The 57,671-nt window shown below is 54.8% G+C and carries 45 protein-coding genes, 3 rRNA genes and 3 pseudogenes (2 of these 51 only partly in view); 17 read left to right on the forward strand and 34 right to left on the reverse strand.

Translation table 11 applies throughout. From position 1 onward, the window contains the following. Positions 1-580: the start of a catalase gene (locus ACXM2N_RS10995; protein ID WP_458488666.1), read on the reverse strand. The gene continues 992 nt to the left of window position 1, outside the view; the window shows 580 of its 1,572 coding nt (coding positions 1-580); its start codon is at positions 578-580; the stop codon falls past the left edge of the window. A 318-nt stretch (positions 581-898) separates the two neighbouring features. Between ACXM2N_RS10995 and ACXM2N_RS11000 the strand changes: the two genes are divergently transcribed. Continuing rightward, entirely contained in the window at positions 899-1,492 is a 594-nt protein-coding gene (locus ACXM2N_RS11000) for an RNA polymerase sigma factor (RefSeq protein ID WP_458488668.1), read from the forward strand. Between the two features lie 633 nt (positions 1,493-2,125). Continuing rightward, positions 2,126-3,496 carry a YkvI family membrane protein gene (locus ACXM2N_RS11005; RefSeq protein WP_458488670.1) on the forward strand — a complete coding sequence of 457 codons (1,371 nt, stop codon included), beginning with the start codon at positions 2,126-2,128 and terminating at the stop codon, positions 3,494-3,496. A gap of 312 nt (positions 3,497-3,808) precedes the next feature. Here ACXM2N_RS11005 and ACXM2N_RS11010 read toward each other — a convergent pair whose 3' ends face one another. Both ACXM2N_RS11010 and ACXM2N_RS11015 read right to left on the reverse strand, forming a co-directional pair. Then, the gene (locus ACXM2N_RS11010) at positions 3,809-4,840 is read right to left on the reverse strand and encodes an aspartate-semialdehyde dehydrogenase (protein WP_458488672.1); all 1,032 of its coding nucleotides are present in this window, start codon (positions 4,838-4,840) and stop codon (positions 3,809-3,811) included. Positions 4,841-4,885: 45 nt separating this feature from the next. Further along, complete coding sequence (locus ACXM2N_RS11015) at positions 4,886-6,151, reverse strand: aspartate kinase (protein ID WP_458488674.1); 1,266 nt, start codon at positions 6,149-6,151, stop codon at positions 4,886-4,888. A gap of 330 nt (positions 6,152-6,481) precedes the next feature. On the opposite strand from ACXM2N_RS11015, the gene ACXM2N_RS11020 reads away from it, so the two are divergent. Continuing rightward, entirely contained in the window at positions 6,482-7,345 is an 864-nt protein-coding gene (locus tag ACXM2N_RS11020; protein WP_458488676.1) for a DMT family transporter, read from the forward strand. A gap of 381 nt (positions 7,346-7,726) precedes the next feature. Next, the gene (locus ACXM2N_RS11025; RefSeq protein ID WP_458488678.1) at positions 7,727-8,674 is read left to right on the forward strand and encodes an L-lactate dehydrogenase; all 948 of its coding nucleotides are present in this window, start codon (positions 7,727-7,729) and stop codon (positions 8,672-8,674) included. Between the two features lie 252 nt (positions 8,675-8,926). Here the strand turns inward: ACXM2N_RS11025 and ACXM2N_RS11030 are convergent, their stop codons facing one another. Next, positions 8,927-9,529: a superoxide dismutase gene (locus ACXM2N_RS11030; RefSeq protein WP_458488680.1), complete on the reverse strand. Its 603-nt coding sequence runs from the start codon at positions 9,527-9,529 to the stop codon at positions 8,927-8,929. Between the two features lie 288 nt (positions 9,530-9,817). Between ACXM2N_RS11030 and msrA the strand changes: the two genes are divergently transcribed. Next, the gene (gene msrA / locus ACXM2N_RS11035) at positions 9,818-10,480 is read left to right on the forward strand and encodes a peptide-methionine (S)-S-oxide reductase MsrA (RefSeq protein ID WP_458488682.1); all 663 of its coding nucleotides are present in this window, start codon (positions 9,818-9,820) and stop codon (positions 10,478-10,480) included. Positions 10,481-10,709: 229 nt separating this feature from the next. Here msrA and ACXM2N_RS11040 read toward each other — a convergent pair whose 3' ends face one another. The 4 genes from ACXM2N_RS11040 to ACXM2N_RS11055 all read right to left on the reverse strand — a co-directional run bounded on the left by ACXM2N_RS11040 (position 10,710) and on the right by ACXM2N_RS11055 (position 14,740). Continuing rightward, entirely contained in the window at positions 10,710-11,636 is a 927-nt protein-coding gene (locus tag ACXM2N_RS11040; protein WP_458488684.1) for a ribokinase, read from the reverse strand. Next, positions 11,633-12,136, reverse strand: coding sequence for a hypothetical protein (locus tag ACXM2N_RS11045; protein WP_458488686.1), 504 nt, complete (start codon positions 12,134-12,136; stop codon positions 11,633-11,635). The genes ACXM2N_RS11040 and ACXM2N_RS11045 overlap by 4 nt, the downstream gene beginning before the upstream one ends. A 22-nt stretch (positions 12,137-12,158) precedes the next feature. Then, complete coding sequence (locus ACXM2N_RS11050) at positions 12,159-13,175, reverse strand: LacI family DNA-binding transcriptional regulator (protein WP_458488688.1); 1,017 nt, start codon at positions 13,173-13,175, stop codon at positions 12,159-12,161. Positions 13,176-13,543: 368 nt separating this feature from the next. After that, positions 13,544-14,740, reverse strand: coding sequence for a hypothetical protein (locus ACXM2N_RS11055; protein ID WP_458488690.1), 1,197 nt, complete (start codon positions 14,738-14,740; stop codon positions 13,544-13,546). 513 nt (positions 14,741-15,253) lie between these two features. On the opposite strand from ACXM2N_RS11055, the gene leuA reads away from it, so the two are divergent. After that, positions 15,254-17,074, forward strand: a complete 1,821-nt coding sequence (gene leuA / locus ACXM2N_RS11060; protein ID WP_458488692.1) for a 2-isopropylmalate synthase — start codon at positions 15,254-15,256, stop codon at positions 17,072-17,074. A 1,146-nt stretch (positions 17,075-18,220) separates the two neighbouring features. Beyond that, a complete protein-coding gene (locus ACXM2N_RS11065; RefSeq protein WP_458488694.1) occupies positions 18,221-19,468 on the forward strand; it encodes an MFS transporter in 1,248 nt (415 codons plus the stop codon). Here ACXM2N_RS11065 and ACXM2N_RS11070 read toward each other — a convergent pair. After that, a complete protein-coding gene (locus ACXM2N_RS11070; protein WP_458488696.1) occupies positions 19,465-20,964 on the reverse strand; it encodes a TM0106 family RecB-like putative nuclease in 1,500 nt (499 codons plus the stop codon). The two genes, ACXM2N_RS11065 and ACXM2N_RS11070, sit on opposite strands and share 4 nt — an antisense overlap. A 94-nt stretch (positions 20,965-21,058) precedes the next feature. Here ACXM2N_RS11070 and ACXM2N_RS11075 point away from each other — a divergent pair, with 94 nt between their 5' ends. Further along, positions 21,059-21,691 (forward strand): DUF6474 family protein, encoded by a 633-nt coding sequence (locus ACXM2N_RS11075; RefSeq protein ID WP_458488698.1) that lies wholly within the window; start codon positions 21,059-21,061, stop codon positions 21,689-21,691. 304 nt (positions 21,692-21,995) lie between these two features. Here ACXM2N_RS11075 and ACXM2N_RS11080 read toward each other — a convergent pair whose 3' ends face one another. Beyond that, positions 21,996-22,634 (reverse strand): LuxR C-terminal-related transcriptional regulator, encoded by a 639-nt coding sequence (locus ACXM2N_RS11080; RefSeq protein WP_458488700.1) that lies wholly within the window; start codon positions 22,632-22,634, stop codon positions 21,996-21,998. Between the two features lie 74 nt (positions 22,635-22,708). Further along, complete coding sequence (locus tag ACXM2N_RS11085; RefSeq protein WP_458488702.1) at positions 22,709-23,956, reverse strand: sensor histidine kinase; 1,248 nt, start codon at positions 23,954-23,956, stop codon at positions 22,709-22,711. Between ACXM2N_RS11085 and ACXM2N_RS11090 the strand changes: the two genes are divergently transcribed. Beyond that, positions 23,955-24,557, forward strand: coding sequence for a DUF2020 domain-containing protein (locus ACXM2N_RS11090; protein WP_458488704.1), 603 nt, complete (start codon positions 23,955-23,957; stop codon positions 24,555-24,557). The genes ACXM2N_RS11085 and ACXM2N_RS11090 overlap by 2 nt on opposite strands. A 3-nt stretch (positions 24,558-24,560) precedes the next feature. Here the strand turns inward: ACXM2N_RS11090 and ACXM2N_RS11095 are convergent, their stop codons facing one another. Further along, positions 24,561-24,713, reverse strand: a complete 153-nt coding sequence (locus ACXM2N_RS11095) for a hypothetical protein (RefSeq protein ID WP_458488706.1) — start codon at positions 24,711-24,713, stop codon at positions 24,561-24,563. 7 nt (positions 24,714-24,720) lie between these two features. After that, the gene (locus ACXM2N_RS11100) at positions 24,721-25,563 is read right to left on the reverse strand and encodes a class E sortase (protein ID WP_458488708.1); all 843 of its coding nucleotides are present in this window, start codon (positions 25,561-25,563) and stop codon (positions 24,721-24,723) included. Between the two features lie 179 nt (positions 25,564-25,742). Between ACXM2N_RS11100 and yidC the strand changes: the two are divergent. Then, a pseudogene (gene yidC / locus ACXM2N_RS11105) lies at positions 25,743-26,864 on the forward strand (membrane protein insertase YidC); the annotation flags it as partial. Here the strand turns inward: yidC and ACXM2N_RS11110 are convergent. From ACXM2N_RS11110 to ACXM2N_RS11125, 4 genes are all read right to left on the reverse strand, one after another. Further along, positions 26,827-27,465 (reverse strand): TetR/AcrR family transcriptional regulator, encoded by a 639-nt coding sequence (locus ACXM2N_RS11110; RefSeq protein WP_458488710.1) that lies wholly within the window; start codon positions 27,463-27,465, stop codon positions 26,827-26,829. The pseudogene yidC and the gene ACXM2N_RS11110 overlap by 38 nt on opposite strands. Positions 27,466-27,645: 180 nt before the next feature. After that, a complete protein-coding gene (locus ACXM2N_RS11115) occupies positions 27,646-27,909 on the reverse strand; it encodes a GlsB/YeaQ/YmgE family stress response membrane protein (RefSeq protein ID WP_458488712.1) in 264 nt (87 codons plus the stop codon). 348 nt (positions 27,910-28,257) lie between these two features. Further along, positions 28,258-29,154, reverse strand: a complete 897-nt coding sequence (locus ACXM2N_RS11120) for a universal stress protein (RefSeq protein WP_458488714.1) — start codon at positions 29,152-29,154, stop codon at positions 28,258-28,260. Between the two features lie 193 nt (positions 29,155-29,347). After that, positions 29,348-29,491, reverse strand: coding sequence for a hypothetical protein (locus ACXM2N_RS11125; protein ID WP_458491176.1), 144 nt, complete (start codon positions 29,489-29,491; stop codon positions 29,348-29,350). A 59-nt stretch (positions 29,492-29,550) separates the two neighbouring features. Here ACXM2N_RS11125 and ACXM2N_RS11130 point away from each other — a divergent pair, with 59 nt between their 5' ends. Next, the gene (locus ACXM2N_RS11130) at positions 29,551-30,543 is read left to right on the forward strand and encodes a pseudouridine synthase (RefSeq protein ID WP_458488716.1); all 993 of its coding nucleotides are present in this window, start codon (positions 29,551-29,553) and stop codon (positions 30,541-30,543) included. Between the two features lie 435 nt (positions 30,544-30,978). Here ACXM2N_RS11130 and ACXM2N_RS11135 read toward each other — a convergent pair whose 3' ends face one another. The 4 genes from ACXM2N_RS11135 to ACXM2N_RS11150 form a co-directional block, all read right to left on the reverse strand. Next, entirely contained in the window at positions 30,979-31,203 is a 225-nt protein-coding gene (locus tag ACXM2N_RS11135; RefSeq protein ID WP_458488718.1) for a type II toxin-antitoxin system Phd/YefM family antitoxin, read from the reverse strand. A gap of 619 nt (positions 31,204-31,822) precedes the next feature. Continuing rightward, positions 31,823-31,939, reverse strand: a 5S ribosomal RNA gene (rrf, locus tag ACXM2N_RS11140). Positions 31,940-32,060: 121 nt separating this feature from the next. Beyond that, a 23S ribosomal RNA gene (locus ACXM2N_RS11145) occupies positions 32,061-35,146 on the reverse strand. Positions 35,147-35,597: 451 nt separating this feature from the next. Continuing rightward, positions 35,598-37,124: ribosomal RNA gene (locus ACXM2N_RS11150) — 16S ribosomal RNA — on the reverse strand. Together the 16S, 23S and 5S rRNA genes form the textbook arrangement of a ribosomal RNA operon. Before the next feature lie 824 nt (positions 37,125-37,948). Here ACXM2N_RS11150 and ACXM2N_RS11155 point away from each other — a divergent pair. Beyond that, positions 37,949-38,206 (forward strand): hypothetical protein, encoded by a 258-nt coding sequence (locus ACXM2N_RS11155; RefSeq protein ID WP_458491178.1) that lies wholly within the window; start codon positions 37,949-37,951, stop codon positions 38,204-38,206. Positions 38,207-38,364: 158 nt separating this feature from the next. Here the strand turns inward: ACXM2N_RS11155 and ACXM2N_RS11160 are convergent, their stop codons facing one another. Genes ACXM2N_RS11160 through ACXM2N_RS11170 form a run of 3 tightly spaced genes read right to left on the reverse strand, consistent with a single transcriptional unit; the run spans position 38,365 to position 40,680 of the window. After that, positions 38,365-39,465: a hypothetical protein gene (locus tag ACXM2N_RS11160; protein ID WP_458488720.1), complete on the reverse strand. Its 1,101-nt coding sequence runs from the start codon at positions 39,463-39,465 to the stop codon at positions 38,365-38,367. A 10-nt stretch (positions 39,466-39,475) separates the two neighbouring features. Then, the gene (locus ACXM2N_RS11165) at positions 39,476-40,309 is read right to left on the reverse strand and encodes an ATP-binding cassette domain-containing protein (RefSeq protein ID WP_458488722.1); all 834 of its coding nucleotides are present in this window, start codon (positions 40,307-40,309) and stop codon (positions 39,476-39,478) included. Next, a complete protein-coding gene (locus ACXM2N_RS11170; protein WP_458488723.1) occupies positions 40,306-40,680 on the reverse strand; it encodes a GntR family transcriptional regulator in 375 nt (124 codons plus the stop codon). Before ACXM2N_RS11170 ends, ACXM2N_RS11165 begins: the two co-directional genes overlap by 4 nt. A gap of 236 nt (positions 40,681-40,916) precedes the next feature. Between ACXM2N_RS11170 and ACXM2N_RS11175 the strand changes: the two are divergent. Together ACXM2N_RS11175 and ACXM2N_RS11180 are read left to right on the forward strand one after the other, a co-directional pair. After that, a pseudogene (locus ACXM2N_RS11175) lies at positions 40,917-41,493 on the forward strand (NYN domain-containing protein); the annotation flags it as partial. Positions 41,494-42,011: 518 nt separating this feature from the next. Then, positions 42,012-42,368: pseudogene (locus tag ACXM2N_RS11180) on the forward strand (NYN domain-containing protein); the annotation flags it as partial. 212 nt (positions 42,369-42,580) lie between these two features. Here ACXM2N_RS11180 and ACXM2N_RS11185 read toward each other — a convergent pair. Both ACXM2N_RS11185 and trxA read right to left on the reverse strand, forming a co-directional pair. After that, positions 42,581-43,423, reverse strand: coding sequence for a PspA/IM30 family protein (locus ACXM2N_RS11185; RefSeq protein ID WP_458488724.1), 843 nt, complete (start codon positions 43,421-43,423; stop codon positions 42,581-42,583). Positions 43,424-43,770: 347 nt separating this feature from the next. Then, positions 43,771-44,142, reverse strand: a complete 372-nt coding sequence (gene trxA / locus ACXM2N_RS11190) for a thioredoxin (RefSeq protein ID WP_458488726.1) — start codon at positions 44,140-44,142, stop codon at positions 43,771-43,773. A gap of 179 nt (positions 44,143-44,321) precedes the next feature. Between trxA and ACXM2N_RS11195 the strand changes: the two genes are divergently transcribed. From ACXM2N_RS11195 to ACXM2N_RS11205, 3 genes are all read left to right on the forward strand, one after another. Further along, positions 44,322-44,525, forward strand: a complete 204-nt coding sequence (locus tag ACXM2N_RS11195) for a heavy-metal-associated domain-containing protein (RefSeq protein ID WP_458488728.1) — start codon at positions 44,322-44,324, stop codon at positions 44,523-44,525. An 85-nt stretch (positions 44,526-44,610) separates the two neighbouring features. Continuing rightward, a complete protein-coding gene (locus ACXM2N_RS11200; RefSeq protein WP_458488730.1) occupies positions 44,611-46,992 on the forward strand; it encodes a heavy metal translocating P-type ATPase in 2,382 nt (793 codons plus the stop codon). 283 nt (positions 46,993-47,275) lie between these two features. Continuing rightward, a complete protein-coding gene (locus tag ACXM2N_RS11205) occupies positions 47,276-48,622 on the forward strand; it encodes an MFS transporter (RefSeq protein ID WP_458488732.1) in 1,347 nt (448 codons plus the stop codon). 88 nt (positions 48,623-48,710) lie between these two features. On the opposite strand, the gene ACXM2N_RS11210 is transcribed toward ACXM2N_RS11205, so the two are convergent. The 8 genes from ACXM2N_RS11210 to ACXM2N_RS11245 form a co-directional block, all read right to left on the reverse strand. Beyond that, entirely contained in the window at positions 48,711-49,466 is a 756-nt protein-coding gene (locus ACXM2N_RS11210; RefSeq protein WP_458488734.1) for a hypothetical protein, read from the reverse strand. Between the two features lie 248 nt (positions 49,467-49,714). Beyond that, a complete protein-coding gene (dnaB, locus tag ACXM2N_RS11215; protein ID WP_458488736.1) occupies positions 49,715-51,292 on the reverse strand; it encodes a replicative DNA helicase in 1,578 nt (525 codons plus the stop codon). Positions 51,293-52,420: 1,128 nt separating this feature from the next. Then, positions 52,421-52,873 carry a 50S ribosomal protein L9 gene (gene rplI, locus ACXM2N_RS11220; RefSeq protein ID WP_458488738.1) on the reverse strand — a complete coding sequence of 151 codons (453 nt, stop codon included), beginning with the start codon at positions 52,871-52,873 and terminating at the stop codon, positions 52,421-52,423. Positions 52,874-52,953: 80 nt separating this feature from the next. Then, positions 52,954-53,571, reverse strand: a complete 618-nt coding sequence (locus tag ACXM2N_RS11225) for a single-stranded DNA-binding protein (protein ID WP_458488740.1) — start codon at positions 53,569-53,571, stop codon at positions 52,954-52,956. 127 nt (positions 53,572-53,698) lie between these two features. Further along, on the reverse strand, positions 53,699-53,986 hold the full coding sequence (gene rpsF, locus ACXM2N_RS11230; RefSeq protein WP_458491150.1) for a 30S ribosomal protein S6: 288 nt from the start codon (positions 53,984-53,986) through the stop codon (positions 53,699-53,701). Positions 53,987-54,240: 254 nt separating this feature from the next. Continuing rightward, positions 54,241-54,429 (reverse strand): hypothetical protein, encoded by a 189-nt coding sequence (locus ACXM2N_RS11235; protein WP_458488742.1) that lies wholly within the window; start codon positions 54,427-54,429, stop codon positions 54,241-54,243. 10 nt (positions 54,430-54,439) lie between these two features. Continuing rightward, entirely contained in the window at positions 54,440-55,969 is a 1,530-nt protein-coding gene (locus tag ACXM2N_RS11240; protein ID WP_458491152.1) for a glycosyltransferase family 87 protein, read from the reverse strand. 394 nt (positions 55,970-56,363) lie between these two features. After that, on the reverse strand, positions 56,364-57,671 hold the 3' portion of the coding sequence (locus ACXM2N_RS11245; protein WP_458491154.1) for a transglycosylase domain-containing protein. Its footprint extends 999 nt past the window's final position; only the last 1,308 of its 2,307 coding nucleotides appear in the window; its start codon lies off the right edge, out of view; it ends in the stop codon at positions 56,364-56,366.

The raw sequence follows: 57,671 nt of genomic DNA on the forward strand, positions 1-57,671 counted from the left end.
CGCCCATCAGGTAGGTGACTTGGTGTGCGGACTCAGGAGTACGAGTCCAGAAGTCCCACTGCATGTCAGGGTTGCGCAGACCGGTGAAGTCACGCTTCTGGGAGTGGATGAAATCTGGGAACTTGATGCCATCGCGGATGAAGAACGTTGGGGTGTTGTTACCAACGATGTCGTAGTTGCCGTCCTCAGTGTAGAAGCGCAGTGCGAAGCCGTGGACGTCACGCCAGGTATCTGGGGAGCCCTGCTCGCCAGCTACGGTAGAGAAGCGTGCCACCATTGGGGTAACGGTGCCCTTCTGGAACAGCTTTGCCTTGGTGTACTTGGAAACATCTTCGGTGATGTGGAGCTCACCAAACGCACCGTGGCCCTTTGCGTGTGGGGTGCGCTCTGGGACGCGCTCGCGGTTAAAGTGAGCGAGCTTCTCAATCAGGTGGAGGTCATTGAGAACGGATGGGCCCTGAGGGCCTGCAGTAATGGAGATGTTCTCGGACGCTACTGGCTGGCCGGATGGGCGGGTGGTTTGTGCGCCGCCTGGCTCACGTACGCCGCGATTAACGACCTTGTCTGCTTCGGAGGTCATAGACTCTCTCTTTCTTAGGTGATGCGAATATAGGGTAACCTAATTATTCGCGGTGGAATTCATAAGTTGATCTACTCTCGCCAGTCTACGGACGGGTAGGTAACCTTTCAAGGAATACGACCACCTTCTAAAACTAAAGTTCACCCCGCAAACAGGCCCCCACTTGCCTAAATCAACGCACTGAACGGGCCCTGAGAGACAGGAAAATAAAGCTTTCACCTCGGTGGAAATGATGCGAACCAGCCGGCGGGTGGTCGTTTTTCGCCACGCTAGCTTGTTAACAAAGACCGCTAAAACGCCGGTGTTAAACTTCCCTATATGAGTTTTAGCGCGGGAAATCACAGTGAGGCCCACGACGCCCACGTGACCGAACTTGCGCTCGCTGCGGGTCGCGGGGATAAAGCAGCCCTCACAGAATTCATTAAACTCACGCAGACCGATGTCTGGCGTCTACTCGCGCATCTCGGTGGCGTCGAGATCGCAGATGACCTCACCCAGGAAACCTACCTTCGCGTCATCGGCGCACTGCCCCGCTTCGCTGCGCGCTCATCAGCCCGCACATGGCTACTCTCCTTAGCTCGGCGCGTCTGGGTAGATAACATCCGCTACGACATGGCACGGCCCAAAAAGTCCCATGCTGAGGTGGAGAACGTGGACACCCCCACAGAATCCGCCTGGTCTGAGTGGGTAGACATGCGAATCCTTATCGACGCGCTCCCGGCCGATCGTCGCGAGGCACTCGTGCTCACCCAGGTTTTAGGCTTCTCCTACGAGGAGGCTGCAAAAATCGCCGACGTCCGCGTGGGCACTATCCGCTCGCGCGTTGCACGCGCTCGCGCTGACATCATTGAATCTGCGGGCAGTGGCAAAGAAGACGGCAAAGACCCAAAACAGCAGGAATCTAAGAATTGATGACCACGTGTCTACGACTACACGTCGCAGACACGTCGGACCAGCACTGAGGAAGTGCGAATTACTACACGCCCGCTGGCGGAGGCCTATTCACGCTGTGGCCACCTCGGCTTCACAAGTACTACCCATGTAGCTATCAGCCAGAGTTCACCCCATGGTGCCGGTTCATCTTCACACTGTCTTTCAGTAACAATTGGGCTCAACGCTATCTAGGGCACTTCGTTAGAACGCATCGTGGATGGCTCGCCTTAAGGAAGCTGTGGACTGCACACATCATTTCAATTGCGCCCAAAGCGTTTTGACCGCCCAGCACCGCATGAATCTATGCGAAATACCGGCACTCGCCATGACATAGATCACGATAACCAAATTGTTACTTTGACCAATAACTACATCAGTTAATGCGCCTCAAGCTGCGGAAACTGCCCTAGAAAAGCATGGGGGACGGGGCTGAAATCGCATAGTTAATTCGGAATTGGTCGCGTGCGCTGATTATTCTAGTTGTGATTTTCACGCGACAAATCGAAAGTCGACCCAAGGCCCCCACGCGGGAACTCACGCGCGCAGCGTCTGTTCAGTGAACCCACGACTAGGCGGGGGCCTTGGCGCGTGCAGAGATGGAGAACACCACCCATGTTCAAACGCGCTCTCGCCATTTCCATGGCGTTTACCGGCGTAATCGTCGGCGCGGGCTTCGCCTCCGGCCAGGAGGCAATGCAGTACTTCGTATCCTTTGGCACGATGGGATTCTGGGGTGTAGCGCTGGCCGCTACCCTCATGACCATCAGTGGCATCGCTATTTTGCAGCTGGGATCTTACTTCCAGGCTGAGGAACATACCGCGGTGTACGACAAGGTATCGGGACCAATCACCTCCAAGATTATGGACTGGTCCACTTTGGTCACACTCTTTTCCATTGGCTTCGTCATGTTTGCCGGTGGCGGCTCCAACCTGAACCAGCAGTTCGGCCTGCCTATTTGGATTGGTGCGCTCATCATGCTGGTGCTGGTGCTGGCAACCGGCCTGCTTGACGTCGATAAGGTGACAAAGGTGATCGGAACGATCACCCCATTCATCATCCTGTTCATCGTCGCTGCAACGGTTTTCACCATCGTCACCGCTGACATCGATTTCGCTGCGATGAATGATTACACCAGCAACAACGTGCAATCTACCCTGCCTAACTGGTGGGTTTCCGCGCTGAACTACACCGGCCTCAACGTTCTGTGCGCCGTATCTATGTCCATTGTTATTGGTGGCAACTTCTTGGATGGACGCTCTGTTGGCCTCGGTGGCGTGTTCGCCGGCGTCATCTACCTCGTTCTGCTGACGTTGCTGGCGTTGTCACTCTTCCTCGTTGCACCTGAGGTCAACGGCGTGGACCTGCCGGTTCTGGAAATGATCAACCAAATCCACCCAGCACTTACCTACCCTATGACCATCGCCATCTTCGGCATGGTCTTCAACACCGCGGTAGGCATGTTCTACGCAATGGCAAAGCGCCTGACTCGTAACAAGCCAGAGAAGTTCTACCTGGCTTACGTGGTCTCCTGCCTCCTGGGCTTCGTCCTTTCCTTCATCGGCTTCAAGGAGCTCGTGGCTGGCGTTTACCCTATCCTGGGCTACCTCGGCCTGCTGGTCATCGTGGTTATGTCCATCTCTTGGCTTAAGAATCGCACGAAGCTCAACGAGGAATCTGCCCGCCGCATGCGCGCTCGTAAGCTGATGTCTCGGAAGCTCGACCCTCGCAAGCGCTTCACCATGAAGAACAAGAAGGAACTGACCAAGCTGGCAACTGCCTCCAACATGGACAACCCAGACTTCGTGGAAGCCATTAAGGAGGAGATCTACGAAGAGCTCGAAAACGATGATGAACTGGTGGACTTCGACCGCGAAGACCCAGCCCCATCCGTCACCTACGTCAAGCACACCGAGCCAATGACACAGGAAGAGCACGAGCAGCGCAAGAACGCTGCTACGAAGAAGACGGAAAAGCAGGACTAGCCCCTGCCCTCTCTGTAGGTTCCATTAACACCGCTGATTCCCCACATCGCAACCGAATGGGGTTCAGCGGTGTTTCGCGTCTGTAGGGGTGGAGGGATAGAAGGAACCAACTGAGGAGCAGGGTCCCCTCCCCGCTCCCCTAGCCCATGGCTTCTGCATGCCCGTAGCAACACCTTCCGGCAGACTTCGAGTTGCAACCATCCTCTGAACCCTAGCGGAAGCGAAGACAAAGAAGCCCCACCCCGCGGCCGCCCCGGAACTCTAAAGCCAGGTGCACTCGTGGGGTGGGGTTATAAGGAACGCAACGTTACTTTAAGTAAGCAGCTCCGCGATCTGAATTGCGTTAAGCGCAGCTCCCTTGCGCAGGTTGTCGCCGGAGACAACGAGGACTAGCCCCTTGTTGTCGTCAACAGTCTGATCTTGGCGGATGCGGCCTACAAGAGATTCGTCTTTACCTGCAGCAGCCAGCGGGGTTGGTACGTCCACTACCTTCACACCAGGTGCAGCTTCTAGGAGCTGGCTTGCTTGAGCTGGCGTGATTGGGGAATCGAATTCGGCGTGCACGACCATGGTGTGGCCGGTGAAGACTGGGATGCGCACGCATGTGCCCGCTACCTTGAGCTCTGGGATGCCTAGGATCTTGCGGGACTCGTTGCGCAGCTTCTGCTCTTCGTCAGTTTCTTCTGAGCCGTCTTCTACCAGGTTACCCGCGAATGGCAGTGCGTTGAAGGCGATTGGCGCTACGTATGGGCCAAACTCTTCGGTGTCGAGCGCGGAGCCGTCGTGGACGAGCTCTACGGCGCGGTCGCCGATCTCGGATGTCTGCTTGATCAGGGTCTCAACGCCGGCGAGGCCGGAGCCGGATACTGCTTGGTAGGAAGCAACGTGCATCTTGGTGAGGCCCGCTGCGTCGTGAAGCACCTTCATGACTGGCATGATTGCCATGGTGGTGCAGTTTGGGTTGGCGATGATGCCCTTTGGCAGGTTCTGTGCGGCCTCGCCGTTGACCTCGGAAACGATCAGGGGGCAATCGTCGTCTTTGCGCCATGCTGAGGAGTTGTCTACTACCTTTGCGCCAGCAGCCGCGAACAGTGGTGCGTACTCCTTAGAAGCAGCACCGCCTGCGGAGAATAGAGCGATATCGATACCAGCGAGGGACTGCTCGGTCTGAGCTGCTACGTCCTCGACCTCAATTTCCTCACCGCGGAAGGTGAGGGTGGTTCCTGCGGAGCGCGAAGATGAGAAAAAACGAACCTTGTCAGTGGGGAAGTCGCGCTCTTCCAATAGGGTGCGCATGACGCGGCCCACTTGGCCGGTTGCGCCTACAACAGCAACGGTGGTCATGATGAATTCCTTTTACTTTCCGGCGGGATGTTGTGGGCAGTACGATTAACGTCCGGTACCTGCGTAAACTACAGCTTCCGTTTCGCCACCAAGATCGAATGCCTCGTGGATTGCGCGCGCAGCTTCGTCCAGGTCGGATTCGCGGATGAGGACCGAGATGCGAATCTCGGAGGTGGAAATCAGCTCGATGTTGATGCCCTTGTCGCGCAGTGCCTCACAAAATACAGCAGTCACACCAGGGTGGGACTTCATGCCTGCACCAACGAGGGAGACCTTGCCGATCTGATCGTCGTAGAGCACGTTTTCCCAGTTGCCCTGATTCTTCAAAGGCTTTAGCAGCTCCATGGCCCGTGGGCCGTCTGCACGTGGGCAGGTGAAGGTGATGTCAGTGCGGTTGTCCTCGAGGGAGGAAATGTTCTGGATCACCATGTCAATGTTGATCTCGGCGTCAGCAATGACGCGGAATACGTCCGCTGCGGCACCTGGGCTGTCTGGGATTCCCAGAACGGTGATCTTTGCTTCGGACTTGTCGGTAGCTACACCGGTAAGTACTGCTTCTTCCACAGGAATATCCTCCATAGAACCGGCAACGAGGGTGCCTTGGTCATGACTGTACGATGAACGGACGCGCAGCGGCACGCCGAATGCGCGGGCGTACTCGACGCTGCGCAGAACAAGAATTTTGGAGCCAACAGCTGCCAACTCCAGCATCTCTTCAAAGGAGAGCTTCTCCAGCTTTTGTGCATTCGGCACAATGCGTGGGTCCGCTGTGTAGACTCCGTCCACATCGGAGTAGATCTCACACACGTCAGCGTTCAACGCTGCAGCGAGTGCAACTGCGGTGGTATCTGAGCCACCGCGACCGAGGGTGGTGACGTCCTTAGATTCGCGGTTTACACCTTGGAAACCAGCGACGATGCAAATCTTGCCTTCATCCAGCGCGTCGCGGACGCGCTGTGGGGTGACTTCAAGAATACGGGCGTTGCCGTGGCGTTCTGTCGTGATAACGCCTGCCTGGGAACCAGTGAAGGACTGAGCCTCAGCACCGAAGGACTCGATCGCCATTGCCACCAGTGCGTTAGAGATACGCTCACCAGCGGTTAGGAGCATGTCCATCTCTCGCGCTGGCGGAACTGGGTTCACCTGGGCTGCGAGGTCCAGCAGCTCGTCTGTGGTATCACCCATTGCTGAGCAAACGACTACAACATCATTGCCAGCCTTCTTAGTGGCGACGATCCGTTCAGCTACGCGGCGGATTCGTTCCGCGCTTTCCAGCGAGGAACCTCCATATTTCTGCACTACAAGTGCCACGGGCGTCACCCTTTCGAATATGGCACTTACCCTTTGTGACCTGCCACGAAGATCGCAAGCGCCGTTGCTGCTAGTTTTCCGCCACTTAGCTTAGCAACCGCCCCATGCCTTATAAACCTAAAATGCAATAATATGCAGAATCTCACAGGTTAAGATAGGCGAATCCATATTATGAGACGTGCTGCCTACTGCCAACGCACCCACGACCGAACCCACACGGCACCACACCCCAGCCACAGCCGTACTCCGGCTACGTTTCACAGCGACATTTCCCCTCCGGGAAATGTCCCTGCATCTCACCACGGCCATCAAACGATAGACTAAGAAGCAATGCAGTCTGACTTCCTTGCCGTGATCTTTGCACTGGCTTCAGCACTCACCATCGCCTGGGGCACGGTGGTCCGCCACCGCATCGCAGCCAAGAGCGACCCCACAGGCAGCGTCAAAGACTCCCCCATTGCTGTTGCTGTGCGCAATCCCACGTGGTGGATTGGCACTTCTACCGCACTGATCGGCTACGCACTGCAAATCGTGGCACTCGGATTCGGAACACTCTTGGTGGTCCAGCCAATCCTCGTACTCTCCCTCATGTTCACGCTGCCACTGTCCGCATGGTACGACAAACGACGCATGGCCAAAGACGAGCTTTTCTGGGCAATTCTGCTCACCGTCGCCGTGGGAGTTCTCGTGGTCATGGGACAGCCGTCCGCGGGAACACCTCAACCGCCTCTCAATAAATGGCTGCCCGCCCTAGGCGTAGGCACCGTTGCGCTGGTGGCCATCTGGTTCATCGCACGCATGCATTTCTTTATGCAACACACCAACAAGCGAGCACTCCTGCTGGGAATTCTCACGGGCGGCCTCTATGGATACGTAGCCATCCTTTCCAAGGCATTTGCGGACGTGATCACGCATGAGGGCTTTCTTTCCCTACTCACCGCTTGGCAGGGCTACTCCCTACTTGCGGGCGCCATCATTGGCACCGTTATCCAGCAGTACGCCTTCCAGGCAGGAGCCCTCAAGAACTCCCTCCCTGCCATGACCGTTGTAGAACCCATCGTCGCCTTCTGCTTAGGCTACGTCGTATTGGGTGAAAAGTTTCAGGTCCACGGCTGGAACTGGTCCTTCATGGCACTGGCCCTCATAGTCATGGTGATCTCAACCTTCGCACTGTCCTCCCGCCGCGTCGGCTAACGCGCACATACGCATCCCTTTTCAGCGAGATCCACGAAACATCAGTGACTGCGGATCACAGAGCCCCATAGAAACGCGCTAGTGAGCATCTGCATGACGAACAGACGCCTCAATAAGTCCTCACCTAGCTCGTTTCTGGAATGAGCCAATGAAGTTCAGCTGCACCACCTAAATATCGCAGAGATCCGATGCCCGCCCACAACAAGGCGTTCTTTGCCGCACCTGAGCCGCAAAGAAAACCACCAAAGCAAACACAAACGGGCATATTCGGGCAAAAGAGTGTATAAATATGCAGTGGAACGGAAGTTTTTACGTTAAGAACTGCCGATTTTTCCAAGTTCAAGCAAGCCACAAGCGAGCAACCAAAGACAAGGTGAAACCATGAAGCAAATTGTCGGCAACAAAGTAGTCCTCATCGGCGCAGGCGACGTAGGAGTCGCATATGCCTACGCGCTCGTCAACCAGGGCACTGTGGATCACCTCGCCATCATCGATATTGATGAGAAAAAGCTTGAGGGAAACGTGATGGACCTGAACCACGGCACAGTCTGGGCGGCCTCCAACACCCGCGTTTCCAAAGGCACGTACCAGGACTGCGCGGATGCGGCGATGGTGGTCATTTGCGCCGGTGCCGCCCAAAAGCCCGGCGAGACCCGCCTGCAGCTTGTGGATAAGAACATGAAGATTATGAAGTCCATCACCAATGACATCATGGCCTCCGGTTTCGACGGCATCATTCTTGTTGCCTCGAATCCTGTTGATGTTCTCACCTACGCGGTATGGAAGTTCTCAGGCCTACCAAAGAATCAGGTTTTGGGTTCTGGCACGATCTTGGACTCCGCTCGTTTCCGCTACATGCTTTCCCAGCGCTACGAAGTAGCGCCAACCTCCATCCACGCCTACATCATCGGAGAGCACGGCGACACCGAACTGCCTGTACTTTCGTCGGCAACGATCGCAGGCGTATCCATGCGCAAAAAACTAGAGCAAACTCCTGGCCTCAACGAAGAGCTGGAAGAAATCTTTGAACAAACCCGCGACGCCGCCTACAAGATCATTGACGCGAAAGGATCCACCTCTTACGGCATTGGCATGGGGCTAGCCCGCATCACGCGCGCAATCATGCATAACCAAGATGTTGCGCTCCCTGTTTCTGCCCTCCTTGAAGGCCAGTACGGCCACGAAGACATCTATATCGGCACACCAGCCATCATCAACCGCACCGGTGTTGGGCGCGTAGTCGAACTAGAACTCACCGACCACGAACAAGAACGCTTCAATCACTCTGCAGAAACTTTGAAGAAAGTACAGGCTGAGTTCTTTAAGTAACGCAACGTTCCTTAAAAGACTGCACCTTCCTGCACATGCGTGATCCGCACACGCTCCCCACTAGTTTGCGCCTACTTCTTCAGGGCAACTCGAGCAAGTCACGGAGTGAGTATTGAGCATTCCGAAGGGCGAGCATGCGCCCTAGACGATGACTCCGTTAACGGGAAAGAGATCTCGCGACAGGTAGAACGCAGAAAAAGGTCCACCGCATTGAAGCGGTGGACCTTTCTAAATCTTTGAGGGGCTTAGTTATTAAGCCTTAGCTGCTGCGTAGCGCTCTGCTACGTCGTCCCAGTTGAAGACGTTCCAAACAGCCTCAACGTAGTCAGCCTTAACGTTCTTGTACTGCAGGTAGAAAGCGTGCTCCCACATATCCAGCATCAGCAGTGGGGTGAAGTTAACGGAGATGTTGCCCTGCTGATCGGTCAGCTGCTCGATAACGAGGCGCTCACCGATGTGGTCGTAGCCAAGAACAGCCCAACCGGAGCCCTGCAGGCCGAGAGCTGCAGCGGAGAAGTGCTTCTTGAAGTTCTCGAAGGAGCCGAACTCAGCGGAGATTGCCTCTGCCAGCTCACCGGTTGGCTCGCCGCCACCGTTAGGGGACAGGTTCTTCCAGAAAATGGAGTGGTTGGTGTGGCCACCCAGGTTGAATGCCAGATCCTTGGACAGAGCGGTAACAACGCTTGCGATCTCACCGTTCTCGCGAGCCGCAGCGAGCTTCTCCAGAGCAGCGTTTGCGCCGTTGACGTAGTTAGCGTGGTGCTTGGAGTGGTGCAGCTCCATAATCTCAGCCGCAATGTGTGGCTCTAGAGCGTCGTAAGCGTAATCAAGTTCTGGAAGTTCGTACTTAGCCATTGGGGATAAGTCCTTTCGGTTGTTTATTCTTTGTCTGCGCGTATTGCCAACAGTGTGACAAGCGCTACGCACACCATGATAGGCAAGTTTGCGAGTTTCGCAACGATAATGTTTCAGAAGTAGGGCTTCTACTGCGTAAACCCACCAATTACAAAACATTCATTAGCTGCTCTCGTGAGTTTTCAGCGTCGAAAAGCTAGCTCGTTTGAAGCCCTCAGCGATCATTAGCGACGCGTCCTTGCCGGTAAGGGTACGGTGGGTGACCACACCTAGTTTGAGGAGGACATTATGGGTTGGATTTTTGGCCGTACACCTGAGTTAGTTTCTGCTGAGGATGCTCTTAAGGGTGGCAAGCACCCAGTACTAGACTCTCCGCAGCCACATGCGGTGCTAGGAACGCCAATTACCGGGCCGTGGGAAGATGGCCAGGCCGTGTTGTGGGTTGGAATCGGTTGTTTCTGGGGTGCGGAAAAGATGTTCTGGGAGACTGAAGGCGTGAAATCGACGTCGGTGGGCTTTGCTGGCGGCATCACACCTAACCCAACGTATCGCGAGGTGTGCTCGGGTCGCACTAACCATGCAGAGATCGTGGAAGTCGTTTACGATCCTGCTGAGGTGAGCTTCGATGACTTGGTGATTAAGGCTCTCGAGGCACACGACCCTACGCAGGGATTCCGCCAGGGTAACGATGTAGGCACCCAGTACCGCTCCGCTATCTACACCTCTACAGAGGATGAGGCCAAGCGTGCCCGCGAGATCGTGGCGGCCTACGAGCCACAGCTGCGCGCGGCTGGTTACTCCGGAATCACTACTGAAGTAGCAGTCCTTGCTGATACTCCGGCGGGAGAATACTACTTAGCGGAGGACGAGCACCAGCAGTACTTGTTTAAGAATCCAAGCGGCTACTGCCCGCACCACTCCACCGGCGTTGCCTGCCAGATGCCGAGCTAGAAGATAGCTGCTTATCAATCCTGCGCACCCTGTCAACCTTCTTCGGACACTGGGACGTACAACCACAAAATAACGCCACCTCCCCGGCGCGACGAACTCTCGCGAACGCTGGGGCGGTGGCGTATAAAGTGTTTCAGTTTGCCCCGCTCAACATCAGCACTACCGTGCAGTCGGGGAAACGATGGTGGCGTAGATGCCGACTATTTCCTCAGAGTAGTAACTCTTGTCTTTATTCCACGCAGGGAAGTTCACAATCTAAGTTTGGGTACGATGCTTGGGCTCCGTAACCGGTAGCCGCAAAGGCACCAACCCGAGCGGCAAAGTGTGCAGCATCGACCAGGGTAGCGCCGTCAGCAAGCTTCGCGACGAACGCACCGGCGAACGCATCACCGGCACCAGTAGTGTCAACGGCCGTAATCTTTGGCGTCGGGATGGCGGTCACGGCGTCAGCTTCAGCGACAACCGCGCCCTTTGATCCCAAAGTCAAAACCACGGAGTTGAAACCAGCACCCAAGAGCTGCTCAACGAGCATCTCTGGGGCAGCATCCTTGTCATGGATGATGCCCAATTGGTCGAGAATGAGACCGGCTTCGTGTTCGTTAGCCATGAGTGGGTCGGCGGTCAGTAGCGCTTCACGGTTGACATCAATAACTGGCGCCAAATTGGTAACCACGCGGGTACCGTGAGCTTTGGCAAGTTCCACAGCCTTAGCAAAGCCGTCGGCAGGAATCTCACCTTGCAGGAGAACGATATCGCTGCCTGCGATGGTTTCTTCATACTTGGCTACATATGACTCATCCACGCATGAGTTCGCACCTGGAATAACGATAATGGTGTTCTCGCCATCAGCGGACACAGTGATAATAGCCAGACCGGTCACGGCGTCAACTTCCTCAACACCGGCCATGTTCACGCCGCTGCTTTGCAGCATCGCGGTGGCAGGCTCAGCGTAAGGGTCCTTACCCACAGCGCCAATCATGTTCACGTTCGCACCTAGCAGTGCCGCCGCTACTGCTTGGTTAGCGCCCTTGCCACCCGCGGTGATGCCTCCGCCGGAGCCGATGAGCGTCTCCCCGGGGATTGGATGGCGCTGAACATGGCTGGTCAGATCAGCATTGATGGAGCCGACTACCGTGATGGCTGGCTTGTTACTCACTTAAATTCACCCACGTTTTCCTTGGTTACGGTTACAACTTCAACAGCTACCTCAGACTCAGCTGACTCACCGCTAAGAAGCTTCGCTGCTTCCTCAACTGCCTTAGCCCCGAGCTCTCTTGGCTGTTGAGCAATGGTAGCAACCAGATGGCCGTGTTCCATATCTGCGCTCGCACGCTCGGTTACACCAAAATCTACGGCTACAACGTCCTTCTTGGCCTTATCGCCCCACGCCTGAAAGACATCAAGAACCATCCCCTTGTGCTCAGCAAAAATTGTCTGAGCGTGAGAGACAGCCGGTAGGAGGATAGTCGAAAAGTTCAGCCCTTCGGAGCGAACAGAGTCCGAGGGTTGTATCCACCAGACTGGCAAACCTTGAACTTGGCCTGGGTACACGCCCACGGAAACGTCTTTGATCACGTTTACCGGACCAAAAGACGTGCTTATATTTCGCAGTTTGAGGATTGGATCCCCCGAATGCAGCGCGTCTTTAGTGTTCATGGTGGTTTTCGCTTTTTAGTAGTTAAAACTGTGTGGACTGTCGGACAACAAGGTTCGTGCCGGTTTTCAGGGACTGCGGCTTAGGCAGTTGTTCTTTCTTACGGATTGCCTCAATGAGGGAGTAAAGAATATCCATAGCTTGGACAGACATATCGGCCACGTTCTGATCAATGATGGTGATCGGCTTAGGCTGCAGCTCGAACAGTGGATAATTGTCAAAGCCCACCACCGCGACCTCCTTGCCTATCTCGACGTTTTCGTCACGGCACTGCTCAAGAACGCCAATAGTCATCATGGAATCACCGGCAATAAGCGCCTTCACGCCCTTGCTCAGCAACTCTTTGGTTCCGGCGCGGCCTTCCTCTACTAGGTAGTCCTTGCAGTGGTAGATGTGCTCCGCTGTTAAGCCGGCGTCCTTGCAGGCCTGCTTGAATGCTTCCTTGCGCTCACGCCCAGTGGATGTAGTGTCAGGCCCCGCCAAGTATCCAATAGGAAGGTGCCTCTGTTCTTTGAGGTGTTCGACGGCTTGAGTGATGCCGACCGACGCATCAGAGGTAATGGAGGTAACACCCTCCGTGGCAATTGCACGGTCGAGCATGACAATGGGTACGCCTGTGTCCCTGGCACGCTCAATCAGATCATCAATACCCTCGCTTGGCACGACAATCAGGCCATCAACTCGCTGGGAGATCATCATCTCCATGGAGGCGCGTAGCTCGTCGAGCTTTTCGTTGGTGTTGGCGATGAGAGTGGTCATTCCAAGCTGCGCCGCACGGCCTTGGATGACAGTGCCCATCTCCGCAAAGTACGGGTTGATCAGGCTCGGAACAATGAGACCAATGATATTGGTCCGCGATTGGCGTAGCGCACGCGCCTGTTCATTCGGCTGATAATTAAGCTGCTTGGCGCACTCCTTGACCTTTTCACGGGTGGCTTCAGAAATGGCTGGGTTATTGGAAAGAGCCCGCGAGGCGGTGGACGTTGAAACTTTGGCTAGGCGTGCCACGTCTTTCAAAGTTGCCTGTAAAGACCTAGCCATGTTGGGACTCCCTTGCTTAAAAACAGTTCAAATGCAAACGTTTGCGCCTTTCTTTTATCCCGAATTTATCTACACCAAAAACAGCTGTCAAGTAACTCACATCACAAATGACCAGCTGTTGTGAGTCAAGGCTCGAATAACGATTACTGGCTACTTGGTTTTTCTCAAGCAAAGAGCACTGAGCTGGGAATATATCCCCACAATCTAAAAATCAACCTGCCGCACCTTATGTAAAACATGTGAATGAAAAAACCATGACATCTGATCTCCTCACCCCCAGATGTGCACCACCCCAAGAAGATCGGACGTTATGAACCTACAGAGCCTTACCCCATTTTGATGGGGTAAGGCTCTGTAGAGAGACAGCACTAAATAGCCCACTCGAAAATCACCAGCATGTGGGCCGAGAACCACGCACCCACTAACAGCCACACGCCAGCGCACAGGACTAGCGCGCTGCGCGGTAGGTGGCGCGTGAGCGCCACTACGGCCGGCAGGAGGACCACCAGACACGGCAAGAGCAAGCGGGGACGAGAATGCATGATGCCGTCGGAAAGCAATACATTCGCAGCCACCCCGGCAGCGAAAATCCACACCGCCCACGGGAGCTTTCGAAAACTCAAGACAACGGCGACGATAACTGCCAACATGACCGCAATGGTGATCATGTAACCAGCGTTTCCGGAACCCTGCAGCTGCCCCAGAACCCACTCCACGGTGGCCTGACCAAAGTCAAAAGTGGAGTTCCACCCCTTGGTCTGCATTCCAAAATAACCACCGATATCGCTGGTAAAGCTGGATGCGTACATGATGTAACCAACCAGCGGGATAACACTCACTGCCCACGCAGCCCACGCTTTCACGTTGCGGACAGAGTACAGAGCAATCACTATGCCCAACGTCAGCCATAGATCAACCGCCGTGAGCCGGACAAAACCCGCGAGGAAAACCAGCATGGCGGCCAACAACCAGCGACTGGTCACCATGAAGTACAGCGCCCAGAAGCTCAGGGCCATAAAAAGGGACTCCGAGTAGGGCATCATGAACGTGATGGACATTGGTGCCCCCAGCACCACCACCGCAGCTAGGGTCCGCGCCCGCAAGCCAGCCCCTACCAGGCCAGCCAATGCCATGAAACCAGTGGCCATGAAGTAACTAGCCAACACAGCCACGGCCACACCAGAGTAGAAGTAGTCCACACCAGTAATCTCGTGCACGGCCCGCATCAAGGCAGGAAGGCCAGGGAAAAAAGCTAGCCTAATCTCATAGCTACCTGGGTCCGCAGGCGCCTGACCATCTGGGGAAAAGTACCCAAATTCAGCGATTGCACGGTAAATATCAGCATCCCACTTAGCAAGGTTCTCCCGCGCGCTTTCTGAACCACCGGCCATCCAAGAAAGAACAAAGAAGCGCACAACCGCAGTGATCGCTACCAGGATGAGCGCAATGAGCCAGTCGGCCAGTCCAAGACGCTTGGGGTGCCAGTTGGGCAAGGTAAGGAAACGTGCCCGCCAGATCGCCGCATTGGGTTCTAGCTGCTGAAGCTGCTTCGTCTGCACATTCACGGCTGCGTCGTCTCCTTGAGGGTTTCCTTGGGTTTGGCACTGCCACAAGAATATAAGGAGGGCTTTGCCTAGCCCTAACCATGGCGCCACCTTCGTAAGCTTCACCGTAGTCCCGCCACTTCTTTACAATCCGGCAGCATCCGCGCGGACCCCGTTAGCCACATGCCCGCGCCACAACAGCCCCTTCATCCCACGCAGTGAGACTAAACCGAGAATTTATCCCATTTTTACACCCCTATATGGAGGGCGTTAGCTTGCTTGACGTGGGAAAAGGGCAAATGGTGGTGCGTTAAGTCAAACCAGGGTGTACGATGTGACCCATGCAACGTGGCTTTCACGTTCGCCCGGCTAACGCATCAAGCGCAGCCTCTGGCGGACTACTCCTTCTGTGCCGCGGCGGGTCTTAAAGACTTGTTACAGACCGTTTCTTACGGCTGGCACCCCGTCGCGGAGTTTTGTGTTGCTGGCCGTAAACGCAAACGCTCTATATACAAGTAAAAGGACATTCCTCCCATGACCCCATCTGATGCATTCATTACCGCCCCTGCAGATATCGTTACCCCTGCAGGCGGGCGCTCAGCTAACCAAGCTGCATGGAATAAGCAGCAGAATTCTTCGATGCCCGTTGGACGCTACCTGCCATTTGAAAAGGAAGTAGAAAAGATCGATCTTCCTGATCGCACATGGCCTTCCAAGACCATCACCCAGGCACCACAGTGGTGTGCGGTAGATCTGCGCGACGGCAACCAAGCTCTGATTGACCCAATGAGCCCAGAGCGCAAGCGCCGCATGTTCCAGCTGCTGGTCAAGATGGGTTATAAGGAAATTGAGGTAGGCTTCCCGTCCGCTTCTCAGACTGACTTTGATTTCGTCCGCGAGATCATTGAGCAGGACATGATCCCTGATGATGTCACCATTCAGGTCCTAGTACAGGCGCGCGAGCACCTGATCCGCCGCACCTTCGAGGCATGTGCGGGCGCAAAGAATGTGATTGTCCACTTCTACAACTCCACCTCTATCCTGCAGCGCAAGGTCGTGTTCCGTAAGGATAAGGACGCCATTAAGAAGCTGGCTACCGACGCGGCAGAACTGATCAAGACCATTGCCGCTGATTACCCAGACACCAACTGGCGCTGGGAGTACTCCCCTGAGTCCTACACCGGCACCGAGCTGGAGTACGCCAAGGAGGTCTGCGACGCAGTCGTTGAGGTCATGGACCCAACCCCTGATAACCCAATCATCCTGAACCTGCCTTCCACGGTTGAGATGATTACCCCTAATGTCTACGCTGACTCGATCGAGTGGATGCATCGCAACCTGAACCGTCGTGATTCCATCATCCTGTCCCTGCACCCACACAATGACCGCGGCACCGGCGTCGCCGCCGCTGAGCTGGGCTACCTAGCTGGCGCGGACCGAATCGAGGGCTGCCTGTTCGGCAACGGCGAGCGCACCGGTAACGTCTGCCTGGTCACCTTGGGCCTGAACATGATGACTCAGGGCGTTGACCCGCAGATCGATTTCTCAGATATCGCCCAGATTCGTCGCACAGTTGAGTACTGCAACCAACTGCGCGTCCCAGAGCGCCACCCATACGGCGGCGATTTGGTCTTCACCGCTTTCTCGGGTTCCCACCAGGATGCCGTTAACAAGGGATTGGACGCACTTGCATCCCGCATCCGCGAGGGCGCAGACCACACCCAAGTTGCATGGGAAGAGCTGCGGGAGGAGATCTGGGAGGTTCCTTACCTGCCAATCGACCCGAAGGATGTGGGACGCAACTACGAGGCAGTGATCCGCGTGAACTCCCAGTCCGGCAAGGGCGGCGTTGCCTACATCATGCGCACTGATCACGGCATGGCCCTGCCACGCCCAATGCAGGTCGAGTTCTCCGGCGTTGTACAGCAAGTCACTGACTCCGAAGGTGGCGAGGTCAACTCCAAGAACATGTGGGATATCTTTGCCAAGGAGTACCTGGATTCAGATTCTCCTCTGGAGCAAATCTCCATCCGCGTGGATGGTGCAACCAGCGAGAACGAAATCGTTGGACTCACTGCACAGGTTGAGTACAACGGTGAAACCAAGACCATTGAAGGCCGCGGAAACGGACCAGTGGCTGCGTACGCTAATGCTCTCGAGCAGCTGGGCATTGACGTTGAAGTCCAGGAGTACAGCCAGCATGCACGTACCGCAGGCGATGACGCTGAGGCGGCTGCCTACGTCTACGCTGATGTAAACGGCTCTAAGGTCTGGGGCGTTGGCATTGCAAGCTCCATTACCTACGCCTCCCTGAAGGCCATCACCTCCGCAGTCAACCGCGGACTGAAGGCATAGAGCTTGCGGATAATATAGCCGCTTTCACGCTCACCACGTTTCACCCCCTTGCCACCTACCCTCCGGCAAGGGGGTTTCCCGTATCACATAGGTCGCGCAACCCAGGTAGCCTTGGCACAACGCCACTCAGCTACACTTCGCACCCCACTAAGCACCGCCACTACACACTCCTACTGAGCACTTGAATGTGCGGCGGTGGGATGTGCGCCATTGGCACACATAAGATTTGTGGGCTTTCGCCTTACAACAACCCCGCGCGCCTCACCGGGCTGGTTAGCCGCACTAGGTACACCTAGCTACGCGAACCACAGCAGTTAATAAATTCCACTGCTCACATATTCTGCTGAAACCGGCTTGCCGTAAGACCGGCCTGTGGGGCAGGCCCTTATCCCTCACCCAGCCTCTACTGTAAGGCTAAGTTTTTAGGAAAACTCACCGGAAATCACCGTCCCTTAGGGCCACCCACCCCAGCCACGGCTTAAGTTTTTAAAGGAAGAAAAGATTTCTTATTTTGATTCCTCGCACCTTAGGGCAATTATTTTCATCGCGCGCAAGCATTTTTCTCCTTGTCGCCAGGAGCTCAGAACAGTCTGCAATCGGAGCCCGTCGCTTCTTCCGGGCTTCCGCCAAGACCGCCGCCGTTTCTTACATTAAGAGATCGGATCCCGCATCCAAACAGAAAAACGGGGGTACATTTTATTACTTTCCCAACCCCGATAGGCGACCAAGAAATGGTGTATGGCACATCACATCAAACTTTTTACGTAGTACTACCTGCCCAAATCAGATGATTACCACCAAACACTAAGGCCGATGAGGCAAAACCTTTAAATACTGACTTGCGCTCCCCACAGAAGTGGGACAAACTGTTGTTGTTCGCACGCAGCGACGGACAATTTAATAATGATTGGATACCTTCAGTTTTCTCCCCTCACGGAGATCAGAGACTTCCCGGTTCTAGGATCGGGAGGAGGCTACTCGGTTCCACGGTTGATCGCGATTATCCGCTGATCCCTGACTGAGTAGATGAGCTGGACGGAAGTGAGGCGCCGTTTAGCTCAACCCCATGCCCCTGAGGTTTCACTAAAGAGTGAAACCTCAGGGGTCTTTCACGCTCAAATGCTAGCGAGTATGTTGGAATGCATCATGGGAAACAGAGAAATCGAGCAAGAAGACACCCAAGAACACGACGGCATCCGTCGCGGTGAATCAGGCTACATTCGTGCTTCCTTAGCGATGCTAGCGGCCGGTCTCGCCACATTCTCTACCTTGTACTCGACGCAGGCCATTCTGCCAGCGCTATCAGATTCCTTCGGCGAAGACCCCACCACGTCCGCGCTCACCATCTCAGCGGTCACCGGCCTGTTAGCCTTCTGTGTGGTCCCCGCATCCGTGCTTTCGGAAAAGCTTGGCCGCGGGCGCATGCTTGCCGGATCCGCACTAGCAGCTAGCCTGCTTGCTCTCGCCTTGCCTTTCGCCCCTAATATTTGGGTGCTCATCCTACTCCGCGCCCTGCAGGGCATCGCCTTGGCCGGCGTGCCCGCAGTTGCCATGACCTGGATCAATGAGGAAATTGACCGGCGCGACATCACACACGCCATGGGGCTCTACATCGCCGGTAACGCTCTCGGTGGCATCCTCGGTCGCCTAGTGCCGGCTTTGGGCCTTGACTTCATAGGTGACTGGCGCTGGGCGCTGGGCATCAACTCCGTAGTCGGAGTAGCGCTCGTGGTGTTTTTGATCGTCGCGTTGCCCAAGCAGCGTCGCTTTTCTCCGCACCCTATTAACTTCCGTCGAGAAACACGCGCCATGGTCGAGCACTGGCGCAACCCCACCATGGCCAAGCTTTTTATCGTGGCCTTTGTGAACATGGGCGTGTTCGTTTCTTTCTACAACTACATTGGCTTCCGCATGACGGAGACCTTTGGTCTTTCTCCTGCCCTCACAGGCGTTCTGTTCCTGCTCTACCTTTCGGGTACGTGGTCCGCGGCCCGCGCAGGTGCGTGGAGTACTAGGTGGGGTGGTCAGCGTGTGCTCGTCATCTCGGCGGCACTGACAGTTGTGGGCATAGCACTGTGCTGGAGCCCGTGGCTGTGGCTCATGGTTCTGGGCACCCTAGCTTTTACCGCCGCTTTCTTCCTCACCCATTCTCTTGCTTCCAGCTGGGTCGGTTCAGCGGCCGGCGAAAACCGCTCCGAGGCCTCCAGCATGTACCTTTTGTGCTACTACGTGGGATCTTCCGTCATGGGCTGGCTATCCGGTTACGTGTTCAGCCATTTAGGCTGGGCATGGCTCATCACGTGGTTGGTGGTGTGGTCCCTAGGACTGCTCATACTGACGCTGATTCTTTCCGACCGCTTCAAGGCCCGCCTGCTAGGCGTAACCCGCGGCTAAAGGACAGGCGCGTCCAGCGCCCCGCGGCTGAGCCAATCACGCACAGCGGCCGTGGCTCGGCAGTCATCACCGTTGTAGCTCAACAGTGTGGAGCGGGCTGCTTCAGGATCCGCCCCATCAACCTTCCCGGTGGCCACGCGGTAAAGGTTCACGGATTCCTCACCGTCCACATCGTCAGCTACCCAATGGAATCCCGCTTGCGGCGCCACCACCTTCAGGCCCAATCCGGAAGGCCCCACCAGTTGTGTCCGCACGTAAGCAAACACGTCAATCCAGTGGTCGGATTGAATGAACCGGGTGATCTCTTCCTCAGACGGCAACCCAGGAATTCCCAGCGAGGCAAACCTGCGCGCACTAAAGCGCAACCAGTGATTTTCGCCGTGGGAGGAGTAACAAAACACACCCAGACTCTTGCCCTCCGCAGCTGCACGCTCGCGCCGCGCACTCAGCCAACGCCAGAAAGCCGCAAAGTTTTCTGCTTCACCTTGGCCGCCTACGCCGTCCCACGTAACAAAGGGACGGTACTCCGCGCCGTCGAAAGTGCCCCACAGGTACGCGCCTTGGTCTAGGTAGGCCTCGACGTCAATGTCAATCTCCACGTCAAAACGGGGCGCTGAAACGTTCTCTTTCCGACGCAGCACCGGCACCTGCTCGCGCCACGCGCGAGCAAGCCGTGACGGTTCGCCTAGGTCGGCGTCGATAAGCCCCTGAACAGTGTTGATCCCCATCTCACGGTAGGGCCGAGCCTTGTCCCCAGCCAGGAACAGGGAGAGCTCATCAGTAGCCACAAGCTCGCGTTCACACATAGGCCAGAAACGACAGCTCGCGCAATCCTTGATGCGACGGGGCTCCACCTGCGGCGCAGCATCTAACGCCTGCTGGAGACCTTGTTGCAACAAATCCGTATCCAGCAGAAATACCAACGTGCGATCCTGGCCGATCAACCCTGCACGATGTGAACCTACGCCCATCTCCTCCAGCGCCCGCGCAGCAAGAGCCACCGTAAAACTGTCCAGCGCATGCGACTTCACCTTGTAATTCGCCCGGTAAGAAGTACCCAAGCCCAAACGAGGAGTGGAAATAACTTTCATCGACTTATTCGCCGCCGGACGCGCCACACGGTGATTACTCACCAGCACCGGCAGATACGAACCATCCGCCCTACGCACTAATGCGTCCAACTCAATCGAGTACAAGCGGCCAGCATGCTCATACTCCAAAACCGCGGCCGTAATGATGTTTGCCCCCGCAGCCAGGGCCTCAAGGGTAGCGAGATAGCGCTCATCATCATCCACAGGAATATCGATGCGCAAGAAAGACTTAGGATCACCCAAACTAGGCTTCGAGGGGAACAAATCAAAGACAACCCGGCGCGCTGCAGCCAATCGCTCACGACGATTCACGGAACTATGCGTAGACGGCACAGACTCATATCGCCTGCGCTGCACCGCCTTATATCTGCAACCGGTTAAATCCGCCGGCGCAAAATGTTCCATCTCATACACAATAAAAACAAGCCTAGGCTACAAATACAGGTACTGTGGAATCTAGCAAAACCTCTTGATAGACAAAAAGGACTGAAAACTAGCTATGGGTATTATCAAATCCTTCCGCAAAGCACGCGCTCAGAAGAAGATAGAACTCAAGGCCGCCAAGGCTCGCGCACGCCAGGAAGCAAAGTCTGCAGCAAAGATGGAACTTAAGGCAGACAAATTCCTAGCCAAGCAGGAAAAGAAACTGCTGAAGGAAGAGAAAAAGGGCCTGAAGCGCAAGAACAAGCATGAGCTTAAGCTAGCCAAGAACGAACTCGCCCAGATCAAGGCCGGCAAGTTCAACGCCCAAAACGTTGCCCGTTACTCCGGAGCGCTACGCGCAATCCTGCCCATCGCCTTGCCACTGGCCTACCGCGGCATCACCATGGTTCGTGACTCCCAGGCAGCCAAGCAGGCACGAGCATTCGGTGTTTCCGGCGAAGAACTGGCAAAGTTCTCCGGCTACGGCGCACCTCTCAAGGCCCGCATCTCTGGTATGCGCCAGACCGTCACCGCATCCTCCCTGCCAACTGGCTTTATCAAGGACGTTGAGGACCGCCTTGGCGAGCTCTCCACGGCAGTAGACAACGCTGAACGCATGACCGCTGAGAAGCGTCAGGGCGCTCACCGCTCCATTACTAAGGATTTGGACAACCTGGCACAGCAGATCCAGGACAAGATCTCCCGCTAAATGACTGGCCTGAATTGACGCGTTGCTTATAAGTAACGCAACGTTACTTACTCCGGTTCTCTCCTTCGGGGAGGGCCGGAGTTATGCATTTTTGCACATGCATATCAGTGGAGAAGCGAGCGAGAATCCCGAGCTTATGAGTCTAAAGGGGCGCAAGTGTTGCCACTTTCACCGTCTAGAAAGGCTTGAAGCACTGGAGCCCTCTTATCGTTGTGCCCTTTGTACGCTGGTCACTGCACAAAGCCTCCACACAGCAGTAAGTCCCACAACCATCTCGGTTGTGGGACTATCACCACGCGCTCCGTTACAGAACTCCCTGCTCTCGGGCTGCTGCTACGGCGGAGGTGCGCGATCGTACCCCGAGTTTGTCGTAAATATGGACGAGGTGGCTTTTCACCGTTGCTTCTGACAGAAGGAGAATGCGGCCGATGTCACGGTTAGAGGAGCCGCCTGCAACTAGCTTCAGCACTTCCAGTTCGCGCGGGGTGAGGGAGGTGCGTGGGGTGCGTACGCGGGTCATGAGTCTGTTTGCCACCGTCGGTGAGAGGGTGGAGTCGCCTTCGGCGGCGGAGCGCACAGCGGCGAGGAGCTCCTCAGGTGGCGCATCCTTGAGTAAGTATCCGAGTGCGCCGGCTTCGATGGCGCCGAGAATATCGGCATCGGTGTCATAGTTGGTAACCACCAGCACGTGTGGAGGCTTCTCCATGGTTGCTTTGATCTCAGCGGTGGCATCGGCACCTGTGGCCAGCCTCGTGCCTTCCACACCAGGACCGAAGCGAAGATCCATCAGGATGACGTCAATACCGCCGGCTTGTGCGGCAGCTATGGCCGCTTCAGCTGTGGCTACTTCGCCGATTACCTCGATATCGTCGGCGCTTTCGAGTACTGCGCGAAGACCGAGGCGAACGATTTCGTGGTCGTCGGCTAGCAGGACGCGGATCATAAGATGTTTCTCCTAGTTCGCTTAGTTTGCGATCACGCTAATCTTATCCCTTTAGCTCCAACTTTTGGTGGAGCTTACCCCTCAATCGGGATCGCCACAGAGATAGCTGTGCCTCCCCCCGGCGCGGATTCCACGTCGAGGGTGCCACCGATTTCGTTGGCGCGTTGACGCATGGCGGAAATTCCTATGTGCCCCAGCCCAGCGGGGCGGCCGGCCACCTGCTCAGGATCGAAACCTTTGCCATTGTCGACGACGTCCAGACGGACTTCGTCCTCACCGTAGGTGAGGGTGACTCGACAGCGCGTAGCCTGAGCATGCTTTGCGACGTTGCCCAGGGCCCCTTGCCCGATGCGCAGCAACGCTGCCTCGGTTTTCATGGGCAGTTGACGTTCGCAACCTTCAACGTCAATGCTGACCTCAGGCCCCACAATCTGCTCCGCTACGCGGTGCAGAGCACCCTCCAAGGAGGTCTTGGACAACGCCGCCGGCTGCAGCGCGGCGATCATTGCGCGCGCCTCTGAGAGATTATCGGCCGCTGCACGGCGCGCCAGCTCCATGTGTTGCAGCGGGTTCTTCTTTTCTTCTTCAGTCATTGAAGATCGTGAAATGTCGCTTTCAGCGACGCGCAAAAGCATTTGGATACTGGACAGGCCTTGGGCGAGCGTGTCGTGGATCTCGTGAGCAATGCGCTGGCGTTCGGCCGCGATGCCCGCTGCGCGCTCGGTCTCGGCGAGCTGCTGGCGGGTGTCGAGAAGCTCCGTGATCAGTGCCTCTCGCTCCTGCGCACCACGCCACAATGCCATGAATGTCATGTGGATACCAATGCAGACCATAGCGGAAACCGCGGGGCCCATGATGGAGCCAGGTGTCAGATTAGGCCAGCGGCTAAAGATTGCAATCAGCGTAATGCCGAGCGTGAACACGATGCCGCGATAATCCGGCAGCGCACGCAGGTACAGAAAGTACAGAGGAAAGACTAGGTACACAGAGATCGGTACCGCCGCCAGCAAGACGATCCAAATGAACGTCAAGACACCAATACTGGCAAGCTGTGTACCCAGTTTGTTAGCGCTGGATGCCAACACCGAGTTAACGTAGGCAGCCCCAAAGCCCGCGCATAACAAAACACCAGTCAATGCCACCCCAAAAGGCTGTCCCACCAGCCCAAACAGGGCTATGGTGAGCAATACGGCGGTGAGTACATTCATGGCGTTTCGAAACGCTGACGCACCTGGTAAGGAGTCATAGGAATCCACGTCACCGGCGTTGATACGCGGGCTGAAGTTCTTTAACACGCCACTGGGATCTAGGCTTAACTGCATGAACGTTAGCCTACTATCTCCCCGCCGACTCCTCTGCCTGTTCACAGCCACCGCGCTAAGCCTTTCCGCTGTAGCCTGCGGATCAGACGACGGCGGACAAACAGATGCCGCTAGTCAATCAACTATTGCTCCGCCTTCTGCATTGCCAGGCGAGGTGTATGACCAGGGCCTGCCTGTCGACGCCGCCCCAGACATAGAGGCGACCCGTGGCCAGCAAACCCCGTGCCCATACTTAGACGGCGCTTGGCTTGAGAACGCGAACGGCCAGAGACTAACCGCCGTTGGGGTTGATGAGCGCTTCGATACACCTGCCTGCGTATTTTGGTCCTTCGAGGACACCCCTCAAGTCACGGTAATGGTTCGCCACATGAATGATGACGCCGCAGCGACAGCAGTGGTGGACTGGGCGGCCCCCATTGACACCACCGACCCCGCCGATCTCCCTGGCGGATGGATGGGCGGACGCGCAGGTACGGATTCTGGATCCGTTTATGCGGTACAAAACGGCAATGTAGCCATCGTCGTACGCAGCACCCAGCAGCAATCCGTTAAGGCAGAGACCATCGCTAAAGAAGCCCTGAAGAATCTAGAGCTGCTTTAGGGCTTAAACGGCGACGTCGTTATACGGCATCATCGTGGAAACCCATGGGAATACGACCTCCATGAGGAGCAGGAACACAGCCACCAAAATAGCAATGACGATCAGGAATTTTACCCAGGTATTGCCGGGGAGCTTATCCCAAAGAATTCCGTACATGGCTTACTTATACCTCCTGTAGTGCGGACGGTGGCTGCGCACCTTCGGTCTTTGCAACCTGCTCTGTCAGCATGGCGTGGATGATCATGCGCTCCGCGTTGGAGAACTGCGGGTGACACGTCGTAAGTGTGAGCACAGACTCAAGCCCCTCTGGGGCTTGCTCATCTTTAAATTGATGCATATCTGTGCCTGGGATTGCCGCGATGGTAGTCACGTCTGCGGGAACAGTGATGTGACGGCCCTGCACTCCCGCATAGTCACCAGTGGTAACACGACTTACTTGTGCGTCATTCAGGCATGCGCGCGCTGTTTGCTCGCGGGTAGCTTGGTCAGGCGCGTCAATAGGCAAGACTCGGTATACGTTCCACGATGTTTGTGTTTCCACCACGATGGCGTCACAAGCTTGCAATAAGCCAAGGTCATTGAAGGGCGCGCCTTTGCCCACACGGTGGCCAGCAACCGCGAAATTTCCACGCTCACCCGGCATAGCAGTATCCACATAGTGCCCAGGACCCCGCAACAGATCCCAGTCAGTAGTTCCCTCTACGATCGCAAACTGGTAATCGGAACCAAACGCTGGCACGTACATGCGCGCGAATGCCTCGCCGAGCTCAGCGGAAACACCTTTTCGAGGGTTAATGCGCTTGTTCTCCCACTCATCCTCCATGTGCTGTTCTACCTTCTCCTGTGCACGCTGTGCCTCAAGGTTCGTCCAAAAGGCTTCGTAGAAAGCGAAAGACAGTAGTAGAACACCAACCGTTAAAAACACTTCGCCAGCGACAAGACTAATGCTTAGCTTACGGCGCCGTGTACGGCTGGATTGTTGCTTGAGCTGGGGCTCGGTGCTCATCGCTACTGGGCCTTTCTTTCGAACTGCCTCTTTAGGGCAGCTATGTACGGCAAGGTGGAGTCAATGTTTGGAAGTCTACCTAGTTACTCGAAATAGCCGTAAATAGTCACAGACGCCTTTGGCAGGCGATAATGAGTAAGTAACGCTGCGTTACTTATAGATCGAAGGGAGCGCTTTTCGTGGGATTGTTTGAAATCTTTGCCTATCCAGTCTCCGGTTTGCTGAAACTGTGGCACTTGCTGTTTAACGGCCTGCTTGGATTTAGTATTTCCACAGCGTGGGTCTTATCACTGTTTGGCCTCGTGCTCACGGTGCGCGCGTTGATTGCGCCGTTTTCGTGGATGCAGATCCGTGCGGGACGTCTGGGTGTATTGATGCGCCCACACCTGCGTAAGCTGGCGCAAGAGTACGCGCAGAATCGCACGCCGGAGGGATTGGCAAAGTACCGGCAGGCCCAGAAAGATCTGAGAAAAGAGTACGGGTATAACCCCGCTGCGGGTTGCTTGCCCCTGTTTATTCAGATTCCGGTGTTCCTGGGTTTGTATCGTGTCCTGATCCGGATTGCGCGCCCGGTTGAGGGGGTAGACGCGAGCTCACATCCACACATCGGTTTCTTGTCGCCGGAGGATGTGTCGAGCTTTTTGGCGTCTGAGGTCTCCGGCGTTCCTTTGCCGGCCTTCCGTTTGCTTGGCGACGAGCGCCTCGCAGCCATGGGCACAACTCCCGAGGCTGTCCAAGCCTTCATCGCGCCCTTTGTCATTGCCGCGTGCTGCTTTGCATTCGTGAGCATGCTGATTTCTTCCATCCGCAACCGCAACTCGCTGGACTACACCTCAGGCGTTTCCATCGTTTCGCAGCGAATTGTGTACATCATGATGATTATGGGGCCGTTGTTGCTAGCAACAGCGGGATTCTCCGGTGCGATCCCAGTGGCTATTGCCATGTATTGGGTGGCGGGTAACTGCTGGACGCTGCTTCAGTCGGCTGTCATTTACTTCCTCATTTGGAAGAAGTACCCGTACCCTCCTGAGCACTTTGAGCTTCAGCGAACCACAAAGGCTGAGGCCAAGGAACGCATTAAGGAAAAGCGCCGTCACAAGCGCCTGCGTCGAAAGGCGTTGGTCAGCAAACGTGCCAAGCAAGAGCACCTAGCGCTGGTGGCTAAGAAAACGGAAGAGAAAGAACAGCGCGCCCGCGAACGCGCAGAGGCGCGTGCCGTGGAACGTGAATACGCTGCTCAGCAACGCGAAGCGCGTCAGAAAGCTAAATTGAATAGTCGGCAGGCGGAGCAGAAAGAAGCTGCACAGCCAGATCACGAGCCGTCCGGAGAGAATCGTTCGAGTGATTCAGACGCCCACCAGCTAGACCACCATCAAGGAAAACCATCAGCTGCTGAGCCTGAGTAACACCAGGGTAACCATTTTTGGCCTCAAGCAATTGGGTCATAGTGTCTTGCATCCAGCGGCGATGCTCCATCACAGCCGCCACAATCCCGCGTTCAGTTTCAGTTTCTGGGCGCGGGTATTCGTTTGCCGCGTTGAGGAAGTGTGATCCTCGGAAGTCTTTCTTAGGTTCTTCATCAAGCGATTGGTCAAAGAAGGCAAGGATCTTTTGTGCTGGATCATCCATATCTTGGGTGCGCTCGTAGTAGGCATCACGCCACTGCTGATCTAGGGCTTCGATGTAGGCAATGACGAGCGCATCTTTGGAGCCGAACAGTGAGTAGAGACTTGCCTTTGCTACGTCAGCTTCACGCAGGATGCGGTCAATACCGATGACTCGGATGCCCTCGGTGGCAAAGAGAGCTGTGGCAGAGTCCAGGAGGCGCTGGCGTGGTGAGGGGCGGTTCCTACGCCTTCCTGACGTGGTGGACTTTGCAGTCTTTGTAGCCTTGGTTGCCACTGGCTTCCTCACCCTCATTTTTCACTCTAATGCGGTTTTAACAAACTGACGCGTTCTACTATATACAAACCGGTTGGTCTATATCATGTCGAGGCCGGAAAACAGCATGTCAAAGTACTTGTGGCACAAAAATAAGCCCCCAGGGGATTCCCTGAGGGCCTAAGTTTAATTTACGTGTCGTTACTTGCGGCCACGAACTGCGTTCACGATGGTGAGCAGGATAACTGCGCCAAGCAAGCAGGTGAAGAAGGAGAACCAAAGTCCGCCGCCTGCTACGTCAACACCGAAGAGGTTAAGGAGGAAGCCACCCAGCAGACCACCAACAACACCAACGACGATGTTCAAGCCGATGCCCTGCTCCGCGTCAGTGCCCTTAAACTTGGATGCGATCCAACCTGCGAGGCCACCGATAATGATCCAACCAAAGATACCCAATCCGAGCATTTCTAAGTCCTTTCAAAAAGTTTATCTAACAACAACCACCGTAGGTGAACTTGGAGCCCTGAGCCACCGGAAAGAACTCTTGTTCTATTTTTTTCATACTTTTTCCGGCCATTTGTAACCAATACAAACTGACGCAAAAGCTACTGACCTGTAGGGTCTTATTACTTGATCACAAACTCATCACAATTAGGAAAAATCTGTAGGGAATACGAAAATTCCCTCGTTTCCGCCAGATCTCTGGTCAAAAACAAGGGAATTAACGTTCGCTATATCTACGTACTCAGACGGATACTCGCGAAAATGTCTACAGGATCACGAGCCCCCGTGTAGTGGAAGCCCCTACAGCGCTTAACCCTCTACAGGGCGCACTACTACCATTGGGCATGGAGAAGACTGCAGGAGGGCGCGTGAGGTGGAACCAAGCAGCATTCCACGGAAGCCTCCACGGCCATGGGAGCCCACAACCAGCAGCTGTGCATCTTTACTTGCATCAACCAGTGCGCGAACTGGACGGTCACGGGTAATGACCATCTCAACTTCTACATCTGGGTACTTGGCCAGAAGTGGCTCAAGGCGTTCATGCAGAACCTGGGTTTGCTCGTCCTCAATAACGTTCCACTCCTGCTGAGCAGCGGCAAGGCCTGCGAGTGATGCCTGGACCTGCATGTCCATCCACGTGTGGACTGCCACTAGCTTGCTGCCACGAGCCTGCGCCTCAGCAAAGGCGAATTCGGTGGCTAGCTGGGAGATGTCGGATCCATCCACGCCTACCACTACTGGGCCGTACTTGTTCAACTCAGTTACGTGGTTGTCCTCGCGAACAACAACCACTGGGCAGTTCGCATGGGATACCACAGCTGCTGAGACGGAGCCCATAACCATACCGGACAGGCCACCTAGTCCTCGAGATCCCATGACCAGCATGGTGACATCGGAGCTCATCTCCAAAAGCATGTCAATTGGGGAGCCCTCAGCGATGGTGTAACCAATCTTGATATCTGGGGCTACTTCATGCGCGATGTCGCGCGCAGCCTCGATTTTCTCCATGGTTTCGGCCTGGAGCTCGTCGAAAAGCTCCTGCGGTGGAACCATACCCTCCGCGTAGAGGAACTGAGGCATGGTGTAACTTGCCGCCAACCGTAGAGGGACACCACGCTTCATAGCAGTATTAGCAGCCCAACGAACAGCGTTATTGGAGGCGTCAGAGCCATCAACAGCAACGACGACAATGTTCTCGGCAGTCATTTCTCAATACCTTTCTCAAGATGTTCCCACCAGCTGATCCGACGGGAACACTATGCACACCCGCACATAGAATTCATCTGTTATTGTACGCGCCTATATCCAGCTGTACAGGGTGGTTAGTACCAGTTTGGGGGTAAATGAATACCCGCCACTGCCCTGTCAAAAAATGGCAGGTCACGGCGGGGTTAGATCATTACACAGCAGTGGTTGCAGCCTCAGCGTTAGCTGGGAACAACACGGCATACAGCATCTTGAAGAAATCCGCGATGACTGCGCCGATACCGTTTGAGAAGAACTCCACTGCCGGAGCGAGAATAGCGTTAAAATCCATACTCACACGATACTAGGTTAGAGGTAGGTTAGGAAACCTTTTTCGGCAGGATATTATTAGTTCTTATGCAATCACGCCAGATCACTATTCCGCGCGGCCAAGCTCCCCTGCCGGTCAAGGAGGGACTGAACCCCTCCCGAGTCCGCATTGGACCAGAGTTCGCTGGGGCCACGGCGTTCGATTTTGTCTGGCACCTGATCTCTTCCCAGCGTTATCGTGCCGACGACGACAACGAGGCTGCCGTCGCCGCGCGCTTTGCCCGCGGCGAGGTGGTCATCGTCTCTGGCATGAAGGGGCTCGTGGCCGAGCCCCACGATACCCTGCCAGAAGGATTAGACCTCTGGTTTTACCGCACTCCCGTGCCCGAACCCGAGGTTCCTTACACACCCGAAGTCATTTTTGAAGATGACAACCTACTGGTAGTGGATAAACCTCCCTTTATGTCCACCATGCCGCGCGGTAAACACATCACCCAGACCGTGACCGTTCACATGCGCCGCGTCACCGGAAATGACGAACTCTCGCCTGCACATCGGCTAGATCGGCTCACTAGTGGTGTCCTCGTCATGACTAAACATCGGGGCGTGCGCGGCGCCTACCAAGAGCTCTTTGCTAGGAAACAGGCTCAGAAAACGTACACCGCTATCGCCGCGTACAAGGAGGCGCTAGCCGACGGCGCGCTGTGGCGCGACCGAATGGTCAAGAACTCGGGCACCATGCAGGCCGAAATCGTGGCCGGCGAGCCCAACGCTGAGACCGAACTTGTGGGTGTCGATAAGCTTGACCTGAAGGAACAAGGCCGCCTGGAGAATCTCCACGGGCCCCAACCATTACTGGGTGTGTACTGGCTCAAACCTCACACGGGCAAGACCCATCAGCTGCGCCTGCACATGAATGCAGCAGGCGTACCTATTCTGGGCGATCCAATTTATCCCACCGTGCTACCGGAGTCTGCTGAGAACTTTCTCAAACCGCTGCACTTGTGTGCACACAGTCTAGAATTCACTGACCCAATTACGAACCAAAAGCGTCACTTCACTGCTTTAAGGCGCTTCTAGCACGAGATTTCGCCCAGCTTTTTCAAACTACATAAAACGGTGCGACCTAGGTCCTCAAAACCTGGTACTAGCCCGAGAGCCATCCCACCTAAGCCAAATAACGGATGATGGCGCCCCACCATGACATGCTCATTGTGGCCTTCCCGCCCGCCGATCACCCCAGCAGGATCCAACGTCGGCTTCTCATGTGTTCAGTGGTTTGATCGTGAGGCAAACGGCGTGTGGGGTAGCAACTGGGCCGTACGGAGTTCTAAATTCGCTACTCGTCTCTGGAGCCCACTCCTCGTACAGCGTACGAGATTCACTGCTTGCAGCGTAACCGTTAAGGGTATAGAGCGGCAGCCTTTGAGCTGCGCCTCTATCAAAGACTCAACAACTTACAAAAAGGGCCAGGAAGGGATTTTTTCCCAACCTGACCCCACTTGTCTAAAGAAACTAGTTAGTTTCTTCCATCTCACGGATGTCTGCCTGAAGCTGCAGACGCTCAAGACGCTCCAAATCCTCAATGGAAACCAACGCAGCAACAGAGCGGCCGTGCTCGGTGATGATTACACGATGATTCTGTTCCTCAACACGCTGAACAAGGCGGGAAAGAGATAGCTTTGCGTCACGAACGGTGATTGGTGCTTCGCGGGTCAAATCGGTGGAAAGATGCTGCATTTACTCTTCTTCTCTCTATCTCAACAACTTCTTTTTACTTCTTCACTCGCATCGAGATCACGACGAAATGTGAGGCTTCATAATGCGAGTTTTCATCATAAGCGTCGGTGGCCGAAACACCTAACGCAAACGTTTGCTCACATACTAACGGATACTCAGCCAAACACAAATCAGCCCAAAAAAGAACATTTATCATGGCCTTTTAGGGCGAAAAATGTGCAATCCAGCTCAGAACAAACACATCACTGAAGTTCGTCACAAACTGGGATCAAAAGCAATGAAATCCGCTAACTTTGCAAGCCAAGGCCGAGGTTATCAGAGCAAAATAAACGTGAACGGACACTGTGAGTGAACAGTTAATAAACGGTTCGCTAGAAATTCGTTAACGCGAAGTACCTCTGCACTGCCCGCTGATAGGGGATGATGAAGCCTTGAAGATCCGAAAGAAGATCTAGAGAGCTAATACCGAGCATCTATGCGAACAATGTGGCCGAAAGTACCGAGTGTTTAGCTGGTGTGAACAGAATAATTGACAACTTCGAAGAAGAACACGAAGGAAGGCATGCGAAGAACCCCGTTGGTCCTGGTGATCAACGGGGCTCTTTGTTGTTAAGTTTTTGGTCGGCGGTGACTTACTCTCCCACACCCTCCCGAGTGCAGTACCATCAGCGCTGTCGGGCTTAGCTTCCGGGTTCGGAATGGGACCGGGCGTGGCCCCGACGCTATAACCACCGACACATCTATTACTGAGTGTGGACACAACCGCCTTGGTGGGGTGTGTTGTGTTGTGTCAGATACTGCATAGTGGACGCGTAGTCTATTACTGTTTTTGTTCGTAGAATGTTGTGGGTTTGTTGTTGGTTGTTTGTTGGTAAATTAGTACCAGTCGCCTTCACACCTTGCGGTGCTTCCAGGTCTGGCCTATCAACCCCATAGTCTGTGGGGTACCTCAAATGAAACCTTATCTTAAAACAGGCTTCCCGCTTAGATGCTTTCAGCGGTTATCCCTTCCGTACGTAGCCAACCAGCTATGCCCCTGGCGGGACAACTGGCACACTAGAGGTACGTCCGTCCCGGTCCTCTCGTACTAGGGACAGCCTTTTTCAAGTTTCAACGCGCGCGGCGGATAGAGACCGAACTGTCTCACGACGTTCTAAACCCAGCTCGCGTGCCGCTTTAATGGGCGAACAGCCCAACCCTTGGGACCTACTCCAGCCCCAGGATGCGACGAGCCGACATCGAGGTGCCAAACCATCCCGTCGATATGGACTCTTGGGGAAGATCAGCCTGTTATCCCCGGGGTACCTTTTATCCGTTGAGCGACACCACTTCCACTCGTAGGTGCCGGATCACTAGTCCCTACTTTCGTACCTGCTTGAGCTGTCGCTCTCACAGTCAAGCTCCCTTGTGCACTTACACTCAACACCTGATTGCCAACCAGGCTGAGGGAACCTTTGGGCGCCTCCGTTACGTTTTAGGAGGCAACCGCCCCAGTTAAACTACCCACCAGGCACTGTCCCCAACCCAGATCATGGGCCAAGGTTGAGATGCTCAATTCGATCAGAGTGGTATTTCAACTTGCGACTCCGCATCACCTAGCGATGATGAATCAACGTCTCCCACCTATCCTACACAAACCGAACCAAACACCAATACCAAGCTATAGTGAAGGTCCCGGGGTCTTTTCGTCCTGCCGCGCGTAACGAGCATCTTTACTCGTACTGCAATTTCACCGGGCCTGTGGTTGAGACAGCAGGGAAGTCGTTACGCCATTCGTGCAGGTCGGAACTTACCCGACAAGGAATTTCGCTACCTTAGGATGGTTATAGTTACCACCGCCGTTTACTGGGGCTTAAATTCTCCGCTTCGCAACCACAAGGGTTGCTAACAGGTCCTCTTAACCTTCCAGCACCGGGCAGGCGTCAGTCCGTATACATCAACTTCCACGTTTTCGCACGGACCTGTGTTTTTAATAAACAGTCGCTTCCCTCTATTCTCTGCGACCACCACCAGCTCAACCAGTCTGTCACCAGCAGTGGTCCCCCTTCTCCCGAAGTTACGGGGGCATTTTGCCGAGTTCCTTAACCACAGTTCACCCGATCGCCTTAGTATTCTCTACCTGACCACCTGTGTCGGTTATGGGTACGGGCCATATGTGCACTCGCTAGAGGCTTTTCTCGGCAGTACAGGATCACCAACATCCCCAACAATGGGTACGCATCACGCCTCACCCTCATGTGGCACGGATTTACCTATGCCACGGGCTGCACGCTTACACCACAATCCAATAAGTGGCTCGGCTACCACACTGCGTCACCCCATCACTTGGCTACTACCAACGAAGGTCCCACGCACACACACACCACAACTAATCAAAGAAAAGCAGTGGAGGTGTGTGGGTGGTTAGTACCATTGATTCACCACTGGGCGCGCACACACGGGTACCAGAATATCAACTGGTTGTCCATCGACTACGCCTGTCGGCCTCGCCTTAGGTCCCGACTCACCCTGGGAAGATTAGCTTAACCCAGGAACCCTTAGTCATTCGGCGGATAAGTTTTTCACTTATCATTCGTTACTCATGCCTGCATTCTCACTCGCACACACTCCACACCCGCAGGTTACCCTGGTGCTTCACAGTCGTGCACGACGCTCCCCTACCCAACAACACCCAAGGGTGTTATTGCCGCGGTTTCGGCGGTGTACTTGAGCCCCACTACATTGTCGGCGCAGAACCACTCGACCAGTGAGCTATTACGCACTCTTTCAAGGGTGGCTGCTTCTAAGCCAACCTCCTGGCTGTCTTCGCGATCCCACATCCTTTTCCACTTAGTACACTCTTAGGGGCCTTAACCGGCGATCTGGGCTGTTTCCCTCTCGACCAACGGAGCTTATCCCCCGCAGTCTCACTGCTGTACTCTCACTTTGACCGGCATTCGGAGTTTGGCTGACATTGCTAAGATTGTGGTCCCGCTCAACCAACCAGTAGCTCTACCTCCGGCAAGAAACATACAACGCTGCACCTAAATGCATTTCGGGGAGAACCAGCTATCACGGAGTTTGATTGGCCTTTCACCCCTACCCACAGCTCATCCCCTCAGTTTTCAACCTAAGTGGGTTCGCGCCTCCACAGCATCTTACTGCTGCTTCACACTGGCCATGGGTAGATCACCCCGCTTCGGGTCCAGAACATGCCACTCACACACCCTCATTAGGATTCGCTTTCGCTACGGCTACCCCACCCGGGTTAACCTCGCGACATGCCGCTGACTCGCAGGCTCATTCTTCAAAAGGCACGCCATCACCCCACAAGTGGAGGCTCTGACGGATTGTAAGCACACGGTTTCAGGTACTATTTCACTCCCCTCCCGGGGTACTTTTCACCATTCCCTCACGGTACTCATCCGCTATCGGTCACACTGAGTATTTAGGCTTACCGGGTGGTCCCGGCAGATTCACAGCAGATTCCACGAGCCCGCTGCTACTCGGGAACACAATCAAAAAACACCATCATGCTTTCACGTACGGGACTCTCACCCACTACGGTAGACCATTCCAAGCCACTTCCGTTAACACAACAAGCAATTTTCCAGCAGTCGGTAGCCTACTGACGATCATGCCCCACAACACCACACACGCAACCCCTACCAGGTATCACACGCACATGGTTTAGCCTCATCCACGTTCGTTCGCCACTACTAGCAGAATCACAATTGTTTTCTTCTCCTACGGGTACTGAGATGTTTCACTTCCCCGCGTAACCCCCACAACAGCTATGAATTCACTGAAGGGTAACCGCACATAACCACGGCCAGGTTTCCCCATTCGGACATCCTCGGATCAACGCTCTATTGGCAACTCCCCGAGGCTTAACGCAGCCTTACACGTCCTTCATCGGCTCAGCATGCCAAGGCATCCACCGTGTGCCCTTAACCAAACAACACAACAAACAGATACTCACAAACAAAAAACACTAAGAACAAAAAAGAATAGAATCTTTTCACTCAAAAAAATGAAGAAAAAACATATTCACACACATCACAATCAAAAAACACAATTTTTGACCACGATGAAAATGCAAAAAATACGCGTCCACTATACAGTTCTCACACAACACACCAACCACAACAACCACCAACACAAACCGTGCCGATACTTATTATCGTTGGCCACAGGAACAAACAATGTTGCCCCAGACACCCAACAGCATGCCAACCACTTCAAACTTATTTTGTCTTTTTATAACGTTGACTTTAAAAGACTTAACTGAACCAGGCACCACCGGAAACAATCAGTGTTTCCCAGTCATGACACCTTTGGGTGTGCTCCACCCGGATAAAATATGTGCCGCACGGTAACCACCATGCGGACTTGAAAATAATAATGCTCCTTAGAAAGGAGGTGATCCAGCCGCACCTTCCGGTACGGCTACCTTGTTACGACTTCGTCCCAATCGCCAATCCCACCTTCGACCACTCCCTCCACAAAATGTGGTTAGGCCATGGGCTTCGGGTGTTACCAACTTTCATGACGTGACGGGCGGTGTGTACAAGGCCCGGGAACGTATTCACCGCAGCGTTGCTGATCTGCGATTACTAGCGACTCCGACTTCATGGGGTCGAGTTGCAGACCCCAATCCGAACTGAGGCCGGCTTTCAGCGATTCGCTCACCCTCACAGGCTCGCAGCGCGTTGTACCGACCATTGTAGCATGTGTGAAGCCCTGGACATAAGGGGCATGATGATTTGACGTCATCCCCACCTTCCTCCGAGTTAACCCCGGCAGTCTCTCATGAGTCCCCGCCATAACGCGCTGGCAACATAAGACAAGGGTTGCGCTCGTTGCGGGACTTAACCCAACATCTCACGACACGAGCTGACGACAACCATGCACCACCTGTACACCAGCCACAAAGGGAAGATACATCTCTGCACCCGTCCGGTGTATGTCAAGCCCAGGTAAGGTTCTTCGCGTTGCATCGAATTAATCCACATGCTCCGCCGCTTGTGCGGGCCCCCGTCAATTCCTTTGAGTTTTAGCCTTGCGGCCGTACTCCCCAGGCGGGGCGCTTAATGCGTTAGCTACGGCACAGAAGTCGTGGAAGACCCCTACACCTAGCGCCCACCGTTTACGGCATGGACTACCAGGGTATCTAATCCTGTTCGCTCCCCATGCTTTCGCTCCTCAGCGTCAGTTACTGCCCAGAGACCTGCCTTCGCCATCGGTGTTCCTCCTGATATCTGCGCATTCCACCGCTACACCAGGAATTCCAGTCTCCCCTACAGCACTCAAGTTATGCCCGTATCGCCTGCACGCCCGAAGTTAAGCCCCGGGATTTCACAGACGACGCGACAAACCACCTACGAGCTCTTTACGCCCAGTAAATCCGGACAACGCTCGCACCCTACGTATTACCGCGGCTGCTGGCACGTAGTTAGCCGGTGCTTCTTATACAGGTACCGTCACAAAACGCTTCGTCCCTGTCGAAAGAGGTTTACAACCCGAAGGCCGTCATCCCTCACGCGGCGTCGCTGCATCAGGCTTGCGCCCATTGTGCAATATTCCCCACTGCTGCCTCCCGTAGGAGTCTGGGCCGTATCTCAGTCCCAATGTGGCCGATCACCCTCTCAGGCCGGCTACCCGTCGACGCCTTGGTAGGCCATTACCCCACCAACAAGCTGATAGGCCGCGGGCTCATCCCTAACCGAAAAAACTTTCCACAACCAACACTAAATGGCTGTCCTATCCGGTATTAGACCCAGTTTCCCAAGCTTATCCCGAAGTTAGGGGCAGATCACCCACGTGTTACTCACCCGTTCGCCACTCGAGTACCCAAGCAAGCTTGGGCCTTTCCGTTCGACTTGCATGTGTTAAGCACGCCGCCAGCGTTCGTCCTGAGCCAGGATCAAACTCTCCACAAAAAATAAGTTAAAAAACCTATTAGGCTTCGTGAAAAGCCCAACCAAAACTGGCAAAAAACAAACAACCAGCACAAACAACAAAAGTTGTTCACAAATGATTGTCCAAAAAATAATAGATGAAAAAACAAGAACACAATCCGACGAGGAAAAACTGCTCTTGCACGCTTCGTCAAACTAAGCGGGAACATCTAACGTTAATTCAACATGATTAACAAGGGCGAAAAAACAACAACCCTTGCCGGCCACACCAAACAACAAGCCCCACAAAGCCAACAAAACAAAATAAAAAGTACATTGGCACACTATTGAGTTCTCAAACAACACACCCACTCAAAACCACACAACCACACAACATGATCGAAAGCTTCAAGGGAAATGATTACCGTCCCGCTCGTTTTCCTCCCGCCATCTCCTGCAATCAGGGGGCGCTGTCGGTCGCGGCGACTCACATAAAGTTACACACTCTTAAACATTTACACAACTCTGCTGGTCAAAGCGGTTTTTTGAAGTTAAGTAGTGGTCGTTAAAACTACGTTTACAAGCTTTAGTTTTTTATACCTGCGAGTTTTTTATACCTGCGCTTCCTCGCAAGGTAGTCATTAATAGAGGGCGAATGTGCAGCTACCAGTCGTTTCCCCCTGGCAGGAAACAAAACATATTTGTGTTGGTGTCTCTTTGTGGTTCATAGAGCAATCATGTTCATACGCGTTGCTACCGGATTAACCGCTTGGTTTTCACCGCTGCACTTCTCCAAGGCATCGGGTTATTCCTCGACCCTATGGATTAGGTCGATGGCGGATAACTAGGAGGTAGAACGTATTTAAATGAGGCAACTTAGTATCACCGCTCTTACTGCCCTTATATTGCCTACTGCAGATGCAATTCACAATCCGATTGCCGCTTTAAGTATCAGCATTTCGCTCCACCGTATTCCGCGCATTGCCATTAATCCCTTCGGGAAGCTCCACGTCGATGCCCGTCAGTACGGTGCGGCCCATCACGGCAGCGTTGTCCTAACAGGCCATTTCCTCGATCTGCAGGACATCATGAGCTTTGAGCTGACGAGCAATTGCGCGCAATAGAGTGGTTTTGCCGGCGCCGTTTACACCCATAATCCCGTGGATGGTGTCGGCGCGAGTGCACGCTCATCCACGGAGAGAACGCTTCTTCCGTACCCGAAGGAGAGGCCGCTGGCGTAAGCAACAGCCTTCTAACCTTCCATCATCTCTTGTGTTCTTCTCTAGCTACTCATGGACTTTTTTAGGCCGCTATCTGGAATTACCAACCTGGTTCCGTGGCTGCCCGTCCAAATACTCCAGAAACTCCATGCACCGATGAGCACCATTGGGATGCATACCGCTAGTGCGACGGGGCCAACTACAGCCCACACGTATTGGTCTTCAACGTTGAGGAATGTGGAGAGGAAGAAGATCACAAACATCAGCAGAATGATGTTGGATCCCTTTGGCATTCGTGCTGCCAAAGGAACGTACGCAACAGATACAACAGTCCACGTAATCCATGCGAGTACGAACTTTGTTAGTGATTCTTGGACCAGTTCGTAGTTAAAGACAGTTGCTATAAGTAACGCAACGTTACCTATAACAACATTCCCCAAGAACGTTGCGGTCGTGGCGTGGATGAGGAACTGCTTCCGGGGTAGACCGAAAGCCTGCCAAGCACCAGCTCCACCACGCATAACAACCATGCCAGGGATTAGCACGCTCGCTGTGAAGACTCCGATGTAGGCCAGCCAGAATGCTGGGCTCGTTAGGCCATCCTCAAATACGTCCCCGAAGGATCCAAACAAGAGCGCCACTGTGATCAGGACCGTGAGAATGATGGTGGCTTTAAAGCTAGGAATCCACACGTGTTGTGTGGCTGGAGTAGCAAGGTACCCGCTCGAGGTGCCCCTGGAATCGGAGTTCACAGTAGTTGTGCCATTGAAAAACTGCATTACTTTCTGATCCGCGGCTCGGTCAGCAATACCCCAGTAGTGCACGGGCAGAAAAGCGAGGAACAAGGCGATGCAGCCAATCCACGTCCACGCAGAAGAACCCGGCAGAAACAGTACGGCGGCCAGGAGGCCCATCGGCACCACTATCATCAGTTCACTGATGAAGCCCTGCTTTCGGGATAGCCCCAGCGCTGTGTACTGTTTGTTTTCGCCGATGAGTTGGGTTGGCAATAGTACGGACACGACCACGAATCCGAGCACATTCATGCTCGTAACTCCGGCCATTCGAAGAACTACCAGGGAGAGAACCCATAGGGCAAAACCAATCAGAGCCCCCAGGGATGGGACGTTAGTCAGCCGTGTTTTCCACAGTTGAGCGTACATGTTTGCCTCCTTAGGAGCTCTCAATGAGCGCGGTCATGACGTCGTCCAGCTCGGCTGGGCGCGTGGTCGCGCCCTGGTAGAGCGCGGCGTTGTCTGCGGTGGTCAGGACGTCGATAAGCCCTGCCCCTTCGGTGCGGCGAATCTCGCCGTCGTTGGTTCCTAGGCCGCGGCCGAGCACGTGCACGTAGGCCCCGTCCAGCTTCTCGACGTCGGCCCGGTGCGCGATGCGGCCATCGCGGCCGAGCACCGTCACGGTGTCTAGGATCTTGGCGGATTCCTCGATGTGGTGCGTGGCGAGGATGATGGTGCGCGGAAGAAGCTGCGCCTCTGCCATCAAGGTGCGGTAGAAAATCTCGCGGTTGGCTACGTCTAGGCCAACGTAAGGTTCGTCGAGAAGCGTTAGTTCACAGCGAGCAGCAAGGCCCACGATGATGCCCACCATGGAGCGCTGACCGCGAGAAAGTGCGTCATAGCGCGCGGACTCATCAAGACCGAATTCATTAATCAGCTGCTGCGCGAGCTCCGTATTGAACGTAGGCTCCCAGCGTTTGGCAGCCATATCGATGATTGCACGCACCTTCCAGCTCCCAGGAAAAGGAACGTCAATGCCAGCGTAGACGGTGCGGGCCATGGTGTCCGGATTGTCAAAGACAGGCTGCCCGTCCATGGTGACAGCACCATCGCTTGCCTTGACTTGGCCGGCGAGGATGGAGAGCAAGGTGGACTTGCCCGTGCCGTTGCGGCCCAGCAGGCCGTGAATCTGATTCGGCGCGAAGTCAAGATCGACGCTATCCAGAACGAGTTTGGTCTTGTAGTACTTGGTTAGATTGCTGGTGGAGATCATTTGTACAGCCCTCGGCTTTCTGCAACTGCCTCGATGAGTGTGTGGATTTCTTCGCGGGTGAAGTCGAGCTTTACGGCTTCATCAATGAGTGGGACGATGTAGTTTTCAGCCATAGTGTCTTTGCGCCTTGACGTAATCAAGGTTTTGGCTTGGTCAGTGACGAACATGCCTATTCCTCTTCTCTTCTCCAGCACGCCAATCTCTACGAGGAGCGTGAGACCCTTGCGGGCAGTGGCAGGGTTGATAGCGTGGAACGCGGCGAGCTCATTAGTGCTCGGTGCTTGGTCGCCCGGCGCGAGCGTTCCATCCACGATGGAGTCTTCAATCAGACTCGCGATCTGACGAAACAGTGGTGCTGTTGAATCATCCATTGCTTCCGCCTTTCTTGTTGTGATCGCCCAGTTGGTTATATGGTTAGTTACTTGTGTAACTAACCATATAACCGATTCCGACAATGCGCAAGAGATGTGACAGGTGTGACCAAAAAATCATGTGCCAATGACCTGCCAAAACAGTTATTTCCTCGACGCGGGTGAACAAAATAAGGCATGCTAGTTGGTAATAAAACAAGCAAAATTAATTAGCAATTAAAAGAAATTAGACAACCATGCTCGAAAGAACACAGATCTTTGTCGACACCTCGTACCTATTGGCCAGCTTTTACAACTCGTGGGAAATTGGAGCCCGCGCACAGTTAGAAATTGACCTACCCGAAGTTGTTGCCACCTTGGGCCAGATGGTGCAGCAACAATTAGGACAGCAAGTCCACCGTCAACTTTGGTACGACGGCATCCCTGACACCGGCCCACACCGTTACCAGCGTGCACTACGCACCTGTGACGGTGTGCAACTGCGTGCAGGCCAGCTCATCGAGTGGGGTGAGCGCCGCACCCAAAAAGCTGTCGATACCCGCCTCGTGGCTGACATGGTCCTCAGTGGCGTACGCCGCGAGTTCACTGACATCGTGCTCGTTTCTGGTGATGCAGACATGATCCCAGGCGTCCAGGAAGCAGTTAACGCAGGTGTCCGAGTACACCTCTACGGCTTTGGCTGGGACTCCATGTCCTCAGCGCTGCGCCACGCCTGCGACTCCACCACCATCCTGGATCCGCGCGAAGACTTCTCTGACTGCATGCAGCTCGAAGTTCTCGAAGGCCCCCTGCCGCCCGTTGTGCGCGGACAGGCTGAATGCAACCAAGACGCCGAAGGCGGCCACGGTGAAGAGTGCCCTCATGATGCAGACACTGAGCCACGTCCTGGAACTACTGAGTACAATCCTCAATCTCCAGCTGCACACTCTTCAGACCAATCCGACGCCCCAGACGCAGAAGCTGTCCATCAGGACCTAGGCGCAGATCGCCTCAAGGCTCATCACCAGCAGATGGCGTCCATGACGGGTGACCAAGATCGTTCCGCTGAGGATCATGTCACCGAGGACCACACCAAAGAACCAGAACAGGTAGTTCTGGAGCCGGAAGTTCTAGACGCGGAACCAGAGGCAGAACCACACCCAACACCTGCCACCATGGCCCATGCTCACCACAAGCCAGCGGACACCAACCGCGAAGAGGTACGCAAGCCTGGTCACCGCACAATTCGGGTCACCTCCCGTATTGAGGAATCTGTGGAACTCACCGTCAGCGATGACGACAACGAGGACGCACAACAACCGCAGTCTGCACCAACTCCGGCATCCATGAAGCCGCGGGCAACCCCCGCGCCAAACCCTTCCATGATGGCACCGCGACGTAAGCTGCGCTCCCGCTATGTACCACTCCCCAATGAGGTATGGGCATCAGCCGGTTACCAAACCCCGTTCGATGTGGGTCAGCAATACGCTGTCTGGTGGTACGACAACGCAGCCACGCCAGAACAACGAGATTCCGCTCACCTGCTCTCCGGAGGCGGGCTCCCACCAGAGATCGATCGGCCACTGCTCCAGTTTGCTTGCGAGACTCTTCACGAGTACACCCTGACCGAGTCTCAGCGCGTGAATCTTCGTGACGGATTCCACTCCGGCATACGCAGTCTCCTCATCAACAACCAGAAGAAGCAGTAAAGGCAAACATAAACGGCTTCAAACATAAACGGCTTTAAGCAGGGCTACCTCCGGTTTTCAGCCGGACTTACTAGGTAGTTGCCACCGAACGGAGGTATCGCCCCCTAGGCTGCTTGCCTCTATAGACGTAAAGAACTGCCTCTTTCCTAAGACCTCGTGATCTAGGAAGAGGCAGTTCTTTACGTTTTTAAACCTATAACCTTCTTCAGGTTCTACTGCTCAGGCTTGCCAGCAGCTTGCTTGTCCACGTCATCAGCAACGGCTTCTTCTGCAGCTTCCTCTGCAGCTTCGAGCTGCGGCGCCTTCTTGTCATTTTCTAGCTCATTGCCGCCAGCCATGGACGCACGAATTTCCTCAAGCCGAGATTTTGCGCGCATATCAGTGCCAGCTGCGTCAATCTCTGCCATGGCCGCGCCAGTACCGTTCTGGATTAGCTCCTGGGAACCAAGCGCATTTGCGTAGCGCTGCTCAATCTTGGCGCGAACTGAGTCCAAGGTGGGGACGTCTCCGTCCGGGGTGAGCGCGGAGTCATTCATGGACTCAATAGCAGCATTGTTCGCTTCCTGCATACGGGTCTGATTGACCTGGTTGCGCATCTGATCAATCTGCGCCAGCTGATCCTTCAGGCGAGCCTCAGACTGCTGAACCTGAGACTGAGCCTGCTGCGCAGCCTGAACGGCCTGAGCATGGAGTGTCTTAGTTTCCTCTAGCTCAGTTTCAGCAGACACGAGCTGGGATGCGTAGATCTCCGCAGCGTTAGAGTACTCCTGCGCTTTCACCGCATCACCGGAAACGTTAGCCTTATCGGCAAGATTGATAGCGGTACGCGCCTGCTCAGTGAGCTTGGTTTGCTCCTCGATCAGGCGGTTCATCTTCATTTCCAGCTGATTTCGGTTGCCGATAATGTTCGCTGCCTGATTTGCTATTTCCTCGTGCTGCTTCTTAGCAGCATCAGTAGCCTGCTTAATCTGAACCATTGGGTCAGCATTATCATCAATTTTTTGATCCAAGCTAGCAGTGAGGTATTTCCAGCCCTTTGAAAATGGGTTAGCCACGTTAATTCTTCTCTTTCATTTGCTCAGTCCCGCCCATAAGTGAGGGCACGCATTGACACCTCCCCATTTTAGAGACGCAGACCATATTTTTCCGCCGGTTCAGTTCGTTTAAGAACCAATGACGTCCTCATCAACCATGCATAAGTCCATCATTTACACAGTTCACGCCAATTTCTATGGATCTGGATCAAGGATCAGTCCGCGATGATTGGGGCACAAAAATACCGCCGAACAACCGCCGCGCGCAGTGCGCGGTGGTTGTTCGGCGGCCGGTGACGTCGGAAAGAATGCTCCCCAAAGGGGTGTGTTCTTAGACGCTTTTTAGGACCTTGAAACTTAGGGCCGTGTTACTCGCCCTGTGCCTGCTGCTCAGCAACCTGGCGCTTAACATCCTCCATATCCAGAGACTTAACCTGCTGGATGAGATCCTCGAAAGCAGCCGGTGGCATAGCTCCAGCCTCACGGAAAACCATGATTCCATCGCGGAAAGCCATCAGAGTCGGGATGGACTGAATCTGCAATGCTGCAGCTAGACCCTGATTAGCCTCAGTATCCAACTTGGCAAAAGTTGCATCCTCGTGTGCGTCAGATGCCTTCTCAAACGTTGGCGCAAACGCACGGCAAGGACCACACCACGATGCCCAAGCGTCTACGAAAACAATGCCTTCCTTGGTGACGGTCTCTTCGAAGCTATCTTCAGTAATGTCAATGGTTGCCATTTGAATGTCCTTTTCTTAATAGTTTGCTCGCAACGATATCTTCGGCGCTATCTGTATAACAGTTAGACTGGAATAGTTATTTCCACATTGCCAACGTTGCTCTACCCAGCCTATCGGAAGTTGTGCTTCCTCGGGCCTGTTAGGCAGCTGGCACGAGAGGCTGAAGGGATCTTCTCAAGATGACCAAGAACTACTTTGTTGAAGGCATGACCTGCGAGCATTGCGTTGCAAGTGTTACTGAGGAAATCAGCGAAGTGGTTGGCACACAAGGCGTTGATGTGGATCTAGAAACCGGTCGCGTAACTGTCACCGGTGAAGACTTCTCTGATTCCGACATTGAAGCAGCCATCAAGGAAGCCGGCTACGAGCTCAAAGCTGTCTAACTTCTGATTACCACTGCCCCACCGCAGGAGTGTTTTACCCATGGCGGTGGGACTTTTTTATGCCCGCTTCGCGTTGAATAGGGGTATGCAAGAAGTTGATTTAGCGGTTACCGGAATGACCTGCACCTCATGTTCAGCGCGCGTGCAGCGCAAACTGGGCAAGCTAGACGGCGTGGAGGCCAGCGTCAACTATGCCACCGAAATCGCCTCGGTCACGTTCCCAGACAACGTCAGCGTGCCGCAGCTTATCGACGTCATCCGCGCCGCAGGCTACGACGCCACCGAGCTCCGGCCCGCAACCACCGCACTCTCGGCTGCAGCCGCTGAGCTCTCGCCTGCAACCACGGAGCCAGGCGAAACCCCGGACATGCCTAGCTCGGCGGGTACAGCAGGCTTGGTGGCCGATCCCGAAGTTCTTAATACAGAGAGCACGGAACCTAGTGACCCTGTTTCAGAGGCAGCCCGTGCGCACATCGCCGACCTTAAGCGTCGCAGCATTGTGGCAGCCATTCTCGGCATCCCTGTGTTTGTGCTATCAATGGTGAGCTCTTTGCAGTTCGACTACTGGCAGTGGCTATGCTTTGCCCTCACCATTCCGGTGTTTATCTATTCCGGCTGGCCGTTCCACTCCGCCGCAATCAAAAATCTCCGTCACGGTTCCTTCACCATGGACACGCTCGTGTCACTAGGCACCTCTGCGGCGTTCTTCTGGAGCGTATTTGCACTCCTCTTTGGCACAGCCGGTGACCCAAGCATGCGAATGGACATGAGCCTCACCGCATTCCAGCACACGGATGTCCACACAGGCCACGGTTCACACGACCACATCTATCTAGAAGCCACCGTCATGGTGCTTCTCTTCCTACTCCTAGGCCGTCTGTTCGAGGCCCGAGCCAAAGGGCGCAGTTCCGAGGCCCTCAAAGCTCTGTTGGCCCTCGGCGCCAAGGACGTGCGTGTCCAGCGAAACGGCTCGACCCTCACCATCCCCATCGAACAACTGCGCGTGGACGAAATCTTTGAGGTCTGCCCAGGCGAAAAAATCGCCACCGACGGTGTAGTGATTGCCGGCGCAAGTGCGGTCGACGAATCCATGGTCACCGGCGAGTCCATACCTGTGGAGAAATCCCAAGGAGATAACGTCACCGGAGCGACCGTCAATGTGTCGGGACAACTTAGCATTCAGGCAACCCGCGTGGGCAATGACACCACCCTCGCCCAGATGAGCAAGCTCGTCACAGATGCACAAATGCGTAAAGCCCCAGTTCAGAAACTCGCCGACCGCATTAGCCAATTCTTCGTGCCACTCGTGATCGCCATCGCCGCACTCACGTTGATCGGGCACCTACTCATTGCCCACCACAACGTCACGGATTCATTCACCGCGGCTGTTGCCGTCCTCATCATTGCCTGCCCATGCGCACTCGGACTGGCAACCCCCACGGCGATCCTTGTTGGCAGCGGCAAGGGTGCAACCATGGGATTACTTATCAAGGGACCGGAAACCCTCGAGAACGCACGCAATATCGACACGATCGTGCTCGACAAAACCGGCACTGTCACCACTGGGGAAATGTCTTTAAGTAACGCAACGTTGCTTAAAGCAACGTTCTCGGTTGATGACCTCAAAGCCATCGCTGCAAGCGTCGAACAGCATTCCGAGCACCCCATTGGCAAGGCAATTGTTGCTGGCTCAGGGCCGCTCTACCCTACTCAGGATTTCACCTCCATACCAGGTGCTGGTGCACGAGCCAAGGTTGACATAGCTGGTGTACTACGTGAAGTTTCGGTACTGAAACCTGAAGCTGCACGATCGGGCTCACTGCGGGAGGTAATGGATGCGCGTTCCCAAGGCAGCACGCCGGTTGTAGTGGTTGTGGATGGTGAAGCTATTGGCGTCCTCAGTGTCACTGATGACCCAAAGGAAACCTCTGCGGCTGCTATTACTGAGTTGAAGAAGCTGGGCCTTGAGCCAGCTCTTGTCACTGGCGACAACGCTGGCGCTGCCAAGGCAGTAGCAACCGCCGTTGGCATTGACCAGGTTAAGGCTGGCGTTTTGCCAGAAGACAAGGTCGCCTACGTTCGCGATCTACAGAGCAGTGGTAAGACGGTTGCTATGGTTGGTGACGGCATCAATGACGCCGCAGCGCTTGCACAAGCCGATCTAGGCCTTGCTATGGGGGCCGGAACCGATGTGGCGATTGAGGCAAGTGACATCACCGTCATGAATGATGACCTGCGCAGTGTGGTTGACGCCATTAGGCTTTCCCGAGCAACTCTGAAAACTATCAAGACCAATTTATTCTGGGCGTTTGCCTACAACGTGGTGCTCATTCCTGTTGCTGCCTTTGGCCTGTTGAACCCGATGTTCGCGGGCTTAGCTATGGCGTTGAGCTCAATCTTCGTGGTCACTAATTCCCTACGCCTGAAGAGTTTTCATTCCATCTTCGGCGCGGATTCCTCAGCGTAAACAGTGGCAAATAGGGAAAACCTAACTTTTGGCCTATTCATCAATAACGGACGCCACTTTCAGGTGCCCCACCGGGCATTCCGCGGAAACCAAAGCGTGCCCCAAGGTTTAATTCACGCAAATGAGCTGCAAATCATGAGCGCTGCCAGCAGACTTTAAAAGTAAGCTCCGTGGGTGTTGTTAATGAGTGCAGGCGAGAATATGATTACCCTGATTCACTTTTCGACTCGTAGTCGAAAACTAACTATCAGTGGATTTCCCTTCTAATGAAAAAGCGGTAATCATGAATTCCGGAGACTCACTCACTCGTAACCAGCGCCTAGACGTGCTGCCACTTACGGAAAAGCACAAGAGGATGTTGCTTGGTTCTGGCATTGGTTGGGCACTCGACGCTATGGATGTTGGATTGATTTCCTTCATCATGGCCGCGCTTTCAGCTCACTGGGGCCTCACTTCCACCGAAACTTCGTGGCTAGCGTCGGTTGGCTTTATCGGAATGGCGCTTGGCGCCACCTTCGGTGGCTTGCTTGCCGACAAGTTCGGGCGCCGGCACGTGTTCGCCGTTACCCTTCTTGTTTACGGCCTAGCCACCGGAGCATCCGCATTGGCCACCTGCCTAACCGTATTGATCGCACTACGATTCGTCGTGGGACTAGGTTTGGGCGCCGAATTACCCGTGGCCTCCACCTTAATTTCAGAGTTCGCGCCTCGCGATATTCGTGGCCGTCTGGTTGTTGCGCTGGAGGCATTCTGGGCACTTGGATGGATAGCTGCTGCTGCAATCGGAGCTTTTGTAGTTTCTGCAAACGACAATGGCTGGAGATGGGCTCTTGCATTGGGGTGCATTCCTGCCCTCTACGCGCTGTATGTTCGTCTCCACCTGCCAGAATCTGTTCGCTTTCTCGAAGAGAAAGGCAAGACAGAGGAAGCTGAAAAGATAGTCACTGATTTCGAGGCAGACGTTCCTTCCGAGGAGCTAACTCGACTCCACACTGAGGAGAGCACTCGAGCAGCAACCGGAGCACAGAACAAGGATGTGGATGAATCTGAAAGCATCTGGTCTCGCACCCTGCGTAACCGCACCGCAGCGCTGTGGATCGTGTGGTTTTGTGTCAACCTTAGCTACTACGGTGCCTTTATCTGGATCCCTTCCCTACTGGTTGCTGATGGATTCACTCTAGTTAAATCCTTCCAGTTCACCCTCATCATCACTCTCGCCCAGTTACCTGGCTATGCTGCGGCAGCTTGGCTCATTGAAGTGTGGGGCCGACGCGCTACCCTAACCACATTTCTCATCGGCTCTGCGGCTGCGGCCGCCTTCTACGGCGTCGCTGATACGCCAACTCTGATCATTATCGCCGGATGCCTGTTGAGTTTCTTCAACCTAGGCGCATGGGGCGCACTCTACGCCATTGGCCCCGAGCTCTACCCAACCCACCTTCGAGGAGCCGGCACCGGAGCAGCTGCGGGATTTGGTCGAATCGCTTCCATCATCTCACCACTAATCGTGCCACCGATCCTCTCAGCCTTCGGTACCGGAGCCCTCTTTGCACTTTTCGGCAGCGCATTTTTGCTCGCAGCCATAGCTACCCTGCTGTTACCCGAGCAAAAAGGAAAGATCCTTAATTGACCTACTCGGCTTGTTGAGAGTGAACAGAACTAGCAAAGGGTCGTAACGTTGGTACGCAAAACGCTACGACCCTTCAATCTAGCCTTCCCTACTGAGCCGGCGGCGCTGGTTGATCCGCTGCCCCATCATTGTTGCCCAAAAGATCATTTACAAAGCCCTCAACATCAAAATCCCGAACCTCGCTCGGCAATTCAGGCAACTCGGTTGGAATGATATCGGATGGCAAATCAGGCAATTCCGTTGGGAACTCAGTTGGCAAAATTGGTTCCCGCTCAGGCGTTTTTTCCACCGTCTTCGTTTGCGTCACAGTAGCAGTCTCCGTGACAGGAGGAGACGCCGGCTTGTCCTCCGATCCCCGCCACATGAGGAAGAAAACGATGGCTGCCACTAACGCCAAGCCAGCTAGAAAACCTAAGGCGATGAGCCCTCCGGAGCCACCTTGGGCTTTCCTACGTCCCGTTTGTTGGCTTGATTGTGGTGGCTGTGCTGGTTGCTGATACTGCGGTCCCTGGTAATGAGGTGGCACACCTTGCTGATTGGGACTTTCTTGGTAACCCTGCTGCCCATACCCTGGAGCATACGTGCCACTTACAGGGTCATACCCTGGCGGAAATTGTTGCCTAGGAGTTTGATCGGTTGGCTGCTGATTAGGACGATCCAAGAACTCGGTTTCTTGCCTGTCCTGACCGCTCCACGAAGGAAAGACTTCCTGGTCGGAATCAGGGCGCCGGAAAACTTGCGTCTCATCCGAGCCATAGCCTTCGTAGCTGCCTTTTGTATTAGGGCGTTCGAAGAACTCCGTCTCATCGTTGGAGTCGTCCCACTCTTGAGGGCCTCTGGCCATTTCTCTACCTCTGCTCTTTTGTTAGTTTTTCTTTCCAGCATAGGTAGCCAACCGGAGAGTTGCTATAAGTAACGCTGCGTTACTTATAGCTCATCCCTAGGCACCGTCACGACCTTCTGGCCTCTCTCATCCAATCACCAACTAGATCCGAGTATGTCATCCCCTTCTCCCTCACTGAGGCACAAAAAATCCCCCGCCTTAGAAACGTTGTTTCTGTTTAAGGCGGGGTTAATAATTCCCTGAGCTCGTTAGCCGCGAGCCATATCTACGAATCGCGAGTAATGCAGCTGGTGAGCAACTTGAACCGTATCGATTGGGCCACCACGGTGCTTCGCCAAAATGATATCAGCCTCGCCAGCGCGCTCGTTTTCCTTATCTTGCGAGTCTGGACGGTACAAGAGCATAACCATATCAGCGTCCTGCTCGAGGGAACCGGATTCACGGAGGTCGGCCAACTGTGGGCGCTTATCTGTGCGGGATTCCGGACCACGGTTCAGCTGGGAGATCGCAATGAGTGGGACATCGAGTTCCTTTGCCAACAGTTTCAGCTGTCGGGAGAACTCAGAGACTTCCTGCTGACGCGATTCCACTTTCTTACCTGAACTCATTAGCTGAAGATAGTCCAAAACAATCATCTGAATGTCATGAGACTTCTTCAATTTACGCGCCTTGGAGCGAATCTCCATCATGGTCAAGTTGGCGGAATCATCTATGAATACCGGAGCTTGCTCGATTTCTCCGACTCTCCTAGCCAACCTAGTCCAATCTTCGTCGCTCATACGGCCCGCACGCATGTCAGAAAGTTTGATCTCTGTTTCTGCAGACAGCAGACGCATGGCAATCTCAGACTTGGACATTTCCAGGGAAAAAATCACAGCTCCCTTGTTGTGCTTGATGGCACAGGAGCGAACAAAATCCAGTGCGATGGTGGACTTGCCCACACCAGGACGCGCAGCAACGATGATCATTTGGCCACCATGGAGGCCGTTAGTGAGGTTGTCCAAGTCAATGAAGCCGGTGGGAATACCCATAGCTAGGCCGCCATTTTCAGATAACTCGTCCAACTCGTCCATGGTCGGCTGGATGATATCCGCCAATATTGAGTAGTCTTCTGTACTTGACTTTTTATTGATGGCAAAGACTTCTTGCTGAGCCATATCAATGACTGCCTCTACCTCGGCGCCTTCCGAGCCCTCGTAACCCAGTTGAACGACGCGCGTGCCGGCGTCGACAAGCCTGCGGAGCAGGCCTTTCTCCGCCACAACCTCTGCATAAAAGGATGCATTAGCTGCCGTGGGCACAGAGGAAATGAGGGTGTGCAGGTAAGGCGCACCACCCACGCGTTCGAGATTGTGGGCACGATCCAAACGTGCTGATACCAGTACAGGGTCAATTTCCTTGTTCTCACTGAACAAGTCAATGATGGCTTCGAAGATCAGCTGGTGCGCTGGCCGATAGAAGTCTTCAACTGATAGAACCTCAATGACTTCCGTAACCACGTCCGGTGACAGCAACATTGCCCCAAGAACACCCTGTTCAGCCTCGTTATCGTGAGGAGGCTGACGGAACTCCCCACCAGCTGAGTAATCAGCGCCCTTGTCGCGGTAGTATCGCCCTCGACCATTAAACTTCCGTGGACGCGATTCAAAACCGCCTGGCTCTACCGGCGGAGGCGGGAAATCTGCTTCCTCAGGTGGAGCGTCATAATCATTAGGCGGCAAATAATCATCTGAGAAGCTGGCAAATGAGTCCTCAGCAAAATCATCGCGCGTGGAGTCTTGGCGGGCGGTGTTTTCTTCCGGTTGTTCTGTACCTGGCGACGTCATGCCACTACCTTACAACGTGCGTCAGACTTCTCTCCTCCACCCTATCTGACCAGCATTCTCCACCGCCTATCTCCATTCCATCATCACAGTACTCCGAGCGCTTCCATCATGCTGTCACTGCGATTCCGTCCCACACCGCACTCTTCTCCTAGCTGCTATCTAGTAATCCAGTAAGACTCAGCCATCCCACTCTCCGCAGCACATAATTCTCGCGAGGTCTGGTGCACACTTAGCGGCGTTTACTCCGCTTTGGGATTCCTGTTTGGGATTCCTGTGTCTCCTTGGCCATCAACTGCACCAGCTCGCCGTGATGGTTCATTTTTCCGTAACCCATATCACGCGACAGCAAAACCCATCCTCGTAAACTCAGCTTGGTGGGATAAGCAGGGGAGTGAGCGAACGGAGAAGATTCGTCTATGCCAGAAACAACAGTAAAGGAGCATGTCCGTTGTAAAAGCACGGCATCGCTCCTATTTATCCCACTGAGAAACCGTTGCTAGCGTCTAAGCGGATCTGCACCTGATTTAATCCGTTGGGCTTATGTTTGAGGTCAAGCGCATGTGTGCTCAAGGTTTTCAGACCGGTTTCACCCACCGCGCACACAGCCTGTTGACTACCGAGTCCTACGTACCGAAACAGCAAGTTATCCACAGGTTATCCACAAGCATGTGAGCAAATCAGCGTTTCTGCAGGATCGAACCCGGCAAGGCTGTGTATAACTTGTGAGTAATTCTGTGCTTCGACGGGCAAATTTCTTAGAAAAAGCAGGTCAACACGCTTTTTCGATACTCACATCGGCTATGAAAAGTAGTGGATAAATCTCCTCACCAGCGCATTTGACAGAGCCCAAATTACCCCGCTCACACCCAAAAAACCATAGCCTGCGCAAACTTACCCACAGCTTCGCTAAGCAGCCTGTGAAAAACTCTGATCAGCGTGAAAAGCACACCCAAAAATGACAATCCGAAGAAAATGTGAGAACTGTCATCCTATAAGTAACGTTGCGTTACTTATAGAAATATCCCAGCACAAAATGAGCAACCCCGCTCCCACGAAGTGTGGGAGCGGGGTTGCTCGATGCTGTTGTCGTTGGGCCAATTGAATGACCGTCGATGCTTTTATGCCTTATTAGGCAGCAACGACCTCAAAGTTCACGGTAGCTGCGATGTCGGTGTGCAGCTTGACGTCTACCTTGTATGCGCCAGTGGACTTGACCAAGCCCTTTGGCAATACGATGGTGCGCTTATCCAGGTTCGGGCCGCCAGCCTTCTTAACAGCTGCAGCGATATCTTCAGCGGAAACGGAGCCGAAGAGCTTGCCCTTTTCAGAGGTGCGGACAGCAATCTCAACGCCCTCAAGAGCCTCGAGCTGTGCCTTTACCTCACGTGCGTGGTCAAGATCGCGAATTGCGCGAGCTTCCTGTGCACGCTTGATGCCCTCGATCTGCTTCTCAGCACCACGGGTGGCTACGATTGCCAGGCCGCGAGGAAGCAGGAGGTTACGTCCGTAGCCGTCCTTGACCTCCACGATGTCGCCAGCGACACCGAGGTTCTCAACTTCGGCGGTGAGGATCAGCTTCATGATCCCTGCCTTTCGTGTAACGGTCCGACGCAAACAGTGTTACGCCGGTAAGTGTGAAAATTGGTTGAATAGCGTGTGACTTAGAACGGTGGTTCGTCGTCGCCGCCATTGAATCCACCAGCTGGCGGTGCAGATGACCACGGGTCATTTTGCGGTGCTGGCTGGGACGAACCCGATGAGTTCGGCTGTCCCTGGTAGCCACCCTGGCCGGCGTTACTGTAACCGCCCTGATTGCCCTGGTTACCACCGGCATAGTTGCCGTAGTTTCCGCCACCTTGGTTTCCACCGTAGTTTCCACCACCATTACCGCCGTAGTTTCCGCCGCCCTCACGAGGGTTGCGGTTCACCTGTGCGGTTGCGTAGCGCAAGGATGGACCTACTTCATCTACGTCAATTTCCATGACGGAACGCTTCTCACCCTCGCGGGTTTCGTAGGAGCGCTGCTTCAAGCGGCCGGTAACAATGACTCGCATGCCCTTTGTGAGGGTTTCGGAGACATTTTCGGCTGCCTGACGCCAGATGTTGCAGGCAATGAACATGGCCTCGCCGTCAACCCACTGGTTAGTCTGTGAGTCAAAGCGACGTGGGGTAGAAGCTACACGGAAGTTTGCTACAGCTGCACCGTTAGGGGTGAAGCGCAGTTCAGGGTCAGCAACGATGTTGCCAACAATCGTGATGTTGACGTCTCCCTGTGCCATATTCTTAATCCTTACAAAATTTAGTGGTGGGCATCTTCTCTGGGTGTAAACCGTTTCTGGGGATTTACTTTACGTAAAGAAGGAAGATTCTTCCCGCTAAAAATAATTTCTCCGTGAGGGGAGTGAATTACTTGTCAGCGCGCAGAACCTTGGTGCGCAGAACACCGTCGTTGAGGTTCAACACGCGGTCGAGCTCCTGTACGGTAGCGGACTCGCAGTTGAGATCTACGACAGCGTAGATGCCCTCTTCGTTCTTCTCGATTGGGTATGCCAGACGGCGCTTACCCCAGATGTCAACCTTTTCCACGGTGCCGTTTTCTTTACGGACGATCTCGAGGAACTTGTCCAGGGACGGGGCAACAGTGCGTTCATCCTGAGTTGGAGCCAGAATGATCATTACTTCGTAGTGACGCACGGACCTCATCACCTCCTATGGTCTAGTAGTTATAATTTCGGCCGCGCCCGTCGGTCTGGGCGTGGCAGGAGGGTTCGTTGCGTCAGCAACCTTGCAAGAATATCGTATCTGCAGGAGAATGTCTACACTTTCGGCCCGTTTCTCAGCAAAAATCCCGCTGCTCCATAAGCTTCCCGACGTCCCCAGCGGCGTCCACACACTCAGCGAGGCCGCGGAACGCCCGATCTTCAGCAGCAGGGCGAGGTTTAGCCCCGCTACGCGGGGCTAGTTCCCACAAAGATTGCAAGGGCCACGGGGATCACGGTGATAAACAGCGCCGCTATGACAAACAGCGTCCACACCAGTCGTTGAGGCTTCTTGTACATGAATGCGGCAAAGGCTGCGCCAAACAGCAAGAAACCTAGGAACACGCTGCCCATAGTCAGCACCATCGTCAGTGACATAGCAATCTACCTACTTCATCTCGTCGGGATTCACCGGCTTAGTATCTTCTACAGTAATCCCAGAGTGCGCCACCTTTGGCGAGTGCGCACCGTGACTTTCTCCCGCCACCGACGTAACACCGCGATGCCCATCAGTTGAGGCGCCACCGAGAATGAAGGTGTCTTTTTGCCCGAAGGATCCGGCGAGCGGATCCTCGCCGCCGTGGGCGGCGCGCACCGGATCCTCATGCTTGCCCAGCATCTGTCGGATGATGAGAACACCAATGGCAACGATGAGGCCGTCACGGCCAAGCACAAACAGATCCAACAGCTGCCCCGGCACGCCCTTATGCTCCTCGCCCATCATGTGCCACATCAGAACAGGCCACGTGAGGGCGTCGACAAGCATCCATGCAAAAAGCAAACGCCAACGCGGCAACGCCAACGCAGCCAACACAACCAACCACAACGAGTACTGCGGCGACCACACCTTATTCACCAACAAAAACGCCGCAACGATCAGGTAACACAGCTCCGCAACACGCGGACGACGAGCCACTTTCAGCCCCAACAGCCCAATAGCCACGCACAGCCCCACAAAGGCCAGGAAGGTAAACGCATTCAGCAACACCGGCGGGGTAGCACCACCATCGAAGCCAGACCACCCAAACTCACGGCCGAGTACAGCGTAAATAGTGGTCCACTCCCACCCGCGGGTCGAATTCAGACGACCAAACTCAGCCCATGCATCCGGGTACGCCAACCACACTGGAACGTTAACAACAAGCCACGTCACAGCAGTCGCTGCGACCATGGCAAAAAAGTCCTTCAGCTTGCTACTGCGAATCGCCAACACCATAAATGCGCCCAACAGGAACAGCGGCCACAACTTAAATGCGGTGCCTAGTCCGATGGCGATACCACTTAAAGTAACGTTGCGTTGCTTAAAGGACCACAACGCCAAAACCGCACACAGAATCGACGGAATATCCCAGTTGGTAAACGCGTGCATCACCACTAACGGGGAGGCCGCCACGAGCATGGTGTCCCAGACGCGATTTCCGGTGAGTTCAGCAACCAGCCTGATCACCACAATCCACATGGCGGACATGACGAGCGCAGTGATGGCAAAGTAGTGGGCTACCTCAGGAATAGCAAAGGGGAGTAGGTCTACTATCGGGTAGGTGAATTGGGCGATCAGGCCCATAACCCATTGGAATATGCCAGCAAGCACGGGGTATTCCATATACCTCGTGTGCTGGCCCTCTTGGAACGAGTAGGCATAGGGAAAGCCTGGCTGATCGAGTCCGCGGGCGCCGTAGAGGGGCACGATGTCGTTGTAACAGGCGGAGGTGTACTGGCGGTTGCCGGACCAGTCCAGTTGGGCAACACCGTCGATCATGGAGCCTTGGATGCAGTTGGCCTTGGCAAGGAATCCGAGGCTCAAGAAGGTGAGCCCGACGACGATGAGCACGCGCAGCGGGGTCCAAAATCTCTGCGTTCCGACGCGCGCAAAGCGCCCCAGCGCGCCGCCGAGGAACCCGGCGATGTCGCGCGCCATGGGCTCGGTGCGGGTGGGGGAGACTCTTTTGGCTGGGTCGGCAAGCACGGTGCGTTGTCTGGCCACGTTGGTTGGGACTCCTTAGGTGTTCACTTTGTGCATCCCCTGCCATTAGCCGCCGAGATTAAGCACAGACGCTGGCATTGATGCTCACAACTTCTCACCACCGTAGCCCACTATTTGGGCTACTTCACAGCGCAGGTGGAAACAAGTTGCCACCGTGTACCCTTTCGGGCGCAGGCTGAACCATGAGGCGGCGTGCGTACAGGAACATTCCGCCATCTGATTGCCGGGGCCATGCGAGGAGTGCGGCCCCACCTAACACAGTGATGTGCGGCATAAGAAAATGGGCGGGACTTCCTCATGAAAGTCCCGCCCATTTACCTTAGGGCTGCTATAGGCCTAGCTGATCTATCAGATCACCGATAGGGTCCGCCGGTGCTGCTGGGGCAGGGGCCGGTTCAGGCGCAGGGACCTCACCACCTGGCGCAGGAGCCTCACCACCCGGTGCAGGCGCCGCGTCTGACGGTGCAGCAGGAGATTCTGGTGCCGAGGTTTCAGCGCCAGCGGTCTCAGTAGCCGTGCCCACGGAACCTACCCACGACTGAGTTGGCACAGTGTTGTAGTAGCTGCTTGCGCCGTAGCCAAGCGGCTCGGCCGGCTTGAAGTACTCGATTTCTTCACCCTCGAGTGCAGCGTCCTGGATGTCCTTCCACGTGGATGCTGGAACGCCGGAGCCATACATCTGGCCGCCCCACGCAGTAAGCAGTGGGGAATTATCCTCAGTACCGGTCCACACGGCGGTTGCCAGCTGTGGGGTAGCACCGATCATCCACGCATCCTTGTTGTAGCCGGTGTCACCTAGCTGGGTGGTACCAGTCTTGGAAGCGGATGGGCGTCCGCCGGCCAGGTCGTTGTAACCGGACCAGCCAGCGATCGGCGCCATGGCTTCGAGCAGGTTGGTGGCCACCTTTTCGGAAACTCGGCGCTCCGCAGGCTGCTCCCCACGCTCGAACAGCGTTTCACCGGACGCTGTTTCAACCTTGGACACAAAGTAGTGCTCATGGTAGACACCGTAATTTGCGAGGGTAGCCATGACCTGCGCCATGTCGAGTGGACGGGAGTCATACTGGCCGAGTGTAATGCCCTCGTATGGCTGGTTACCGTTCTCAGTCAAGGTCTCTGGGATACCAGGCAGGGATTTTGCAATACCCAGTGCATGACCCATATCCGCGGTGTCCTGAGTTCCGTTCTCCAAGCTTTCCTGGAGGCGCAAGAAGGATGGGTTGAAAGACTGCTTCAACGCTTCTGCAACGGAGCAAGAGCCACATGTCGCGCCATTGACGCTACCCACGGTGATACCACCAGGAAGCTGGAATGGTTCCGAGCTGTAGATCGCGGATGTTGGGATGCCCTGCTGGAGAGCTGCCGCGACCGTCACAATCTTGAACGTAGAGCCCGTCTGCAAAGCCGCGTTGGCGTAATCGTAACCAGTTGCTTCCTCGCCACCGTAGTAGCCCTTGACCGCGCCAGTGCGTGGATCAATGGACACTGCCGCCATACGCAGGTTGTCATTTTCACCTGCAAGGTTGTTACGCACCGCATCGACAGTAGCCTGCTGCACCTTAGTATCAATGGAGGTAGTGACGCGCAGACCCTTAGTCTGGACATCGTCCTCACTAATACCAAGGGCCGTTAGTTC

Source organism: Corynebacterium sp. ZY180755, assembly GCF_054331495.1.

Bases quoted from the DNA above. Each gene is read 5' to 3' on its own strand.
- ACXM2N_RS11000 (WP_458488668.1), top strand. From the start codon at position 899: ATGAGTTTTAGCGCGGGAAATCACAGTGAGGCCCACGACGCCCACGTG.
- ACXM2N_RS11005 (WP_458488670.1), top strand. From the start codon at position 2,126: ATGTTCAAACGCGCTCTCGCCATTTCCATGGCGTTTACCGGCGTAATC.
- ACXM2N_RS11010 (WP_458488672.1), bottom strand. From the start codon at position 4,840: ATGACCACCGTTGCTGTTGTAGGCGCAACCGGCCAAGTGGGCCGCGTC.
- ACXM2N_RS11020 (WP_458488676.1), top strand. From the start codon at position 6,482: ATGCAGTCTGACTTCCTTGCCGTGATCTTTGCACTGGCTTCAGCACTC.
- ACXM2N_RS11025 (WP_458488678.1), top strand. From the start codon at position 7,727: ATGAAGCAAATTGTCGGCAACAAAGTAGTCCTCATCGGCGCAGGCGAC.
- ACXM2N_RS11030 (WP_458488680.1), bottom strand. From the start codon at position 9,529: ATGGCTAAGTACGAACTTCCAGAACTTGATTACGCTTACGACGCTCTA.
- msrA (WP_458488682.1), top strand. From the start codon at position 9,818: ATGGGTTGGATTTTTGGCCGTACACCTGAGTTAGTTTCTGCTGAGGAT.
- ACXM2N_RS11045 (WP_458488686.1), bottom strand. From the start codon at position 12,136: ATGAACACTAAAGACGCGCTGCATTCGGGGGATCCAATCCTCAAACTG.
- ACXM2N_RS11050 (WP_458488688.1), bottom strand. From the start codon at position 13,175: ATGGCTAGGTCTTTACAGGCAACTTTGAAAGACGTGGCACGCCTAGCC.
- leuA (WP_458488692.1), top strand. From the start codon at position 15,254: ATGACCCCATCTGATGCATTCATTACCGCCCCTGCAGATATCGTTACC.
- ACXM2N_RS11065 (WP_458488694.1), top strand. From the start codon at position 18,221: ATGGGAAACAGAGAAATCGAGCAAGAAGACACCCAAGAACACGACGGC.
- ACXM2N_RS11070 (WP_458488696.1), bottom strand. From the start codon at position 20,964: ATGGAACATTTTGCGCCGGCGGATTTAACCGGTTGCAGATATAAGGCG.
- ACXM2N_RS11075 (WP_458488698.1), top strand. From the start codon at position 21,059: ATGGGTATTATCAAATCCTTCCGCAAAGCACGCGCTCAGAAGAAGATA.
- ACXM2N_RS11080 (WP_458488700.1), bottom strand. From the start codon at position 22,634: ATGATCCGCGTCCTGCTAGCCGACGACCACGAAATCGTTCGCCTCGGT.
- ACXM2N_RS11090 (WP_458488704.1), top strand. From the start codon at position 23,955: ATGAACGTTAGCCTACTATCTCCCCGCCGACTCCTCTGCCTGTTCACA.
- ACXM2N_RS11085 (WP_458488702.1), bottom strand. From the start codon at position 23,956: ATGCAGTTAAGCCTAGATCCCAGTGGCGTGTTAAAGAACTTCAGCCCG.
- ACXM2N_RS11095 (WP_458488706.1), bottom strand. From the start codon at position 24,713: ATGTACGGAATTCTTTGGGATAAGCTCCCCGGCAATACCTGGGTAAAA.
- ACXM2N_RS11100 (WP_458488708.1), bottom strand. From the start codon at position 25,563: ATGAGCACCGAGCCCCAGCTCAAGCAACAATCCAGCCGTACACGGCGC.
- ACXM2N_RS11115 (WP_458488712.1), bottom strand. From the start codon at position 27,909: ATGCTCGGATTGGGTATCTTTGGTTGGATCATTATCGGTGGCCTCGCA.
- ACXM2N_RS11120 (WP_458488714.1), bottom strand. From the start codon at position 29,154: ATGACTGCCGAGAACATTGTCGTCGTTGCTGTTGATGGCTCTGACGCC.
- ACXM2N_RS11130 (WP_458488716.1), top strand. From the start codon at position 29,551: ATGCAATCACGCCAGATCACTATTCCGCGCGGCCAAGCTCCCCTGCCG.
- ACXM2N_RS11135 (WP_458488718.1), bottom strand. From the start codon at position 31,203: ATGCAGCATCTTTCCACCGATTTGACCCGCGAAGCACCAATCACCGTT.
- ACXM2N_RS11155 (WP_458491178.1), top strand. From the start codon at position 37,949: ATGAGGCAACTTAGTATCACCGCTCTTACTGCCCTTATATTGCCTACT.
- ACXM2N_RS11160 (WP_458488720.1), bottom strand. From the start codon at position 39,465: ATGTACGCTCAACTGTGGAAAACACGGCTGACTAACGTCCCATCCCTG.
- ACXM2N_RS11165 (WP_458488722.1), bottom strand. From the start codon at position 40,309: ATGATCTCCACCAGCAATCTAACCAAGTACTACAAGACCAAACTCGTT.
- ACXM2N_RS11170 (WP_458488723.1), bottom strand. From the start codon at position 40,680: ATGGATGATTCAACAGCACCACTGTTTCGTCAGATCGCGAGTCTGATT.
- trxA (WP_458488726.1), bottom strand. From the start codon at position 44,142: ATGGCAACCATTGACATTACTGAAGATAGCTTCGAAGAGACCGTCACC.
- ACXM2N_RS11195 (WP_458488728.1), top strand. From the start codon at position 44,322: ATGACCAAGAACTACTTTGTTGAAGGCATGACCTGCGAGCATTGCGTT.
- ACXM2N_RS11200 (WP_458488730.1), top strand. From the start codon at position 44,611: ATGCAAGAAGTTGATTTAGCGGTTACCGGAATGACCTGCACCTCATGT.
- ACXM2N_RS11205 (WP_458488732.1), top strand. From the start codon at position 47,276: ATGAATTCCGGAGACTCACTCACTCGTAACCAGCGCCTAGACGTGCTG.
- ACXM2N_RS11210 (WP_458488734.1), bottom strand. From the start codon at position 49,466: ATGGCCAGAGGCCCTCAAGAGTGGGACGACTCCAACGATGAGACGGAG.
- dnaB (WP_458488736.1), bottom strand. From the start codon at position 51,292: ATGACGTCGCCAGGTACAGAACAACCGGAAGAAAACACCGCCCGCCAA.
- rplI (WP_458488738.1), bottom strand. From the start codon at position 52,873: ATGAAGCTGATCCTCACCGCCGAAGTTGAGAACCTCGGTGTCGCTGGC.
- ACXM2N_RS11225 (WP_458488740.1), bottom strand. From the start codon at position 53,571: ATGGCACAGGGAGACGTCAACATCACGATTGTTGGCAACATCGTTGCT.
- ACXM2N_RS11235 (WP_458488742.1), bottom strand. From the start codon at position 54,429: ATGTCACTGACGATGGTGCTGACTATGGGCAGCGTGTTCCTAGGTTTC.
- ACXM2N_RS11240 (WP_458491152.1), bottom strand. From the start codon at position 55,969: ATGGCGCGCGACATCGCCGGGTTCCTCGGCGGCGCGCTGGGGCGCTTT.